Genomic DNA, 57,671 nt, shown 5'->3' with positions numbered 1-57,671 from the left:
GTTGCATATGGCCATACACCATAATTGGTGAACGATCATCTGGATATTCAGATGAGATCCAATGTGCTAATGCATCAGAATCTTCTTTTAACTGTTTGTACGTAATCTTTGCATCTCGCCAAACGAAAGCGGTTTGATCAGGCGTTTCTGTCGCCCACTTTTCGATTTGTTCTAATAACTTCATAACGTTCTTCCCACCCTAAAATTCATTGTAAATAAATGTACTTGTGTTTGTATCATGAAAGCCATACAACCAAAGTAATGCAAATAAAATTGCAAGGTAATAAAAGGTTTTTGTAAACCATTGTGTGAGTGGTCGAGACCATATCTCTTTTAATCTTTCCATGTCTTTCCCTCTCTTATAAAATGATAACTCTATGTAGGTAGCATGTCCTACATAATTGTGAAAAAAACAAAATTCCACATTTTAGGTAAAAATAAGATAAAAGGCTCTTTTCTGATAGTAGCACTAAATACTAAAAAAGAAAATCCCCAACTTACTAATTATATTACAATCATCATAAATTTGTAATTGATTTGTCATGTAAAACGTAGAAATCCTGAAAGACTGCCTTTAAAAACAAATATATTGAAATAGAGGACGAACGATTAGAAGGAGGTTATGAGGAATGAATGATAGAATGATAAAATGGCAAAAGCTTATCTCAGAGAAAAATATAATCAAGTGGCGTCGCCATCTTCATCAGTTTCCTGAACTTTCATTCCATGAAAAACAAACTTCTCAGTTTATCTATGATATATTGTGTTCCTTTTCCGCTTTTGAAGTAACAAGACCAACAAAATATAGTGTGATGGCAAAGAAAAAGGGTAAGAAACGCGGAAAAGTTGTCGCTATTCGAGCAGATATAGATGCGTTACCAATTCAAGAAGAGAATGAAAAATCGTATAGATCATTCGTTTCAGACGTTATGCATGCATGTGGTCACGATGCACATACAGCTATTTTATTAGGAGTAGCAGAGGCGATTGCAAAAGTGGAGGAGGAATGGGATGGTGAGATTCGGCTATTCTTTCAACATGCAGAAGAGGTTTATCCTGGTGGTGGTCGAGAGATGGTAAAGGCTGGGGTTATGGATGGAGTAGATTGTATTATAGGTCTGCATGTCATGTCTGGGTTAGAGAGTGGTAAGATTGGAATCGTATATGGACCAATGATGGCAGCGCCAGATGTATTTACAATTGAGGTGAAGGGAAGAGGCGGTCATGCGGCCAGACCTGAAGAAACAATTGATCCGATAGCAGTAGGAGCACAAATCATTACGAATTTACAACATATTGTTTCGAGAAATACAGGTGCTTTTGAACAAAGAGTTGTCTCTGTTACACAATTTCATGGTGGAACAGCGGATAATATTATTCCTAATACAGCATTTTTAATGGGAACGGTACGGTCTTTTCAGCAAAATGTTAGAAAAGAAGCAGAAGAAAAAATTAAACAAATTGTAAAGGGTGTTACAGAAGCACATGGCGCTACATATGAATATACATATCGCTATGGATATGATCCTGTTATTAACGATGTAGACATTACAAAAGTCGTCGAAGAAAGTGCTCGAGTGTTATTGGGAAGTGACAGCATTATACAACTAGCTCCTTCTATGGGAGGAGAAGATTTTTCTGCTTATTTAAGAAAAGCTCCGGGCTGTTTCTTTAAACTAGGGACTGGAAATGAAACAAAGAAGACCTGTTATCCACATCATCATCCGAACTTTGATGTAGATGAGTCGGCACTTATTTATGGTGCGATGCTATTTTTAGAAGCGATAATGAAACTATTAGAAGTCGAGTGTTGATATAAAGTGAAATTTTCATCAGTGGGGAGGTTTCTCACCAATCGGGTTGTTACTGCTTTCAAATAGCGGAATAAAAAAAGGCAACTGCAAAAATCGCAGTTGCTTTTATTTCTTTCCGTTAGAGAGGGCTGAGAAAGAACTATGCTCATTCATAGTATATGAACTTTTAGAGGACAAGCTTGTACCTTTTCATTATTTTTTTGAAAATAGTCATTGACTTTGATAATCGTTATCAATTAACCTAATAGTATAAATGATAATGATTATCAATTTTAGTGAATGCAGAAAAATATATGGAACGGAAACGAATCACATAGAAAAAGTAGTACATGAACGAAGGAGAGATTCAATTGAGTAAGTTCGTAATGATTTTTGCAAGTATGAGTGGCAATACAGAAGAAATGGCAGATCACATTGCTGGAGCAATTCGTGAAACAGGGAATGAAATTGAAGTCATCGATATTATGACTACACCAGAAGCTTCTATATTAGAAGAATACGATGGTATTCTTTTAGGGGCATATACTTGGGGAGATGGTGAGCTTCCAGATGATTTTTTAGATTTCTATGACGAAATGGATAAAATTCATTTAACGGGAAAAAAAGCGGCTGTATTTGGTTCTTGTGACTCTGCTTATCCGAAATATGGTGCAGCTGTCGATATTTTAATAGAAAAATTACAAGAACGCGGTGCTGAAGTTGTGTTAGAGGGATTAAAAGTAGAGTTAACGCCAGAAGATGAGGATATAGAAAAGTGTCTTCAATTTGGTGTCGATTTTATAAAACATTTTTCTTAATGGCGAGAGGGAGATGAAGAGCAGTTGCAAAGGAAAATCTCAATTAAGATGATGACAGATTATCACTTATATGAATTTATGCGTTGTCCCCATAAATTTTATTTTCGTCATATAAAAAGGAGAGAACCTTCTTCACTTGAATGGCAACAAATCGTCCAAATGATCGTAAATCAAATTGTTCATGAATATTACTTGGCGTCAAAGGAGAAACAAACAGAAATCTTGTTGCTAGAACTATTGGAGAAACATTGGCATAAAGTAAAAACTTCTATGTTTTCTTCTAAAATAGAATATTATATTGTGTTGGCAAAATTGACAGATCATTTGTTACAGTTTGTGAAAGCAGAGGAAAGTAAAACACCACCTTTATTTTTATATGAAAAAATTCAAATGTATATGGAAGAACTAGGTATCCATATTTCTTTAATCTTTGAAGTTGGTGAATGGTCTTCTCAATCTTTTGTCATAAAAAAGTATGTTGTGGATGGAAATGAAGAAATGCTTGCTCTTTGTCAGAAACTAACAACTGTATTTTGTTATAAGGCTTTTGGTATATTACCAGAGAAAATTGAGATTGTTAATTTAATAGAAGGAACTAGGTATGAATATGTCCCAAAAGACAAAGATATAATAGAAGGAATAGAGTATTTAAAGATAATGAGGGAAATGATAGTAGACCCGAGAAACTATATGAAGGCTTCATTCCATTCAAAATGTGCAAACTGTGTATTTCAAAGAGAATGTGTTCGAGGAAGCCAGTCAGTAGAGACAACAATTCATTAAAATAATATTCATTTGGATGCTATTTCTTTATTTTATATCTTGATAGGTATAAAGAATATGATATAATAAAAATTCATCATTATATATTAGGTAAGAGTAAGTTTGAAATATAGTTTTAAAAAAAGAAACTGATATGATGACGAATAAAAAATCTAGTCAGTTGTTATATTGACTAGATTTTTTATTCGTTATAAATCTTATTTTTATATACCTGAGAGACGGTATATAGTATGAAAGATGATCATTACTTATATCACTTTGACCGTAATTTCTTTAAAATACAATCCATCAGCGGAGCTAATTGTTACCTTTGTTGTACCTCGATTCATGATTTTCATATTCAGATTACCCGCTTCAGCATAATCAGGATAGATGATAGGGTCTAGAACATCACGGTTTGAAACAGTAACTTGTGCCCCTTTTAAAGAACAATCAAAATCGAAGTCTATAAATGGAGCATGTTGAGTATTTTTATATAATTTAGTAACTGTAATTTTTTGTGAGTCAGTAACGTTTTTATTACCAAATGGTTTTGCATACCATGTAATATTAGAGAAGTTTCTAGGAACTCTACTTAATAATTTTGTACGTCCAGGGCTATCAGGAAGTTTCTTTAAATCTGTACGTACTTTATCAATATCTGTTTGTGTAATGCCTTGTTTGACAGGAGTTCCGATACCATTTGTAAATAGCGACTCTAGTAATTCTTGTGCTTTTTGTAATTCAGAAAAGAGTTGTTGAGCCTTTTTAATTTCATTTAATAGATTTGTTTTATCTTCGGTATCAGGAAGTTGATCAACTTTCGCTTTGGAGGCATCAATATCAGCTTGTGTAATATTAGCTTTTAACGTATTGTGATCATTGGCCGTGAACAAATCGTTAATTGCTTTTTGAGCATTTTGTAATTTTAAAGTTTGAGTAGCATTGAATAAATTTTGTGCTTTTTCAATTTCTTTTATTAAAGTTTGCTTATCATTGTTGCTAGAAAGTTGGTCAACTTTTATTTTCACATTATGAATATCAACTTGAGTGATACTCTCTTTTAATGCTGTATGGAAACGATCAGTAAATAGAGCATCTACGTTTTTACGAGTCTCGTTTAATATATTTAATAGATGTTCAGCTCGTTCAATTTCTTTTTGTAATACTTCTTTTTCAGGTGAATTTGATACAAGTTCCACTTTTTGCTTAGCTGCGTTGATTTCTTTTTCAGTAAGAGAGTCATTTAATATAGTGTGTTTATCATCGCTGAATAGAGCATTAACCGCTTGTTGCGCATTTTTTAATTGTGTTGCTTCCCGATTATTGAGCAATTGTTGCGCTTTTTTAATCTCGTTTAATAGTTCTGTTTTATTGTTGTTATCAGGAAGTTGTGACACTTTTTCTTTTGCTGCATCAATCTCTTTCTGTGTTGTTTCGTTGTGAAGATTGGAATGAGATTCATCGCCAAAAAGTCCATGGACGATACTTGTTGCGTTATTGAGATGATTTAATAGATTTTGCGCTTTTTCCAATTCTTGCTGTAATTGTTGTTTATGCTTTGCTTCAGGTAAACTTAATATAAGTTTCGCTGCCGCATCAATGTCACGCTGAGTAATATTTGCATGTAATGTGGAATGACCTTCATCAGTAAATAAACGATTCACTCCTTTGGTTGCTTTATTGATGAGTTCGTGGCTTACTGTAATACCAATTCGTGCATCTTGCTTCACCACGGTATCTCCATAGTAGCCATAATAAGAGGCAACACTATAAATAAGCTTCTGATCTTCCTCATCTTCTGGTACAGTAAATTCTTTTTGAACTGTAACTTCTTCTCCAGGTATTAAAATTTTATCAGGACCAATATCCGCATATTCTTGGTACATGCCAAGATGCCAGTCTGCTCCCCAAACGTTAGTCAAATTACGATTGCCTGTGTTTTTTATATGATAAGTGTATATGATAGTCTCGCCGGGTGTTACAACCTCTTTATTTGTTGAAACCTTTAGCGAAATTTCTGGTTGTACTACATCAACTGTAATAAATGTTTTTGCTTGAGTTGTTATTTTTTCACCGTCAATCACACCATACACGGTAGCTAAACTACGAAGCGTTTGTCCCTCCGTAACATCTTTTGGTACAGTGAATTTTTTCGTCATAGTAATGGTTTCCCCTGGTCCGAAAGCGTTATCATTATCTAAATCGAAACGGCCTTGTAACATATTCACATTCCAATCTGCAATCCACACATCTTTAATGACTTTATTTGTGGCATTTGTAAGTTTATAGCGATATGTAATCGTTTCACCAGGCATCGGGGTTGGATTACTTGGCGTTACTTGTAAGATCATATGACCTATTTGTTCCTTACTAGTAATCTTAGAATTGTTAGTTTGTTCCGTTGCAGCTTCTGAAACGATAGGTGTTGTTAATACAGATAAACATAATAGCGATGTAATAACTCTCCTACCATTTCTTTTTTTGTATGGTTCCCTCATAAGAAATCCTCCTTTAGTATGTTTGGTGTCAAAATTAACACGCAAATTACCTTATAACATTTTGGAAAAAAAATCAAACTTATTTTTGAAAGATTTAGATTCTTTTATTTCTTTTTTAGTGTACGTCATAATGAATAAATGTTGATTTAAAGGGATTTAAAATGAGTATTTTAATAAAAATAAGGCTTTATAAATAAAATATTTATCAATATAAATTATTAACTTATTTCCAAATATGTAAAAAAAAGGGTTGAATTTTTTTAAGAAACAATATAACCTAATGGATGTGCATGAGGAAGAGTTAATCACATAATTTTACATTTACAATTTTACAATAATTAACTAATTTGTTCAATTTTTTTATATTTAACACTATCATGATAGTGTTAAATATAAAATTATTAGAGAATGGATAAGGGGGATTCATTGGAAAAATTTAACGATGAAATGATAACGTATACATATAAGTGTTATGTAATGAAGATATTTTGTTAAGGAGAGAGAAGGAATGAACAAATATCTAGTTGGAATAGGGATAGCTTGTTTATTACTTAGCACAGGATGTTCAAGTAGTAAGGAAGATATGGTTAAGCAGGAAATCAATAAACAAGAAGATAGAGAAGTGAAAGAAATAACTTTTCCTAAAGGAGTAAAAGAAACTGGGGAAGCTAGTATGCAATTAATTACGAATGGTGAACAACAAGGGGAAAATCAAATCCCAATTTTAAAAGTAGATCCTAAGCTCAATTTAGCTCAAATTCAATTGGAGTTAAAAGGGTTGAACGAAAATGAAACGGCTTATATATATGTGGATAAGAAATTTATTGCAAAAGAAGAAGTAACGAAAGTGTTTTCTACTTTTGTTAATTTAGAAGGAGAATTATTGAAGGTAGGGGAACATACTGTTTCTATTGTCCAATTTAAGGATAAAAAGTCTAGAAAAGAGATACGAAATTATAAAGAAGCAAAATTTAAAATTGAACAAGGTGCAGTAGAGAGTAGATAACGGTTTATGAGACAATAGAATTTCCAATATGTAATTCGCAACTTACGAGTTTTTTAAGTGATATAAATAATTTAATAATTAAGATATTAAATTATACGAGTTTTATAGAAAATATTTTTCTCAGTTTATAAAAGTTAGAGATGGGAGAAGGAATAAAAAATGAATATCAATAAAGCGAAGGGTCTTTGGATTCTATTCGTATTGTGTATGATTTGTGCAGTACTTACGAGTTTTAATGATATATCGTTTGTGACCTATATAGGCAGATTACTTTTATATGTGATGGTAGCTTTTTTGATTTTTTTGACACAATTTCAAGGTGTGCTGTCATTATATCAAGTAGTGGTTAGTTTATTAGGCTTTGTTAAGAAAAAGAATTCATATATATCGGATCACGATACTGCACATACTAGATTCGCCATATTGGTATGTGCACATAATGAAGAAAAAGTAATTGAACAAATTGTGAAAAATTTGAAGAAGATTGATTATCCGAAAGAAAAGTATGATATCCATGTAATTTGTGACAATTGCACAGATGATACAGCTCGAATTGTGAGAGAGAATAAAGTGAAGGCCTGGGAAAGGCATGATAATCAGAAACGAGGAAAGGGGTATGGGCTAGAATGGATGTTTCAAAATTTATTTCGATTAGAAAAAGAGCAGCAGGAAGTATATGATGCAGTTGTTATATTAGATGCAGATAACATAGTATCAAGAAACTTTTTACAAGTATTAAATGATAAGTTAATAAAAGAAAAATACGAAGTTGTTCAAGCCTATTTAGATTCAAAAAATCCAAAAGATAATTGGATTTCAAAATCGTATGCAGTTGCTTATTGGTCTACTAATCGTTTATATCAATTGAGTAGGGGAAAATTAGGGCTATCAGCACAACTTGGGGGAACAGGTATGTGCTTTACAATGAATATTTTAAAAGAGATTGGTTGGGGAACAGAAAGTTTAACAGAAGATCTCGAGTTTACAGCGAAGTATATATTGGCGAAAGGAAGAGCGGTAGGTTGGGCACATGATGCGAAAATTTATGATGAAAAACCAACGGATTTTAAGGTGTCTTTTCGTCAAAGGATTAGATGGATGCAAGGGCACATGGACTGCATGGTTAGATATTCTGGTCCACTTTTGAAGAATTTTACTCAAACATTTAATATGAATGCAATAGATATGTTCATTTATCTTATTCAGCCAACAAGAACAATGCTCTCAGTAAATTCTATCATTTTATTTTTTGTTACATACTATGGACTGCTTCCATCTTACATCATGCCATATGTATTACATCCATGGATTTGGTTTTTGATAGCGGTATCTTTTTATATACTACCTATTATAGCTTTGTTACAAGAGAAAAAGATGACGAATATAATATGGACACCTATTGTTTATATTTTTGGTTTTTCTTGGGTACCTATTATTTTTTTAGGATTTATAAAAAGAAAAGAAAAAGTATGGGTTCATACTCCGCATAATCGAGTAATGGATAAAGAACATATGATAAAAATGGAAGAGTCAGTGTAGAGAGTTAAAAAGTGGAGGAATAAAATTGAGTTTTTTAATGTTTTTTATAATAGTTTGTAAAGTGTTCATTGGATATACTGAGTTGTATGAACAATTTAATATTAATAGTTTTATAATGGACTGTTTATATATTATCTTTGTATTTTTTCTGATTAGATTTTTAGTAACGAAAAAAATAAGACCAACTTTATATAGTGTATTAAGTTTAATAGTCGGAGTGTTATTGATTACTTGTATATTATATAAGAGGTTTTATGGTGTGATACCGACGTATCATTCCTTAGCATTAGCAAATCAAACTGTAGAATTAAAAGAAAGTATATCTTCTCTTTGGAAATGGCGAGATTTATATTACATAGGAGATATGATTATCATACCTTTTTTGATTTATAGGGCAGGAACAATGAACAAAAATCGAAAGGATATGAAATTTTCAAAAAAAACGATGGGCATGATTGCTCTAAGTTTTGTAGTTGTAATATTTACATTCACCTATGTCCTAAATAAAGAAGATATATTAGATGAGAAAAAAAAATCAGAGAAAATGGGATTTTTTTCGTATAATGTATCATTTCCAATGAGTAAGGTCTTCCCACAAAACAATTTATACGATATAGCGAATGGTAAAATAACAAATTCTGTTATAAGAGATGTAAAAGAAATACAACCTTTGCAACACCTTGAATATGAGGGCGTTGCAAAGGGGAAAAACTTAATTATGGTTCAACTCGAATCGGTGCAAGAAAATGTAATCGGTTTAAAACTAAATGGGAAATCAATCACTCCGAATCTAGATCATTTACGTGATCAATCTTTGTCATTTCCAACCTTTTTTCAACAAACAGGAAGGGGAAATACGATAGACGCTGAGTGGACTGTTAATACATCAACGTTTCCAGGAATTCATGAGCTAAATTCAAATCGATTTGCAAATCGTGAAGTTCCAAGCCTTCCTAAATTACTAAAGAAGAATGATTACGTGACGAATACGTTTCATACAAATCATGCGAAATTTTATAATCGAAAACGAGTATATAAAGCATTAGGATTTGATCAATTTTATGACCAACAATATTTTGGGAATAAAGAGGTAATCGGTATAGCAGCCAGTGATAGAGTATTGTATACAAAAACAGTACCTGTTTTAAAAAAATTAGATAAACAGAATAAAAAATTCTATGCACATATTATTGCATTAAGTAGTCATCATCCGTTCAAGATACCAAGTGATCATAAACCGCTAGTATTGCCAAAAGAATTAGAAGGGACACAATTTGGTGATTATATTCAGGCTGTTCATTATGCAGATAAAGAAGTGGGCTTTTTAATAGAGGAATTAAAACGTGAAGGATTATGGGATAAATCTTTATTTGTCGTATATGGGGATCATCATATTATTGATACAAATGCTCTACCAAATCATGAAAAAAAATATTTGCCAAAATCTCAATTGAAAAATGGGCAAATTGATCCATATCGCATTCCATTCATGATACATTATCCTGGGCTAGAAGAAGGAAAGCAAATTGAGACAATAGGGAGTGAGGTAGATATTTTGCCTACCATTACAAATTTATTAGGCATCGATACAGGAGATCAAGTTATATTTGGACAAGATTTGCTGAATTATAGAAAAAATATGATTCCGCAGAGATTCTTTTTTCCAGATGGAACATTCATTGGTCAGGAGTACAGTTATATTCCAAAAGAGAAATTTGAAACTGGACAAGCAATGAGCCTAGAAGGAGAACTAGTTCCTTTAACTCCAGAGATAAAAAATCAATTCGAACAGACAAGAAAGTTACTATATTTATCAGATCAATATCTTGAGAATTTACCAAAAGCAAAAGGATAAGGTGGCTGAGTTATTATGAAAAAAATATTCATTATGATTTTATATAGTAGTTTTTTCTTTTTCACAGTTTATCGTTTCATAGATACACCGAATATACTACAGTTTTTGTTTCCTGGTATTGAATAGGGAAAATTATAGATCGTAAAAAAGGCAGGAGAGTTTTATTCCTGCTCTTTTTTCATTTTCTTAGAGGTAAATTTCTTACATGAAAAAGTAATATATATATAGTAAGGATTGACATGAAACGCTTTTCATCCTTTACGTTATAATCAAGTAAGCAACAAAAAATAAGGACATAAGTATATGGTGAGCAGGGGAAGGGAATAAGTAATAAAAAATGGAGGAACTGTAATTCATAAAAGTTTTGCTCGATAATAGGAGGGGTACCAGTGGAAAATGAAAAAAAAGTACTTCAATGGTTAAAAGAACAAAATGCGCCGTTTTGGATTCGACTGCAAATTTTACAGGCATTTCAAATGCATAAAGTTATGGTTGAAATAGATAAAAAGTTAATGGCGTATGAGGAAAAAGAATATAGGGAAAGAATCTAATTCAATCCCTGCAGCATTGTTCGTAAATTTTTCAACCCATTATGTATTGCGTGTTCATCCTTTCGTTCCAAATTGTAAAGGAGCTGATGAAGTAAAGGACTATGCTGATAAAAAGAAATAATGCGTTTCATGAAGGAGGAATCATGATGAGGGATAAGGGTACAGTATTTTTTATAAACATCTTCGGTAAATATACTCCCAAAGTCATGATATAAACCAGCAAAATCAAAGGCAGGATCTCCAATTTGTGTATCGCCAAAGTCAATAATTCCAGAAACTTTTTTATGCTTCTCATCGAATAAAATATGATGATGAGTAAAATCGGCATGAATCATTGTATGTTGTAAGTTGTATCGATGTAACAGTGTGAAAAATTGATGAAAAAATTTGTCAAAGGCCTCTTTCTCGAATCTTGTTAATAGATGAGAAAGATAACCATTTAATTTTATTTGCAGTTGTTTCCAGTAGGTGATTGTTTTTTCCATTTTAAATCCTAATTGTATAGCATGTTCCATTGAAATAGTATGTAAAGTCGCAAGAAATCGAGCAATCTGCATCATTACTTTTTCGCGCTCTTGTATTGTTAAGTTAGTAATCATTTGAGGTGTCAATGGTTTTCCATGAATAAACGTATAGTAACTACAAGCTGGAACAGCATCTGATTCATTTGAATACAACAGATGATAATTAGGAATTTCAATATCATGTAAAGACTTAGCTAGGAGAGAACAAAGTTCTTTTTCTAGCGGGATTCTTTTTGCAGCCGTGACTTTTCTAGGAAAGCGAAAAAGCAAAGCGTTATTTATAATAATCGCTATATTATCCCAGCCGCTTTCATTTTGTTGAAAAGAATCTATATGTAAATGTGGGAGTGCTTGTTGTATATATTGTTGAAAAGAATTCATATATCGTTCCCCGTTTCTGTTATAGTGAGAGTTCTTATTTTATAATATCAGAAATTTCTTTATTATCGAGATAGGAATGGTAATATGAATCCCATATTCATGTTTCAAAAAAACAGTGATACCAATGTAGACGGTATCACTGTTTTTTATCTTCTTTTACAGGTTTTCATTTTGTTGTCCGATTTCTTTTTGTGCAATGTGGAGATTTCCTCGCTCAATTTGTTTCTGTTTATGAATAGAATTTCCGACGTACCCTTTTTTTGTTGGAACGACTCTTTTAGAAGTATGAGCATTTTGCTGTTTCATAAAGGGATCCACCTTTCATTAAAAATAAACGAAAATGATGAGTATAAGCAATATAGCAGCGAAGATGGTAATACCAACTAAAAAAGATGTATTTTTATATTTAGGGGGCTTATGAACATCTTGGCGATATCCAGGTGAAATTTCAGGGGCGAATTCTTCGTCGAATGTTTTCTTTTTATTTTGTTCGTCCATATACTTTCACCTTCCTTTTTTATTTATGTTACACGTTGTGAAGAAGAACTATACATGAAAGAAAAAACTCTATAATTAGCAGTTTTTCTCAGAGTATGGGGAACATAATAAAAAGTAATATCGATACATCAAATAGCCCTTCATCTTCCTCTTTTTTGTCATTTCCTATTTCTCATTCAAAATCTATTATCACCATACTGACACGTATTTCTTTATTTGGAGCATTATGTTCTTTTCGCAGGTTTTATCCTTTTTTGTTACGGTTGCTTCTCATTTTTTTATTGAAAACTATCTAATTAGAAGTTCTATCATTTCGCCATAGTAATTGAAAATAGAAGGAATCCAGATTATTATATTGTTATTGTAATTTTATTTTGTTGAAGGAGGATACATAGTATGATGAAAAAGTCGAAAGGTTCTATTGAATCAGAGATAAGTAAGGCAATTACTCAGTGGGAAAAAGATTATCTTGGGCGTGGGTCTATATCTGTTAAGACAGATATATTACGGGATATGATTATTGTGAATTTACAAGGTATTTTAACACCAGCTGAATATGCTGTTTGTGAAACAAAAGATGGTATGTTAACGATAAAGAAAACACGTTCAGAACTAGTGGAATCGGGAATAGATCATCTTAAGGATATTATAATAGACTTAACTGGAGAAAAAGTGAAAAGCTTCCATACTGATATAAGCTCTCGTACGGGTGAACGGGTAATGATTTTTAAGTTATTTCATAATCTTGAGAAAAAAATTTAATGTAAAAAATAGGTTTTTTGTGAATTTTAATAAAAAGAACTTTCAGAAATCTTACAAAGGGATTGACAAATTTTAAAATATAGTTTATCTTATAGATGTTTTAAAGACGTACAGATGTTTATTTTTAGAGCTTTAGCATTTTTTTAATCATTTATATTGACTAAATGAAAAAGCTTCTGAACATAAAAATTGAGTGTAACATAAATTTATACATCGCATAATCTAGAAGATTAGAAATATATTACTTTTTCTTTAGATAGAAGGAATAAACAAATAAATTACGACCCTTTATAAAATGGGAGCACTTCAAAAAACTTCGCTGAAGTTAGTTGAAGTGAAACCGACAATGTCCATAATTCAATGATTTTATATCATCATTGAATTATGGAAGTTGTCGGTTTTTTTTATTGATAAAAAACATCTACTTGCTAAAAGAAGGGAATGAAAATTTGGAATTCTGAAAAAATCGCCTTGATGAAAAAGAAATTTTTATAAGTTATCGTCGTTTGGAGGGAGTATTTTAAATGTTAATTTCGCTAAGTTCATCAACACTATTAACATTATTATTTATTACGCTTAGTGCTTCTTGGCTAAGTGGATTATTGTTTTTAAATGTAAGGATACCCTTACATTTTGTTCGTATTCATATTGGTATCGCTGCTTTACCGTCATTCGTTTCCTTACTTGCACTTGTTCATACAAATGTAGATGAAGTTATTGGTCCTTGGCATCTAGATTCTTTAGCTTGGTTAATGGCTTTCTTTGTTCTTACAATTGGTTTCATCATTCAGCGTTTTTCTTTACGTTATTTAATGGGAGATCGCTCATATCGAAAATATTTTATACTTTTCACATTCACTACAAGTACCTCTTCCATTGCATGGTTAAGTGATGATCTTCGTTTAATGGTCATTTGTTGGGGAGCAACTCTTGTTGGATTGGTCCTACTCATAAGATTAAATAGCAGTTGGAAAGTGGTAAGGGAAGCAACGAAAATTTCTGGTCGTTTCTTTACAATAAGTTGGATTGCTCTATTATTAGCTGTAATTTGGCTTTCTCAAGCAACTGGACAGTGGCAGTTAACATCCATTTTAGCGGATGAAAGTTTCGCTCAACATGGAACATGGGAGAAAGTAGGGATTCATTTATTCATCATATTAGCTGTGATGATTCCGGCAGCCCAATGGCCTTTCCAACGATGGCTCATTGAATCTGCTGTTGCTCCAACTCCTGTTTCCGCTATTATGCATGCAGGTTTAGTAAATGCTGGCGGTATCATGCTGACTAGATTTTCACCTCTTTTTCATGATGATGTAGCACAAATCATTTTACTTATTTTCTCCAGTGTTTCTGTATTAATAGGAACTGGAATTAGTCTAGTCCAAGTTGACTACAAACGCCAGCTAGTGGGTTCAACGATTGCACAAATGGGATTTATGCTCATTCAATGCGCGTTAGGTGCTTATTTAGCTGCCATTATTCATTTGATTTTACATGGTTTGTTCAAAGCTACATTGTTTTTACAAGCTGGTTCTTCTGTACGCCATTTTGAGGTTGTGAAACACTCTCATGAAAGGGCATCGTATTTATGGATTATGGTTGGACGTATTTTAGGCTTACTTATTGCAATTGGTTTCTGGCTTATGACCCCTAAAGAGGGATATCAATTAGTGAGTGCACTAATTTTAGGATGGTCATTATACTTTTCATGGAAACAGCTTGTTGTTTTTGGTGAGGGGAAAATTGGTCGAATTGCTGGCTTATCTTTTTTGATTGGATTTTCGCTCATTTACTTTACCGTTCATACCTTTTTTTATGAGTGGTTGCACACAGATGTGTATCAAAATGTTCAACCTCCAGTTCCAGCTGTTACCTTTGTCATATGTCTCTTACTATTTAGTAGCGTGATTGTTGCTTCGGTTGCTCGCAATCGATCCTCTACTATATTTGCCATACTGTATCTTTGGTTAGTTCGAGTAAGCGAGGCAAATCAAAAGTCAGTAGAAAGTCACCCGAACTACCTGAAACACTATGTATCACAGGGAGGTAATCAGTGATGAGCATATCATCTGTAGTAACGAAAGAAAGTTTTAAAAAGAAAGACGCAAATATTGATATTCAGGAAAATGATATGAGTGATTTCGTTCAATCTGCTAGCCGAGTTATAGCGCCACTTTGGCCTATCTCTACGTTTGCAGCGCGTCATCCTTGGGTGGGGCTTGAAAAGCAATCCTTTGAACAAGTTGCAGATTGGCTAAAAGAAATTCGTGATGTGGATATATACCCTAGTGCTTCCATGATTCATTCGGCAAAGGGGAGAGGAGAGATCGATGAATCTTTTTTACATGCGGGATTGCATCGTTGGCTTGACTCACAATCTTTTCATATACCAAGAGAGAAAGCAGAACGTTTTTGCCAGGCAGCTTTAAAGTTAGATAAGTTACCCTCGCACCTCTTATTATCAAAAGAGTTAAATAAATTAGCAGCGAAAATAAATGATGTAAATACGGAAAGTACCGAAGATTTTTCAATACAACCAATAAGTTCGCTGATAGAGAATCAAAATAACGAAAGGTTAGCTAATATCCTTGATTATCATGTTATTAAATGGTGTAAATTATATCTGGATAACTTTCAGTCAAGTTGGGCAATGCCAAATCGTGAGAAAGGTTTCTATCATGCATGGCACCACCTTATTAAATATGATCCAGCACTCAGTAAAAATCAGCGTAAAGCTTTAAAAGATTGGCCACAAGATGCAAATGCGGCTTTAGTAAGAGCTTTGTCCGAACTAAAAATCCCTAAGTCAAAGATACAGACGTATCTTGAAGGCCATTTGCTTTCCTTACCTGGATGGGCAGGAATCATACTTTGGCGCTCTAAACAATCGATTCGGGAACATACACTCCTAACAGAATATTTAGCAGTGCGAATTTCAATGGAGTGGGCGATTGTAAAACCTTATTTATCTTTAGTAAATCGTCAGCTCAAGAGAAAAGTTCCGATTGTCCCACTTTTAGCTTCTTGGATCCATTGGGGGGATATTTCAATCGAGGAATGGTCTCAAATGTCTGCAACGGAGCAAAATGAATTATTATTAATGGCGCATCATTTTGATGAGAAACTTCGTAGAAAGCTTTGGTGGGAAGCTTGGGAACAAACACATGCGGAGCGATTAAGTCAGAAGATTCTCTCTAAACAACGTGTAAACAACAAGAAAAAATTTGTATTAGCTCAATTGGCATTCTGTATTGATGTACGTTCAGAACCTTTTCGTCGACAACTTGAAAAAGCAGGTCCGTTCGAGACGATTGGAATTGCCGGTTTCTTTGGATTACCGATTGCAACGAGTGAACTAGGTAGTCATCACAGCCATCCTTCTTTACCGGTTATGCAAAAACCAAAGCATCAAATAAAAGAGCTTGCAAGTGAAGATGAACTGAAGTCTTACCAACAACGTAAAAAGGTAGACAACTCAGTAAGCTATACATTTAAAATGATGAAACAGAATGTACTTACGAGCTTGCTTCTACCCGAGTTAAGTGGACCTCTGCTTGGTCTACAAATGATAGCACGGAGCTTTGTACCAAGAAGAGTAGGTGGCTTCATTCGTAACCTTCGTAAAACTTGGTTACGAAAACCTGATACAAGATTTTCGCTTAATTATGCTCATGACACAGAGTCGGAAATACCTATTGGTTTTTCTAAAGAAGAAAAAGTGAACTATGTACGCCAAACATTAAAAATGATGGGGCTAACAGAGAATTTCGCTCCTTTAGTCGTAATATGTGGGCATAGTAGTCAAAGTACTAACAACCCTTATGCTGCAGCTCTTGAGTGTGGTGCTTGTGGTGGCGCGTCAGGAGGATTCAATGCAAGAGTTTTCGCTACTTTATGCAACCTTCCAGAAGTAAGAGAAGGGCTTTCTGCTAAAGGAATTAAAATCCCTGAGGACACGGTTTTCGCAGCTGCTGAGCATAAAACAACTGTGGATGAATTAGAATGGATTTATATTCCTGAACTTTCGGAATCTGCACAAGAAGCATTTCATCATATCAAAGCGATTATGCCAAAAGTCAGTCACAATGCAAATAGGGAGCGTTTAGCTCAATTACCTAATTTCAAAACGAAAATGAAAAATCCGAGGGCAGAGGCACACAGGTTTGCAGAAGATTGGAGTGAGGTACGTCCAGAATGGGGATTAGCTCGTAATTCATCTTTTATTATCGGACAACGTGAATTAACTCAGGATTGTGACTTGGAAGGTAGAGCTTTCCTTCATAATTATGATTGGAAACAGGATGAAAGTGGCGATATTTTAGCCAACATCATTGCAGGGCCAGGAACTGTGGCTCAATGGATAAATCTACAATATTATGCTTCAACTGTAGCTCCTCATTATTATGGTAGTGGAAATAAAGCAACACAAACCGTAACAGCAGGTCTTGGTGTTATGCAGGGAAATGCGAGCGACTTGTTATCAGGAGTACCATGGCAATCTGTCATGCAATCAGATTATGAGGTATATCATTCTCCACTTCGTTTATTAATTGTCATCCAAGCACCTAGCAAATATATAGAACGTTTGTTAAAGAATGATTTGATATTTCGAGAAAAAGTTAAAAATGGGTGGGTTAGACTTGCTAGTGTTGACCCGGAAGGGAGATGGAAAAACTGGTAATTGCTAAATTAAAAGTTTCATAAATAGAATGATTATAATGAAGAAGGAGTGCAACACATGCAGTTAAAGAATAAAAAAGTTTTATTGTTAACGGACATTGAAGACGGAATAGAGCGTATGATACAACAAGTAACGAATGTTCAACCAGAAAACATGTTAACGATACAAAGCTGTGGTTCCGTAATTGTACATCCTTATGGAGATATAATGAGATCTATTATTATTGCTATTTATCAAGAAAATGTTGAAGAGATTTTTGTTGTAGGAATAAAAGATAAAGAGACTGCCCTAGTTCATCTACAAAGCCAACTTGATTCCATACAAGATAACATACAACTGGACTATCTTTTTAAACATTGCATGCCTGAATTTTCAGGTGGTACCTTTGCCGATTGGCTAAATGGAAAAGAAAATGTTCGTGAAAATATCGAAAAGAGTATGGATATTATTCGTCATCATCCACTCATACCGCCCCATATTAAAATTCATGGTTTCATGATCCATAAGATGGGAAAAAGAGACGCTGTTGTCAATGTTCTTACTAATAAAACAGTATAAAACGTTAATTTTTGGTGCTGAAGCAATTTTTATGAATACTTTCAATAACTTGGAGAAAAATCGCTATAATTAGCGATTTTTCTCTGTAATATATTTGCGTTGTACTTGGAAAAGGCGTACAAGCAGGAAGCTAGCACCAAATGCAAGTCCAAGAATAAGACCAATCCAATACCCTTTTGCAGCCCAATCTGTGTGCGTTGCAAAGAGATAACCAAGTGGAAGTCCGATCACCCAGTAGGCGATTAAAGTCATAATGAGTGCGACATTTACATCTTTATAACCGCGAAGCGCTCCTTGCACTGGTGTTGCAATTGCGTCAGAAAATTGGAATAAAATCGCGAATATAAGAAATTCTTTTGCCAAATGATGAACAGCTGAATCTGTTGTATAAATAGAAGCGATCGCATCATCAAAGAAATAAAGAAGGATGGAATATAAAAGGGCAAAGGAAAGTGCAAAACCTATTCCAATCCATCCGTATTGTTTGGCGTTTCTATATCGTTTTGCTCCAACTTCAAATCCAACGGCAATTGTCATAGCCATAGATAGACTTAATGGTGTCATATATAATAATGAAGCAAAATTCATAGCTGCTTGATGTGCAGCTATCGTTGTCGTACTAAAGTTACTCATTAAAAGTGTTACAGCAGCGAAAATACTTGTTTCAAAAAAGATCGCAAAGCCAATTGGAACTCCTAGTTTTAGGAATTCTTTCCAACTTAAAAAAGAAACGCGGTATAGCTGCTTAAAGATACCGAAAGATGCAAACGGCTCCTTCGTACAAATGATCATAATTGTAATTAATAAAATGCACCAATATGTTGCAGTGGAAGCGATAGCTGCTCCGACACCACCGAGTTTTGGGAAGCCGAAATGTCCAAAAATAAGCACGTAATTTAAAACAACATTAATTGGTAAAGAAAGCAATGTAATAATCATCGTTGTTCGTGTTTTTCCTAATGCATCAATAAACCCTCGTAATACAGTATAAACAAATAAAGGAATAATTCCGATTGCAATAATGCTTAGAAATTGAGTTGCAATACGTTCTACAGGTTCTTCTAATTGCATGCCGTTTAAAATAGGAGAAACAGCGAAAAACCCAATTATAATAACAAGGATACTAACAAAAATTGCTAAGTATACGGCTTGCATAATAATATGAGGAACATCTTCTTTTTTATTCGATCCTACGAGTTGAGCAACAATTGGGGTAGTAGCCATTAAAATGCCAGTTAATCCAGTACTAACGGGAATCCAAATGCTAGTCCCAATTGCCACACCTGCCAAATCAGTCGGACTTGCATGTCCTGACATTGTCGTATCAAAAAAGCTCATTGCAAATAATGACATTTGCGTGACGAAAATCGGAAGAAATAGTAATAAAAATTGCTTTATTTTTTGTGAGAATGAGAGCGCTTCGTTCATAAAATCCCCCTTGCCATATAAAATAAACTCTTACTATCATACAATTTAATCTAAGAATAGAAAAGAAATATATGCATTGTAGTGGAGAAAAAATAAAAATAGATGCACTTTGAAAACGTATAGGGTATTATGATAAGGTGTGGAAAATTACAGATTTGAGAGTAAGGAGGCACGAGTCGTGGCTGATTGGTTAATTGGTTTAATCATGGGTGCTGTTGAAGGGTTGACAGAGTTTTTACCAGTATCATCAACGGGCCATATGATTTTAACAGGTCATTTACTTGGATTTGACGACGAGAGAGCAAAAGTTTTTGAAGTTGTTATCCAATTGGGATCGATTTTAGCAGTTGTTGTTATATTTTGGAAGCGGTTATGGTCGTTAGTGGGAATTGGAAAAGTGACAGAAGGACCATCATTAAATTTATTACATATTATTATTGGAATGATCCCTGCTGGGGTGCTTGGCGTATTGTTTCATAGTACCATTAAAGAAGTTTTATTTGGGCCAGGCCCGGTTGTCATTAGCTTAATTGCAGGTGGTATTTTAATGATTGTGGCTGAGAAGTTTTCGAAGCCAAGTACAGCAAGAACATTGGATGAGATTACATACAAACAAGCATTTGCTATAGGGATGTTCCAATGTTTAGCGCTTTGGCCAGGATTCTCACGATCTGGATCAACAATAAGTGGCGGATTGATTGCTCGTGTGTCACATACAGCAGCAGCTGAATATACATTTATTTTAGCAGTACCGATGATGATAGCTGCTAGCGGACTAGATTTAATAAAAAGCTGGGATGTATTAAGTGTGGCGGATTTACCGCTATTCGCGAGTGGATTTATTACAGCATTCATTGTAGCGATGCTTGCAATTGTTTCGTTTTTAAAATTATTAGCACGTGTAAAATTAACACCGTTTGCTTATTATCGCTTTATTTTAGCAGCGGTATTCTATTTCTTTCTTATGTAAAAAAACTGCCGGAATGGCAGTTTTTTTATTTCACGATTTTTTCAATCATAGTTTCCATCACATGTTCCCAAAGGGACGTGTCATCAGCTAATGTTGCGCGGAAATTGGCATACATTTCTTTTTGTTTTTCTTCAAATGATGGATCTTCTTTTTCTGGCAATGTTTCTCGCATGGAAGTGATTAATTCTTGTATTTTTGGAGCACGTGGTCCCCATACGGCTTTTTCATTTCCTTCTTGATCAATGAAAATGAAAATTGGAATTGATCGCGCTGTACCGTTCGTTAAATATTGATCCATTAATTCTAAGTTTTCATCACGAATTAATAAGCGCATATCAATATTTGCCACTTCACAAATGCGTTTCATAACAGGTACACAAAGAAGGGCATCACCACACCAATCAGCCGTTAAAACGATAACGCGCCAGTTATCATTTTGACGTTCTTCTAAAACAGGGAGTAATTCGTTTGGAATTAAAAAGTTATTATAAATGTGTAATAACTTATCTTGATTTACTTTCATTTCATTGACATATGTATCAAAGGACATACCTTTATCAGCCCATTGTTGTAAATTCATGATTCACACCTCTTTTGTTTAAGATGCTTTTATTGTACCAATTTTCGTTTTGAAAAGCTTGTATTATTACTTCCTAAAATGGAATGGATAGAACTGAATTTTTATAAGAAAATAAGGTGACAAAAGGTAAGATTTAAGGTAGAATTATTAATAATGTTTTTATTTAACTATATGAAATAAAAGGGGATGTAAATGGTGTCTTACAATCGTGAACAATTAATGGAGGACCTGTCTACAAATGTCTTTGCTATGTTTCGTTCGTTGCGTAATGATATTGGCAAGATTTTTGGTGGTTACATACCATGGAATGAGTTTGTCGTGCTTCGCATATTAAATCGTGCTAACAAAGAGATGGTTTCACGGGTAGCGAATGAATTGAATGTTTCGAATAGTCATATTACAGCTGTAACAGAAAAATTAATTCATAAAGGTTTTGTAACACGTTCACGTTCTACATCAGATCGACGTGTTGTATATTTAGAAATTACGGAGCAAGGAAAAGAATTAGTTGCTAAAATGGAATCGGCGAAAAGACAATATTTAAAAGAAAGATTCTCCGCTTTATCTGAAGAAGAAATGGAATTTATGATATCTATTTCGAAAAAACTTATATAAGAACAAGTCCTTCTCAGTTTTGAGAAGGTTTTTTTTATTTAAAAGTGCGATAAATAATGAAAAGATTCGTAGTTACTATAGGTGGAAAATGAGTATGATCGGTTACGAAAAGCCATACTAAAAATGATGGAAGAAAGGAGAGAGAAAAATGACGAATCGTAACGGTAGTCACGGTAGTAAAAACCAAGGTTCACCAAAATTAGGACAGTTTCAACAGGAATTTGGTGCAGAGTTTGAAGTTGGGAATGATAATAAAGGAAAAGAATACCGTTCTAAAAAAGGAAGTAAATCAAAAAAGGAGTGAATTGATTCACTCCTTTTTAATTAGGATGCAGCAGAGTCATTTTTAATATATTTCTCTTCAGATTTCGAAACAATCATGGCACAGATTGCATCACCTGAAATATTAACAGCTGTTCTAGACATATCAAGAATACGATCCACCCCAATAATTAAAGCGATGCCTTCTACCGGAAGATTTACTTGATTTAAAACCATCGTTAACATAACAAGACCGACACCAGGAACGCCGGCTGTTCCGATACTAGCTAGTACAGCGGTTAATACGACCATAGCTAATTGAGCAATTGTAAGTTCAACACCATATACTTGTGCAATAAATACGGTAGCTACCCCTTGCATAATAGCGGTACCATCCATATTGATTGTTGCTCCGAGTGGTTGAACGAATGAACTAACAGATTTTGAAACGCCAAGCTTTTCTTGAGCTGTTTTCATAGCAAATGGAAGAGAAGCATTGGAACTAGAGGTACTAAATCCAATTGCCATTACAGGTGAAAAATGTTTGATGAAGCGAACGATACTTTCTTTTGTAAATATTTTTAATAACCCGCCATATATAAAAATGCCATGTATGACAAGTGCTAGCATAACAACAATCATATACTTGAACATTGCAGCGACGCCTGCCAGCCCCATCTGTCCAACAGAAGAAGCGAGCAATCCAAATGTTCCAATTGGAGCGAGTTTCATAATGAGGTTTACAAGATACATCATTAATTCGTTACCCTGTTCAAGTAATGAGTGGATTCCTTGAACTCGCTTTCCAAGAATGGCAAGTCCAAGTCCAATTAATACCGCAAAAGCAATAATTTGAAGCATATTTCCATCACTCATTGCTTTCGCTGGGTTATCTGGGACGATATTGAGGAGTGTATCAACAATAGATGTTTCCGCTTTGTCTCCTTTATAGGAAAGCCCTTCTGTTTTAAATGTACCGCCTTGTCCTGGTTGAATAAAGAGTGCGAGTGTAACAGCAAGTGAAATAGCAATGGCTGTTGTTGTTAAAAAGAAAGAAATGGATTTGATTCCGATTCTACCAAGTTGTTTAGGATCGCCAAGACCTGCGGCACCAAGAGCAATCGAAATAAATACAACTGGAACGACAAGCATTTTAATAAGCCGAATGAAAAGTTGTCCAATTGGATGAAAGATATATTGATTTAAAGGTGTAAAAATGGATGGGGCATATAAATTTAGGGCGAGCCCGACGATAAGACCGATAAATAGAGCGATTAAGATTGCTTTTGTTTGTTTCAATGAAATCCCTCCTTATTTTTGAAAATATGTTTTCATTTAATTGTACCGAAAAATGATATTATTTGACAATATTTTCTGAAAATTTTCTAGTTGAAAAATGAATATTTTGTTCATTTTTCAGTGATGAAAGTGAAAATGTATTATTAGAGAGATCCGTAACAGCCTTTACTTTATGAGAAAGCAAAAAAAAGACCACCCTGTCAAAATAAGGTGGTCATGGAAGGGGACAATTTATGTCAATTTTAATTAGGGATGGAAAGCTGTTTGAGACATTGGGGAATGTCTCGTTATTAGGGAGGAACAGCTTTGATAGTTATAATATAAAAGAGAGATGTGACTTCAATGTGAACTTGAAGTGAAAGGTGTGGGGATTTAAAAAAAATAAACAGAATCCATCGGTTAGTGCTTATGAAAATAAGAGTTGAAATCTATAAAAAAAAGGATTATGCTCAACTATATTATAAGAGTATAAGAATTTGTTTTCATAATGAAATTCTACCTTATAGCATGAAAGATAGAAGCATTTTATTGAGGAGTTCGTGATATGAAAGCAGAAAAAAAGCAAGGAGTTTATAATCGTTCTATCAGATTAAGTCCACCACAAATTTTAGCAACAGGCTTTTTTTGTTTAATTGTCGTCGGAGGAATGTTATTAAAGTTACCATTTGCGACAAAGGAATCGATTAGTTGGGTCGATGCTTTTTTTACAGCAACTTCTGCAGCGACTGTAACTGGTTTAGGAGTTGTAGATACCGCAAGTACTTTTACGATGTTTGGTCAAATTGTCATCATGTTTTTAATTCAAACGGGTGGTCTTGGATTAATGACAATTGCGATTTTAATTGTATGGGTACTCGGTAAAAAAATTGGTTTACGTCATCGTTTACTCATTGGAGAAGCTTTTAATCAGACAAATATTGGTGGCCTTGTAAAATTAGTAAAACGAGTTTTTATTTTTTCTATTTGTATAGAAGGAATTGGAATTATTTTTTTATCTATTCGATTTATCCCGGAATTTGGGTTTAGTAAAGGAATGTATTACAGTATTTTTCATGTGATTGCAGCTTACAATAATGCAGGATTTACACTATGGCCAGATAATTTAACGAGATATGTAGGAGATCCGATTGTTAATATTGGTATTTGCTCTTTAATTGTTATAGGTGGTTTAGGATTTACTGTATTAATTGATATGTGGTATAGTCGTAGTTTTCAGAAATTATCACTTCATTCGAAAATTATGATTCTAGGAACGATTGCTCTAAATGTAATTGCTACGGTTGTTATTTTTATATTGGAGTATAATAATGTGAAAACATTAGGCACATTATCTGTAAATGAAAAATTATGGGCGTCCTTCTTCCAAGGAATTACACCGCGTACCGCAGGGTTTAATACAGTTGATTACGGCGGAATGGAAGAGTCATCCATATTATTTACAATGATTTTAATGTTTATTGGTGCGGGTAGCGTTTCGACAGGTGGAGGGATTAAGTTAACGACATTTGTTATTTTAATTACATCCGTTATTTCCTTTTTTAGAAAAAAGGAAGACTTTGTGTTATTTCATCGTACGATTAAAATGGCAACAGTAACGAGAGCTTTAGCGATTGTAGTTGCTAGTCAAATTCTCATTTTTGTGGCAGTATTTTTATTAATGCTTACAGAAAAATTTAGTTTTATTCAATTATTATTTGAAACGATTTCAGCATTTGGAACGGTCGGCTTAACAATGGGGATTACTGCGAAGTTATCTGCAGTTGGAAAATGCATCATTATGTTCGTTATGTTTTGCGGATTAATCGGACCGTTAACATTAGTATTTTCTTTAGCACGACCTGCGAAACAAAAAATTCGCTATCCATCAGAAGATGTTTTCACAGGATAAGGTATCTCGCTTGGCGAGATACCTTTTTTAGTTAAAAGAGTGAAAACAATAAACCGATAATTGCAGCGCGGAATAATAAAGAAACCAGTACAGCAATACCGCCGACAATAGCAGCGATACTACCGGTAACAGTAGCACCACGATTATAAGCATAAATACCGAGTAAAACGGAGACAAGCCCAAATAGTGTTGGGAATGTGAACAGTGATAAGACTGCAAGAGCAAGAGCAATGAAACCTGCCGTTGATCCTGCTGTTTTTGATTTTACATCATCTCTATCGTCTCGGTCATAAGTGACACGATTAGGGGCAACCTCTGCCGCATATTCTTCTTTATAATCATTTTCAGTTCTATGATGATCATCAAATTTATCAGCCAAGGTAATCGCTCCTTTCCTAGCAAGGTTCTTTAGTAGTATGTATAGCTTTTTCTTTTTTATCCTGCTATTTATCACTTTTTAAAATTTGTAGGTAGAGTTGTTATGCTGCGTGAAATTTCATTTTGATGAGAAACAAAAGAGGTATGTATAGCAATTTGATTTGATTGTAAAACTTGGTATGAGTTCCTTTATTTTGGAGAGTATAAAAAAGAATGATAAGGAAAGGTTGGTTGAAATGATGGAACATCCAATTGAAAATTTAATGAAAACAGCAATGACAAATTTGAAAGAAATGGTAGATGTAAATACGATTGTAGGGAGTCCTGTTTCGACAGCAGATGGACATGTCGTGTTAACTGTTTCGAAAGTTGGTTTTGGTTTTGGAGCAGGGGGAAGTGATTTTAAAGGAGAAGTATCTCGCCGTGAAAAGCAACATACGCATGCAGGGCAGGGGTCACAAAAAGAAATGAAACAAGAGTATCCGTTTGGAGGAGGAAGTGGAGCTGGAGTCTCCATCAATCCTGTCGCTTTTTTAGTAGTAGGGTCGAATGGTGTGCAAGTATTGCATTTACAGAGTGGGACACATTTAATTGAGAAGGCGCTGAATACAGTTCCGAGCACTGTGGATAAGTTTGTAAATGGACGCTAGACAGTACTTTGCATTTTTTAGGAATTATGATATATTAGGAAGAGTGTGTTTGTAATGACAAATATAATTGAAATGTAAATATATATGATATATGAAATAAGGGAGAGGTAGTTATGATTAATATCAAGAATTTTGCTGTTGGCTTATGTATGCTAGTAAGCGGATTTGTTGTTTACGTTGTAAAAGAAAAAGCGCCATTTTAAAACAGGCAGATGATACTGTCTGTTTTTTGTTTCCTTAAAATTATTGACGAATTTGTTATTATATGTTAAAATTTTAATTCGTGTCTCGGTTACAGCTAGTATAGCTTAACTATTACTTATACGTACAAGATGAAAAGTTTGTGAAAGATCGGGTAATTGTACCAACAACTTTTGTGAACAGACCCTAAACTTTGTATGTATAGGTGATACGCATGCTAGTGTATCAAGGAGCGGTCAGAGGAACCGTATTGATGAGAGAGAGGTAGGGCTTTCATCCAGTATATGTTACTTTCCCGTTAGGTGAATATAAAAAAGAGAAGTCTCCTGCATGTAAGGAGACTTCTCTTTTTAATTCGGATACATATAGTAGATATGATATCTTCTATACTCTACTTTCAACTTGTTGACAAATTTCATCTGTCGTTAAACCGCTTGCCTTAATGACAGATCCTTTTGTCGATACATCACTGATTCCCATTACATTCGAATCTTGTCCAGTAATGACACAACAATCGCATTCTTTTGCATCACTTTCGGATTGTAGAGAAATGACTTCATGTCCTTTTTGTTGCAACGCTTGTTGAACATCTGTTAACGAACTTTCAACACCGATTTTTGCCATAACGATCACCTCCTACCATCTACTAATATGCTCAAATTCTCGCCAAATATTTATATATTTGAGAAAAAGATGGTAGGAAGTTATAAAGTGAAAGTTTTATCGATAGAGTTTTTTTATCCTTCGTTGATGAACAGCTTTCATCAATCGGGCTGCCCTACAATAGCGGGATGCATATAAGGAAATATATCGCTGGATTAGTCGTTATATACACCAGTTAACATTTGACTTACAAATTGATCATTTAAATGCTCTTGAATAGAATTGTTATTGGATTGAAAATCAATGGAAGCAGTAAAATGATTATGTTTCGTTTCATTCGGCTCTACTTCCACATAATCATTGAATTTACAAAATCCTTTTGTATCCATTAAATCAAATAATTGTAGCATCTTTACTACCTCTTCTCTTGTTCCTTTAATTTGTACGTAAGCCATCTTGATTTCCTCCTTCGTTTAATAAATTATTTTTTAAACATAGGATTATGATAACTACATAAAAAATATGATGGTTATTTTCACATCGAGATCTTTTGCTTGATTTCCCCCTTTTTCCTCAAAAATTGTACATAAGTGCCAAATATATAAAATCGATGTCCGTTTATTGAATACAATAGATTCGCATCATTTGCAAAAAATCCTTCTTGTAAAAAAAATATTTTTAGCATAAAAAATGACGAAAAAATTTTTTTGGATTTTTGTAAACGTTAACAATGTTGATAAATCAATATGCTTTAAGGTGTACATGCGTTTAAATATTATAAATTTTCTAAAAATTATCTTGATTTATTGAAAAAGGAGAGTAAACTAGGAAGCAATAAAAAAATCAATAGAACATAGGAGGCGCATTTAAGTGGATGAACAATTGCTTCTGGGAAAACGGATTCGCATAAAAAGCGTTTGCTACAAGAGTTTCGTCAATAGTTGTAGCAGATGGAGAGAAAATTTACGAAGAGAATAAAGCGGTTTAATCATTCTCATGAGACGATAAAGCGTTGATGGGGAGGAGTAGTTGATGATGAAGCCTTACAGAGAGTCGGTGGTTGCTGGAAACCGATGGTTCATGTCGACGAACATCGCCCTTGAGTGCTAAGCTGAAGCATTTGTCTAGGCTTAGACGGTAGCTCCGTTACTAGCTAGACTCATTTTTAAAGAGTCACTAAGGCAAGAAAATTTCTTGCGAAGAAGGGTGGTACCACGAAATCTTTCGTCCCTTCAGCACATAGCTGAAGTGTGGACGTAGGATTTTTTTATTTGATAAAAAAGGAGGGGAATACAATCGATGTCTTCAAAAACAGAAGAAAAAATGGTAACTGGTGCAGAGCTATTGTTAGAAGCGTTAGAGAAGGAAGCGGTTGAAGTTATTTTTGGGTATCCAGGGGGTGCTGTTTTACCACTATATGATGCATTGTATGATTGTCAGATTCCTCATATTTTAACTAGACATGAACAAGGTGCGATACATGCAGCAGAAGGATATGCCCGAATTACCGGGAATCCGGGTGTTGTCATTGCAACAAGTGGCCCAGGGGCAACAAATGTAATCACTGGGCTCGCCGATGCAATGATTGATTCATTGCCGCTCGTTGTTTTTACAGGGCAAGTTGCTACGACTTTAATTGGAAGTGACGCCTTCCAAGAAGCGGATATTATGGGACTTACCATGCCGGTAACAAAGCATAATTATCAAGTCAGAAAAGCTTCGGATTTACCAAGGATTATTAAGGAAGCATTCCATATTGCAAAAACAGGGCGACCGGGACCAGTTGTGATTGATCTCCCTAAAAATATGATGGTAGAGGAAGGGGAGCGATGTAGCGATGTGCAAATGGATTTACCCGGATATCAGCCAAATTATGAACCGAACTTATTACAAATTACCAAATTATCACAAGCGATTGCTGCGGCTAAAAAACCGCTTATTTTAGCTGGTGCTGGTGTGTTACACGCAAAGGCTTCAAAAGAATTGACAAAATTTGCTCGCATGTACCGTCTACCAGTCGTTCATACGCTTCTTGGATTAGGAGGATTCCCGCCAAATGATGAATTGTTTTTAGGAATGGGAGGGATGCATGGGTCTTATACAGCGAACATAGCAATGTATGAATGTGATTTGCTTATCAATATTGGTGCAAGATTTGACGATCGGCTTACAGGAAATTTAGCATATTTTGCGAAAGAGGCAATTGTTGCACATATTGATATCGATCCTGCAGAGATTGGTAAAAATGTCCCAGCGGCTATTCCGATTGTTGCAAGCGCGAAGCGAGCTTTAGAAGCACTGTTAGAACGTAACGAGCGAAAAGCGAATCATGAAGAGTGGCTTGCGCTTTTAAAAGAGAGAAAAGAACAATATCCATTTTTTTATAAACAAGATGCAGACAAAATGAAGCCGCAAGCAGCAATTGATATGTTGTATGAAATTACAGAGGGGACAGCGATTATTACGACGGATGTTGGTCAGCATCAAATGTGGGCTGCTCAATATTATCCACTTAAAGATCCGAATAAATGGGTCACATCAGGAGGACTTGGAACGATGGGATTTGGGCTTCCAGCAGCAATCGGTGCACAGATTGCTAAGCCGAATGAATTAGTGGTTGCGATTGTCGGTGATGCTGGTTTTCAAATGACATTGCAAGAATTAAGTGTTTTAAAAGAGCATTCTTTACCAGTTAAAGTGTTGATTTTAAATAATGAGGCATTAGGAATGGTAAGACAATGGCAAGATGAATTTTATCAGCAAAGGTATTCCCATTCGCTCCTTTCTTGTCAGCCGGATTTTGTAACATTAGCACAAGCGTATGGCATAAAAGGTATAAGAATTCAAGAGCCACTGCGAGCGAAAGAAGAATTACAAGCGGCAATGGCATTAGATGAACCTGTCGTAATCGATTGCCGAGTGTTGCAGTCTGAAAAAGTAATGCCGATGGTTGCTCCAGGAAAAGGAGTCCATCAAATGGAGGGGGTGAAAAGGAAATGAAACGAATCGTGACTGCAACTGTACGAAATCAAAGTGGTGTATTAAACCGGATTACAGGAGTGATGACACGAAGGCATTTTAATATTGAGAGCATTTCCGTAGGACATACGGAATCATCAGATGTTTCACGGATGACATTTGTTGTCCATGTGGAAAATAGGCAACAAGTTGAACAGCTCATTAAACAGCTTCATAAACAAATTGATGTACTGAAAGTAACTGATATAACGGAAGAAGCAATCATTGCAAGAGAACTTGCTCTCATTAAAGTAGCGACAACAAGTGTATTAAGGTCTGAACTATATAGTTTAATTGAACCGTTCCGAGCTACTGTAATAGATGTTGGGAAGGATTCCATAGTCGTGCAAGTAACAGGGACACAGGAAAAGGTAGAAGCTTTAATTGAACTGCTTCGTCCGTATGGATTGAAGGAAATTGCAAGAACAGGTGTGACAGCTTTTACAAGAAGCATGAAAAAACAAGAGAAACAAGTAATGTTAATTCATTAATTATTTCCATATAGGGGGAGAAGAAAATGGCAAAAGTTTATTATGAAAAAGATGTAATGGTAAATGTATTAAAGGGAAAGAAAGTAGCAATTGTAGGATATGGATCGCAAGGGCACGCTCACGCACAAAACTTACGTGATAATAACTTTGATGTAGTAGTTGGACTTCGGAAAGGAAAGTCATGGAAAAAGGCGAAAGAGGATGGTTTTTCCGTTTACTCTGTAGCTGAAGCGGCAGCGATAGCCGATGTAGTGATGGTTCTTCTACCGGATGAATTACAGCCCGAAGTATATCAGGCGGAAATTAAATCAAACTTACAATCTGGAAATGCACTTGTATTTGCTCATGGTTTTAATGTTCATTTTAATCAAGTAACACCGCCGGAAGATGTAGATGTATTCTTAGTAGCACCGAAAGGACCGGGGCATTTAGTACGCCGCACCTTTACTGAGGGAGGAGCTGTACCAGCATTGTTTGCTGTATATCAAGATGCAACTGGAACAGCGACAGAAAAAGCATTATCCTATGCTGATGGAATTGGAGCTACAAGAGCTGGTGTGCTAGAAACGACCTTTAAAGAAGAAACAGAAACGGATCTATTTGGAGAACAAGCTGTTCTTTGTGGAGGGGTGACTGCACTTGTAAAAGCAGGATTTGAAACATTAGTAGATGCTGGTTATCAGCCGGAACTTGCCTATTTTGAATGTTTACATGAATTAAAGCTCATTGTTGATCTTATGTATGAAGGTGGACTTGAAAATATGAGATATTCTGTTTCTGATACAGCGCAGTGGGGAGACTTTGTATCTGGTCCGCGTGTTGTAACAGAACATACGAAAAAAGCAATGGGAGACGTGTTAAAGGAAATTCAAGATGGTACATTCGCAAAAGGATGGATTGCAGAGCATCAAGCAGGAAGACCACATTTTCATGCGATAAACGCAAAGGAAAATGAGCATCAAATTGAAGTAGTTGGACGGCAGTTACGTGAGATGATGCCGTTTGTACAACCGAAAGTAAAGACGGAGGTTAAATAATATGAAACAGATTTTGTTCATGGATACGACGCTTCGTGATGGTGAACAATCACCTGGAGTCAATTTAAATGAACAAGAAAAATTACAAATTGCTCGGCAACTAGAAAAGTTAGGAATTGATGTGATGGAAACGGGATTTGCCGCGGCGTCTGAAGGAGACTTTCAATCTGTTAAACGTATTGCAGAAAGTATTCAAAATGCTTCGGTGATGAGTTTAGCAAGGGCAAAAGAAAGCGATATTCGCAAAGCGTATGAAGCGATAAAACGAGCTGTTTCTCCTAGACTGCATGTATTTTTAGCAACGAGTGATATTCATATGAAATATAAGCTCCGCATGTCAAAAGAAGACGTATTAGACAGTATTCACCGTTCTGTTATGTTAGGAAAATCTTTGTTTCCTACTGTGCAGTTTTCAGCGGAAGATGCAACGAGAACAGCGAAACCTTTTTTGGCTGAAGCTGTTGAAGTTGCTATTCGCGCAGGAGCAGATGTCATTAATATTCCAGATACAGTTGGGTATACACATCCAGCAGAATATTATTCTCTCTTTCAATATTTACAAGAATCAGTGCCTTCCTATGAAAAAGCAATTTTCTCTTGTCATTGTCATGATGACCTTGGCATGGCGGTAGCCAACTCGTTAGCGGCAATTGAGGGTGGGGCGTTGCAGGTGGAAGGTACGATGAATGGGATTGGGGAGAGAGCGGGAAATGCAGCTTTAGAAGAAGTAGCTGTCGCTTTGCATATTCGAAAAGATCACTATAAAACGCAGTCTTCTATAATATTGAAAGAAATGAAAGCGACGAGTACATTAGTAAGCCGTTTAACTGGGATGGTTATACCAAAAAATAAAGCAATAGTGGGAGCAAATGCGTTTGCACATGAGTCAGGTATTCATCAAGATGGTGTTTTAAAAGAAGTGACAACATATGAAATTATTGCACCAGAGTTAATTGGTGAATCACAGAATCTATTTGTTCTTGGAAAACATTCTGGACGCCATGCCTTTACGGAAAAAATGAAAGAACTCGGGTATGAGTTTACGCAAAAAGAACGAGATGTTGCTTTTGAAGCCTTCAAAACATTAGCGGATCGTAAAAAGGAGATTACGGATGAAGATTTACGGGCACTTATGCTTGGAGAAGCTGCACTTTTAACACAGCAGTACAATATTAAGCAGTTGCAAGTACATTTTGTGTCCAATCATATTCAATGTGCAACGGTTGTTTTACAAGATGAGAAAGGCAATAAATATGAGGATGCTGCAACTGGGGCAGGTAGTATCGAAGCTATTTATCATGCAATTCAAAGAATTTTAGAGATGGAATGTAAATTAGTTGATTATCGTATTCAATCGATTACGCAAGGTCAGGATGCACTGGCTCACGTTCATGTGGAATTAAAAGAAGGACCCCATCAAGTTTCAGGGTTTGGTGTTGCGCAAGACGTATTAGAAGCATCAGCTAGAGCATACGTTCATGCTGCTGGAAAATTAAAAGCACTGTTAACGCTCGTTAAGTAACAACCAAATAAGTAAGGAACCCCCTCGTTTATTTGTTCGGAAAAATCAGACAAAAGGAGTGCTTATCATTTGGAAAAACGTATTGTTTGTTTAGCTGGAGACGGTGTTGGACCAGAGATTATGGAAAGTGCGCAAGACATATTGCATATGGTTGAACGATTATATGGCCATCAGTTTTATTTACAAGAAGAGGAATTTGGGGGAGCTGCAATCGATTTATTTGGGCAACCATTACCCCAAAGAACATTGGCTGCATGTTTAGCAAGCGATGCGGTCTTGCTTGGATCAGTTGGTGGACAAAGATGGGACAATGCGAAAGAAAGGCCGGAAAAGGGATTACTTGCTCTTCGAAAAGGGCTTGGGGTATTTGCGAATGTTCGTCCAGTAACAGTAGAGGCGGAGATTGCACATTTGTCTCCATTAAAGACGGCGACTGAGATTGATTTTGTTGTTGTTCGTGAATTAACAGGCGGGATTTATTTTTCATTTCCAAAAGAAAGGACCGAGGAAGTAGCAACTGATACGTTGACATATCATCGCCGTGAGATTGAACGCATTGTATCCTATGCTTTTCAGCTCGCAAGTAAACGGCGCCAAAAAGTTACTTCTATTGATAAAGCGAATGTACTCGAATCTAGTAAATTGTGGAGAACAATTACCGAAGAAGTTTCTTTTCGGTATCCAGAGGTAGAGCTGGAACATATGTTGGTTGATGCAGCAGCAATGGAACTTATTCGGAATCCAGCAAGGTTTGATGTTATTGTCACTGAGAATTTATTCGGTGATATTTTAAGCGATGAAGCGTCTGTTCTAGCAGGCTCACTCGGAATGCTTCCATCAGCAAGTCATGCGGAGAATGGTCCATCGCTTTATGAACCAATTCATGGCTCAGCGCCAGATATTGCAGGGAAAAATAAAGCGAATCCAATTGCGATGATGCGTTCCGTTAAGATGATGCTTGAGCAGTCATTTGGGCTCATAAAGGAAGGAATGGCAATTGAAGAGGCGATTACAGCAGTACTTCGATCAAAGAAATATACAGCTGATCTTGGCGGAGAAGAAACGACAACTTCATTTACACAAGCTGTCCTTCAAGAAATGGAAGAACAAGCGCTAGTTGGGAGAGGTCGATAATGGGAAAGAGACTACTAGATAAACTATGGGAAAAGCATGTTGTAGCAACAAATGAAAATGGACTGGATCTATTATATATTGATCTTCATCTTGTGCATGAAGTCACTTCACCGCAAGCCTTTGAAGGCTTGCGGCTTGCAAATCGTACAGTGCGGAGACCGGATTTAACATTTGCGACGATGGATCATAATATTCCAACAAAAGATGTTTGGAATATTACAGATCATATTGCTAAGCAGCAACTAGATACATTGCGTGCAAATTGTAAACAATTTCATATATCGTTAGCCGATATTGGAGATGAAACACAAGGAATTGTTCATGTTATTGGGCCAGAACTTGGTCTTACAGTGCCAGGAAAAACAATTGTATGCGGTGATAGCCATACAGCAACGCATGGAGCGTTTAGTGCACTAGCTTTTGGGATCGGTACAAGTGAAGTCGAACATGTATTAGCAACGCAAACGCTATGGCAACAGAAACCGAAGGCGATGGGAATTGAACTAAAAGGTACATTGCCAAAAGGGGTATATGCAAAAGATATCATTTTACATATTCTTGCCACATATGGAGTAGCAGTTGGCACTGGATATGTGATGGAGTTTTATGGAGAAACAATTCGGAGTATGGAAATGGAAGAACGGATGACACTCTGTAATATGGCGATTGAAGGCGGAGCAAAAGCAGGGTTAATCGCTCCAGATGAAAAAACATTTGCTTACGTAAAGGGGCGGAAATACGCACCGAAAGACTTTGAGCGTGCCGTAGAAAAGTGGAGTGAACTGTATACAGATTCAGATGCGGTGTATGATATGTATATTTCAATTGATGTATCAAAGTTAGCGCCTTATGTAACGTGGGGGACAAATCCGAGTATGGGAATTCGCATCGATGAACAGTTACCAGCAATAAGCAATCAAAATGAAGAACGAGCGTTTGCTTATATGGGACTGAAACCGAGGAAAAGTGCATATGACATCCCGATTCAACATGTCTTTATTGGCTCTTGTACAAATTCAAGGCTGTCGGATTTAGAGATTGCGGCCGCGATTGTAAAAGGGAAGAAAGTAAAAGACGGCGTAAGAGCACTTGTTGTACCAGGATCACAAAAGGTAAGAAAATTAGCGATGGAAAAGGGATTACATCATATATTTGAAGAAGCTGGATTTGAATGGCGGGAGCCAGGCTGTTCCATGTGTCTCGGGATGAATCCAGATCAAGTACCTGCGGGAGAACATTGTGCTTCTACTTCAAACCGTAATTTTGAAGGAAGACAAGGAAAAGGTGCAAGAACACACCTTGTAAGTCCTGCAATGGCTGCGGCGGCAGCATTATATGGTCATTTCGTTGATGTGAGAAAGGAGAGTTATGATGGAGCCGTTTCATACTCATAAAGGTACTGTCGCTGTACTTATGAACGATAATATTGATACCGATCAAATTATTCCGAAACAATATTTAAAGAGGATTGAACGAACTGGGTTTGGAAAATTTTTATTTGATGAATGGCGGTATGAAGAGGATAGAAAAGAAAATCCACATTTTCCGCTCAATGCCCCTGAACGAAAAGGAGCAAGTATTCTCATTACAGGAGAAAATTTTGGTTGTGGATCATCGAGAGAACATGCACCATGGGCCCTTGCTGATTATGGCTTTCGCGTTATTATTGCTGGAGGATTTGCAGATATTTTTTACATGAATTGTATGAAAAATGGGATGTTACCGATTGTAATGGACAAAGAGACGCGAGAAAAATTGGTAGCGATTGAGCCGAGGACTATAGTAGAAGTAGATTTGGAAAATGAGGTAATCATGACACCGCAGCATCGATATCATTTTTCTATTGAAAAAATGTGGAAAGAAAAATTGTTAAAAGGTTTAGATGAGATTGGGATTACGATGCAATATGAAGAATATATTCAAGAATATGAGCAAAAGGTAGTACATTAAACGATGTCAAAAAATATAAAATCATAATTGTGTTTACTTTCTGAATTGTTTGTTATATACTATGTGAAAATAAGCGGAGGAAAGGAGTAAGGATTATGTTTACAATGAAGTGTATAAATATGCTTGCAAAACTACATCATCATACATAAAACCCTTGCTCCTAGCGTGAAAAACGTGTAGGTACAAGGGTTATTCCTGTTGTACCTACACTCTATAAAAAGAGCCTTGTAGGTATTTTTTCTACAAAGGCTCTTTTTATTTTGTTTGTGATTGTTATGGTGAGCATATATATAAGGAAAAGGGGGAATTTGCATGACGAAGTGGAGACGTACAAATCCAAATGGAACGAGAGATTATTTATTTGAAGAATGCACATTAATTGAAGAAACCGAACAAAAGTTAAGACGAATGTTTTTAGAAAGAGGATATGACGAAGTTCGAACACCTACAATTGAATTTTATGATGTATTTTCTGTTCAAAATCGTCCGATTGATGAGGAAAAAATGTATAAGTTTTTTGATGAGCAGGGGCGTATTATTGTGTTGCGACCAGATATGACCATTCCATTAGCAAGGGTAATTGGAATGCAGGGCGGAGATTCTCCAATGAAAGTCACATATAGTGGAAATATATTTCGAGCGCATGAATCACTCTCTGGTAAATATAATGAAATGATTCAAACCGGAATTGAAATTATTGGGATTGATAATGTGCGAGCTGAAATTGAATGTGTTGCTAGTGCTATTCAGGCGCTGAAAGCGGTGGGGGTACATTCTTTTACAATTGAACTTGGGCAGGTTCAGCTCTATAAATGTATCGTGAAAAAGCTGTCATTTCACGAAGAAGATGAAAGAATACTGCGCACATATATCGAAAGCAAAAATTATGCAGCACTTTCGCGTTTTGTAAAAGAGAAAAACTTAGATCGTAGCGATGAAACCGTGCAGTTACTTGAGAGATTACCAAGGTTATTTGGCAAGCTTGAAGTACTTGAGGAAGCAGAAAAACTTGCTTCTAATAAGGAAATGAAAGCTGCAATTGCACGTGTAAAAGAAATTTATGAAATGATTACAAAATTAGGATATGGATCCTATATATCAATCGATTTAGGAATGATTCAACATTTACACTATTATACAGGTGTTATTTTTAAAGGATATATATGTGAAGTGGGAGAAGAAATTGTTAGTGGCGGAAGGTATGATGATTTAATGGAACATTTTGGTGAATCAATGTCAGCGGTTGGCCTCGCTGTGCAAGTGAATCAAATTGTGAAAGTTTTGCAGGAACAACAAGAATCTGTAAAACGAAAACAATTAGATATAATGATCCATTATACTTTAGGGCAATTAGCAGAAGCAGAAAAACTATGGTATTTACTAAAAAAGGATGGTTGGAAGGTGGAATTTTCTTTATTTGAAAGTTTACAAGATACTTTTCACTTTGCTAGAAAGAAGAACATTCAAACGGTTATTGAAGTGACAGAAACATCACTAGTGGAATATGTTTGGAAAGAAAAATGGCTTAGGAAGAAGGAGGGAGAAACTACATGCGTAACATTCAAATTGCGTTAACAAAAGGAAGACTTGAAAAGCATGTCATACCACTATTTGAACAAATCGGCATGGATTGTTCAGAGATGATGGATAAGGGAAGGAAGCTTACTTTCAAAAGTAACAATTCAAATGTTTCATTTATTTTAGTGAAAGCGGTTGATGTTGCAACCTATGTAGAACATGGAGTTGCAGATATAGGAATTGTAGGAAAAGATATTTTAATGGAGTATGAGAAAGATGTATATGAAATGATAGATTTACAGGTCGGATGTTGTAAATTGTGTATGGCATCCATTCCTGCATATCATCCGAAAAGGTATAGAAAAAAGAGAATTGCGACGAAATACCCATCTATTACTTCAAGTTATTTTCGTGATAAAGGGGAAGATGTAGAAATCATTAAAATTGAAGGTTCTGTAGAAATTGCTCCGCTTCTTGGTTTAGCAGATGCAATTGTAGATATTGTGGAAACGGGGAAAACGTTGCAAGAAAATGGCTTAATTGTATTGGAAGAGATGTATCCAATATCAGCGCGAATGATTGTAAATAAGGCTGCTTTAAAAATGAAAAAAGATGAAATATTCAATATTATAAATAGAATGGAGTGTATCATTTCTGAAAAAATAAAGGAGGGATAATATGATTTGTGAGAACTTTATAGAAGGGTTGTCGAAAATAAAGTTGTTAAGAGAGCACACCTATATAATGGAAGAAACGATTCAAATACGTGTGAAGGAAATCGTTCAAACAGTAAGAGAGAAAAGAGATACAGCGCTATTTTCATATACAAAATTATTTGATGATATCCAATTAACACAGTTTCGTGTATCAAAAGAAGAAATAGAGAATGCACAGAAATCTGTTTCATCTGAATTTATAGAGGCCTTACAAGAAGCAAAGAAAAATATCATATCATACCATGAAAAACAAAAAAGGCAATCGATATGTGATTATGAAACGAAGGGAATTATTCGCGGTCAACTCATCAGGCCATTGGAAATAGTCGGTGTATATGTACCAGGTGGAACGGCTTCATATCCTTCCTCGGTACTTATGAATACATTGCCGGCTAAAATTGCAGGTGTTCAAAAGATTGTTATGGTAACACCACCAGGGAGAAAGGGAGTGGACCCCTACATTTTAGTTGCCGCAAAAATTGCAGGTGTAGATGAAATCTATACGGTGGGCGGTGCGCAAGCAATTGCTGCTTTAGCATATGGAACGGAATCGATTCCAAAAGTTGATAAAATAGTCGGACCAGGAAATATATATGTTGCTTTAGCAAAGAAAGAGGTATACGGAGTAGTCAATATTGATATGATTGCCGGTCCTTCAGAAATTGTAGTAATTGCTGATGAAACAGGAAAAGCCTCGTTTATTGCAGCGGATTTATTATCTCAAGCAGAGCATGATACGAGAGCAACTGCAATTTGTATTACAACAAGCGCGATATTAGCGTCAGAAATAGAAAGAGAAGTAAAAGTACAACTGCAGATGTTGCCAAGAAGTGAAATTGCTCGTGAAGCGATAGAGAGAAATGGAGCGATCTTTGTAGTTTCTTCGCTGACAGAAGCTTTTCAACTGTCAAATGAAATCGCCCCAGAACATTTGGAGTTACATATAAAAGAACCGATGAATGCTTTATCATATGTTCGGCATGCGGGTTCTATTTTCCTTGGTCCCTATGCTCCAGAGCCGCTTGGAGATTATTTTGCAGGACCGAATCATGTGTTGCCAACGAGTGGAACAGCACGCTTTTTTTCACCGTTAGCAGTGGATGACTTTATGAAAAAATCTAGTTTTATTTCTTATACGAAAGCGGCATTAAAAGGTGTACAGCATCATATTGTCAGTCTTGCTAATAAAGAAGGATTGCATGCACATGCAAGAGCCATTCAAATTCGGTTTGAGGAGGAGAAATGATGCGCCGGGCAAGTCAAGAGAGACGAACGACAGAAACGAAAATTAAACTACATTTACAGTTGGATGAAAGTACAAATATTTCCATTCGAACTGGTGTTGGTTTTTTTGATCATATGTTAACGCTGTTTGCAAAACATGGAAGATTTGGACTACAAATTGAAGCAGTAGGCGATGTGTTTGTTGATGCACATCACACTGTGGAAGATGTGGGTATTGTACTTGGAAACTGCTTGAGAGAAGCTTTGCAAAACAAAGAGGGAATGAACCGTTATGGTGCAGCATATGTACCGATGGATGAGGCATTAGGGTTTGTTGCAATTGATATAAGCGGTAGGTCTTATCTTGTATTTCAAGGGGAACTAGTCAATCCAAAGTTAGGAGATTTTGATACAGAACTCACAGAGGAATTTTTTCGAGCAGTTGCTCACGCAGCTCATCTAACATTACATGCACGCATTTTATATGGAAACAATACACATCACAAAATAGAAGCTTTATTTAAAGCGTTTGGACGTGCGCTTCGAGAAGCTGTAGATAAAAATGAAAAGATTGTCGGAGTAAATTCCACGAAAGGAATGTTGTGATTGATTGCAATTATAGACTATGGCATGGGAAATATTCGGAGTATAGAACAAGCATTAACATCTATTGGAGCGGAACATCTTGTGACGGATCGTCAACGAGAAATTGTAAAAAGCGATGGCGTTATTTTACCGGGTGTGGGTGCATTTCCGAAAGCAATGGAAGCTTTAAAGGCGAAAAAACTAGTGCCTGTATTACAAGAATGCGGAAAGTCAGGGAAGCCACTTCTTGGTATCTGTTTAGGAATGCAGTTGCTGTTTGAAAAGAGTGAAGAAATGAGACATTCAAATGGTCTAGGTTTGTTGCCAGGAGTAGTTCGTAAACTACAAGTTTCGTATAAAATCCCGCATATGGGATGGAATCGGTTGACAAAAACGAAAGAAATACCAATTTGGAATAGCGTAGCAGATGGTTCGTTTGTGTATTATGTTCATTCTTATTATGCTGAATGTCCAAATGATATGATTTGTGGTACGAGTGAATATGGAATTTCTGTTCCAGGGCTTGTTGCAAAAGGAAATATATTTGGAGCGCAATTTCATCCTGAAAAGAGTGGAGAAATCGGAATACAAATGCTTGAAAATTTCAAAGGAGTGGTGAAACAATGGAAATCCTCCCGGCTATCGATTTAAAAGAAGGGCGATGTGTTCGGCTTTATCAAGGAGAGTTCAACAAAGAAACAGTTGTGAATGAAAACCCGGTCGCACAAGCGATGATATTTGAAAAAATGGGAGCGAACAGGCTACATATTGTTGATTTAGATGGTGCAGTCTTGGGAAAATCAGCAAACTTATCTGTCATTGAAGATATATGTAAAGCCGTTCGGATTTCGGTGCAAGTTGGCGGAGGGATTCGATCGCTTTCAGCTGTTGAAATGCTGTTATCAATAGGGGTAGAAAATGTAATTTTAGGAACAGCTGCTTTACATAATCGTTCATTTTTAGGAGATGCAATTCGTCTATATGGCGAGAAAATTATTGTTGGAATTGATGCGAAAAATGGCTATGTGGCGACAAGAGGGTGGCTTGATATATCAGAAATTTCTTACATTGAACTTGCGAAACAAATGGAAGCAGTAGGCGTACAAACAATTATTTTTACTGATATTGCGAAAGATGGAACGCTTATGGGGCCCAATTTTGCGCAACTACAGTTATTACAAGAAGAAGTATCGCTTCGTATTATCGCTTCAGGTGGCATCTCTTCGTTGCAAGATGTAGAACAATTAAAGGCACTGAATATGTACGGGGTGATTATCGGAAAAGCGCTGTACGAAAAAACAATTGATTTACAAAAAGTATTGCAGGTGGCAAAGTCATGTTAGCAAAGCGAATTATTCCCTGTTTAGATGTGAAAGCGGGCCGCGTTGTGAAGGGAGTCAATTTTATCGGATTACAAGATATAGGAGACCCTGTTGAAATAGCTGCTTTATATAATCAAGCGGGTGCAGATGAAATTGTTTTTTTAGATATTACAGCCACATATGAAGAGAGAAAAACAATTGTGGATGTTGTCGAAAAAACAGCTTCAAAAGTGTTTATTCCATTAACGGTTGGAGGCGGTATTTCTACTGTCAAAGATATGTATACATTGTTAAGAGCAGGTGCAGATAAAGTGTCATTGAACTCAGCGGCTGTAAAAAATTCACTACTCATTCAAGAAGGGGCGGAACACTTTGGTTCTCAATGTATTGTCGTCGCAATTGATGCAAGAAGAGTAGAAGAAGACAAATGGCATGTATATGTGAACGGTGGAAGAACGGATACAGGAATTGATGCGATTCATTGGGCGAAACAAGTGGCCGAACTCGGAGCAGGAGAGATTTTATTAACAAGCATGGATGCCGATGGAACGAAAGATGGGTATGATCTTCGTTTGACAGAAATAATTTCTAAAAACGTTTCTATCCCTGTTATTGCTTCAGGGGGATGCGGAAGCGCTGATCATATTGTTGAAGTATTTGCACATACATCTGTAAATGCAGCGCTAGCAGCATCCATTTTTCATTATGGGGAATGCACAGTACAGGCAGTAAAACAAAAATTACAACATGCAGGTATTGAGGTGAGAATGTGAGACCTAATTTTTCTAAAGGGCTATTACCCGCTATTGTCGTAGATGAGGAGACAAAAGAAGTTTTAATGCTAGCTTATATGAATGAAGAGGCATATGAAAAGACGTTAGAAACAAAAAAAACGTGGTTTTATTCCCGTTCACGACGAGCGCTTTGGAATAAAGGAGCAACATCGAGCCATGTGCAACATGTGAAGTCACTTTATTTAGATTGTGATCAAGATGCTATTGTGATAACAGTGAATCAAGTAGGAGTTGCCTGTCATACAGGCGAAAAAACATGTTTTCATCATAAAATTATATAGGGGGATTTGAACGTGGAGGAAGTACTAAAATCATTATTTGAAACGATTGAAAATCGAAAACAAAGTCCGCTGCAAGGTTCATATACAAATTATTTATTAACAAAAGGGGAAGACAAAATTTTAAAGAAAATTGGGGAGGAATGTACGGAAGTTGTCATTGCTGCGAAAAACGATAATAAAGAAGAGATTATTAAAGAGATGGTGGATGTATTGTATCACTGCTTCGTTTTGTTAGTAGCAAAAAATATTTCATTAGAAGAAATCGAAAAAGAAGTGAGAGAAAGAGAAGGGAAGGTATCAAAAACAGAAGAGCGAAAAGAGATTGATACATTGTAGGGAGGAGGATAAATGAAAGTTGATTATTACCTTCACTTAGTATTCCATTAGAAGGCTGGAGATTTGATAATCTAGATATGAAAGAATATTTTCATCATGATGAACTGCGTGCATGATATGATACGTTTTTTACAACTGTTGAAAAAGCAATTCGCTCGGAGTTATTTTATATAATTGCTCATCTCAATCATATAAAAGTGTTTCATTATCGTTTAGATGAAAATGAGTAACTACTTTATTGTAAAAAAATTACATAAGTGTTGCTTGAAACAGATACAGCGGCTGAGAGAAATGCGGGATTGTATGATCGTTATCCAGTGCGAGAGATGTGTCCAAATCCTCTTTATTTACAAATTTTCATGCAGCAACAAGTGCCGATTACCATTTCAGCAGATGCACACTATCTAAATGATTTAGGACGGTGCGTGGATGGCGACATTTCAGAAGCGAGTAAAAGTGATGAAATGAATCGAAGAGCAGTAGAACAGCTTAAATAAAAAAATGATTTTGTGATGAAAACTCTTCTTTTTGCTCACACTATAAAAGAATGAAAAGGAGGGTTTTTTATGTCAAAACAACAACCAAATCAAAAGACAAAAGGAATGAATCAAAGCTATACTTCTCAAACAAATGAAGAAGTTGATTCTGTTATTCAAGAGCAAATTAGCGATACGGTAGCTGAAGGAACAATTGATGCGAAACTTCAGAAACAATCAAATGAAGCGCAGTAAATAAAGAGGAGAACGATTCGTCTCCTCTTTATTTTTTGAAAAAGTGTCGATTTCCTAAACGATAATCAAATTTCTTGGCTTTTTTCATATATATTTTTTACAATAAATGAGGAAGTGTTCATTTTTGAAATAGAAGAGGTGCTTATTTTGGCAAAAATATTAGTAGCAGGTAAAATTCCAGAAATCGGATTACAATTATTAAAAGAACATGATGTAGAAATGTATGATGGAGAAGAATTAATCTCTGCCCAGGAATTAACAAAGCGTGTCCAAGATAAAGATGCTTTATTAAGTTTGCTGTCTACGAAAGTGACAAAAGAGGTCATTGATGCAGCACCGCATTTGAAAATTGTAGCAAACTACGGCGCTGGATACGACAATATCGCTTATGAATATGCAGCGGAAAAGGGAATTCTTGTTACGAACACGCCGAAAGTGTCTACAGAAGCGACAGCAGAATTAACATTTGCGCTTCTATTAGCAGCGGCAAGAAGAATTCCAGAAGGTGATACGTTATGCCGTACAACAGGGTTTAATGGCTGGGCTCCACTATTCTTTCTTGGAAGAGAAGTATATGGGAAAACAATTGGAATCATCGGTCTTGGAGAAATTGGAAAAGCGGTTGCGAAACGCGCAAAAGCATTTGGCATGAATGTGCTTTATACGGGACCAAATCGAAAACAAGAAGCTGAGCGAGAATTAGATGCTACATATGTATCGCTAGAACAATTATTACAAACAGCAGACTTTATTACAATTAACTGTTCATATAACAAAAGTTTGCACCATATGATAGATGAAGAACAATTTAAAATGATGAAAAAAACGGCGTATCTTATTAATGCAGCTCGTGGTCCAATTATAAATGAGTTAGCGCTTGCCCATGCATTAGAAACAAATGAGATTGAAGGCGCAGCTCTTGATGTATTTGAATTTGAACCGAAAATTACAGAACAATTAAAGGGATTAAAAAACGTTGTTCTTACCCCTCATGTTGGAAATGCAACATTTGAAACAAGAGACGCTATGGCGGAAATGGCAGTGCGAAATATTTTAGCTGTATTAAAAGGAGAAGAAGCACTAACACCTGTAAATTCAAAAATAGTAGTAACAAAATAAGAGAAGTCTTCCTCATTGAGGAAGACTTCTCTTATTTTGTTTTGTTAGCTCTTTTTTTATGAGACGGTCTCTGTCGAATAAATTGAGATAACATATACAAAATATAAAGAGGAATGGCAATAAATAGAAAAACAGAAATATTACCAAAACTTGTCTTATACATTGTATAAATGATACCAATTAAAAATAATGTAATAATGATACTATAGCGTGGAATTGGCACATCTTTAAGACTAGGGATACGAATGCGGCTTACCATTAAAAATGCGAACGTTACAAATACTGTAATGAGAACGATTTTAGGAATGGTATGTGAGAACAATGTTAAGAAAGCAACAAGTCCTCCTGCAGCAGTAATTGGAACACCAGTGAAATACTTCATAGAAGTAGATGAAGGTGTCACGTTAAATCGAGCTAAACGATATGCCCCGAAAAGAGGAAATAGCCCAGCTATGTATAGTCCGATAATCCCATAATTTGAAAAAGATGTATAGTACATTAAAACGGCAGGTGCAGCCCCAAATGTCACAACATCTGCTAATGAATCAAGTTCTTTTCCGAGTTGTGAATCGACACGTAATAAACGAGCAACTCGACCATCAAGACTATCTAGCATCATCCCGATGAGTACTAAAATAGCAGCTGATTTATAATAACCTAAAGATGCATAGCCGATTGACAAAAATCCACTATATAAATTTCCGAGCGTAAATAAGTTTGGAATTGCTGCCCTATACAAAATATGATCCCTTGCTTTCTGTTATAAATTCTTAATTAGTGTATGAAAGTTTACTTATTTTATCATACCATAAATTTCTTTATCATACGAAAAAAATTCTCAAATTGCGAAAGGTTTTACAACAAAATATGTGAAACATTATATTGTAAAATAATGTTATTAAAAAGGGAGAATTCTATATATATGACTGTTTCACCAGTTCCAGCAATGAAACAAAAAAGCCCATGCCGTTTTTATTTCAGCATGGGAAAAAATAAGCACTTTCCTAAGTTATTCAAATTGCGTCGTCATGGTTCCTGTTTCATATTGATTATGAGAATCAAAGCGTAGTAAATCACCATAAATAATCTTATCTGAGTAATTTAATTCTGTTTTTGCTTTTTCAAGATACGGCTGACAGAATGAGAGATCAGTTGGTTCGCCAGTACTTTTTTTGTAGCATATATTTTTTGTATAAATGTAGTCATTTGTCACAAAACTACCGTCCCGCATAATCATAAGCGGATTTGTGTTGTTCAGAAATAAATCAGTACCAAATTCGATTGATTTCTTTGTTTTTATGCCAAGTAAATGTAGTAAAGTTGGTTTTAAATCAATCTGGCCTGAAACTTTAGAAATTACTTTTCCTTCTTGTCCTGGTATATGAATAATGAGTGGGACACGTTGCAATTGCATAGAATCAAAAGGGGTAATAGTATCTTTTCCAAGAAACTGAGCCATTGCCGCATTATGATTTTCTGAAATGCCATAATGATCTCCGTAAATGACAATAATAGAATTATCATATAGTCCTTCTTCTTTTAAACGATTAATAAATAGTTTAATAGCTTCATCTGTATAACGAACAGTTGGAAAATAACGATTGAGAACGCCGCTTTCCGAATTATATTCACTAATATATTGGTCTTCTGGATTTAAAAGAAACGGAAAATGATTTGTAAGAGTAATAAATTTTGTATAAAAAGGCTGCGGTAAAGATTTTAATTTTGAAATAGATTGTTCAAAGAATTCCTTATCTTTTAATCCCCAACCGACAGACATTTGTTCCGTTCCTACATAATCATTTAAATGAAAATAACGATCGTATCCAAGCGCTGGATACATAATGTCACGATTCCAAAATGTTTTATCATTTGAATGGAAGACAGCAGAATAATAACCATATTTTTTAAGTTGTTCTGGAGTTGCTGTATACTCATTTGTTGCATGAGTAAAGAAGACAGAACCGCGATCTAATGGATAAAGTGAATTCTCAACGATAAATTCTGCATCCGATGTTTTACCTTGTCCAGTTTGATGATAAAAGTTGTCGAAATAGTAACTATCTTTAATGAAACGATTTAAAAATGGAGTAATTTCTTTGCCGTTCATTTTTTTGTTAATAACAAAATTTTGTGTAGACTCCATTGAAATTAAAATGACATTTTTTCCTTTTGCAATACCGAACAACTCTTTATCAAATCCTGCATCTTTTGTGTCTACATAGTTTTTAATTTCAGAAAAGCCATTTCCGCTCGCAAATACACGCTCGGCAGAACTTTTTGATTGAAGTGTAATATCAAATACATGATATGTGTATAACCCTAAATTTTTAACGACTGTTTGTCGATCAAAAGATCTTGAGAACAACTGTGGTTTATAAATGATCGATACAATGAGCTGTAATGCTAATAAAGCTGTAATACCACCGAAAAAGGTTCTCTTTTCTATTTTTGATAACGGTGTTGTATCGCAGAACTTCGGAAACTTACGTGAAAGAAACATTAAGATGATTGCATCTGCAAATAAAAGTAATGTTTTATACGTAAAGAGTTCTTTAATACTTGTTCCTAAATCAGCCATATTATTCGTTTGGAATAAAACAGGAAATGTAACAAAATCATTATAAAATCCGTAAAACATTGCATTCCCAAATAAAATGAAGGAAAAAATAAAGCTAATTCCGATAATAAGTCGATTTCGATACTTCGATGCAAGCAGTGCGAACCCAAAGAATAATAGTAAAGAAGCTAGTGGGTTGAATAAGAGCATGATTTCTTCAAAGAAATTATCAATTTTAATATCGAAGGCTAGCTTGTACACAATATATGTTTTCATCCATAATAAAACGACTGCGACAAGCGCAAATCGTAATTTTGGAAACAAGTGTTGTAGCATAGTATACTCCTTTCTTATATTTATGACAGTTCTCGTGATTGTACTTTGTTAAGTAGAAGCTTCACTTTATATATACGAACAGCCTTATATGATTATGATTATTGTACTATGTGTACCATTATACGAGAAGAGAAACGAATTGTGGATGCTTTTTATGAGAATCGATTAGAAAAAGAGAAGTGGGAGACAATAAAATGAAATGATACTCATGCAAAGAACGGAATAAAATATTGCATGAGAATAGGAGGGTATAATGAAAAAAATAATGTATTTCGTACTATGTAGTATCTGCATTGTATGTTCTGTTCCTGGATCAGCTGCTGCTCAATACAATGTTCCTTTGCTGGAAGATGCTCTTTACTCGGTATTGTTCCCGCAAATAAACGCTGCAATGGAAAAGCATTATGGAAAATTAAAGCCGTATGATTGTCCGAAAATCGTTAGTTTAAAAAAACTTTATAGCGGTACATATGTATTTCAAGCGGTCATTGAAGTAACGAAATATGAACCAGGCACAGGGGGAGAAAAAGTTCCTCCTTTTGAGAAAGTCAACGTCACTTTTAATAATGAAGAGGGGGAGTGGAACGTAACAAAGGTGGAGGTAAAGCGTTTGCCAAATCATACAAAAATAAATTGTAAGAAATAGTTTGACAAATAAATTATTTCTTTGGTATTGTTAATAGCAACATAAGATGTTTGACAAATGAATAGACTTACCTCATCTACTCTCAAAGGTAGAGGCCGCGATAGGAAAGAGTAAACTATAGGAGATTGAGTGGAATCGCTGATTATAGTCTGAAAGGGACTGTCGCCGAAATATAAGAATAACCACATTATTCGTATATTGGGACTATATTGAATAAATGTAGTACTGTCATAAGATTTATTTTATTTTTATGGAGAGCTATTTGGAGATGTTGATGCGGTTTCTTATTTGAGAAGATAACAACTTGTTTATTTTTTCAATATGTATAATTTCTAATAAGAAACGCGTGTGAACATTGTTCCGCGCGTTTTTTATTTATCCCGTATTAACAAGTAGTAAACCTCCTGCCTGAAGATTCAAGAAAGAACAAGGAAGATAGGTGGGAGATGAACTGCCTGTAACAGCCTGATTGGTGAGAGCTCATAATCAGTAGGGAATGAAGCTCCCCATTGATGAAAGGTTCACTTTATCTAAAAGCGTGCTGCAATGAATAGAGGATTGGGGTTATGAGTTTTAGAGAAAATAAGGGAGGAATTTACATGTATTTACACGGCACGAGCCAGATTAATGAACAAGGACACTTAGAAATTGGAGGATGCGATACAACGCAGTTGGCGAAACGATATGGGACACCGCTTTATGTATATGATGAAACTGCAATTAGGGAAAATTGTCGTGCGTTTCACTATGCTTTTCAAAAAAGTGGGTTCTCTTATCAAGTAGCATATGCAAGTAAGGCGTTCTTGTGCATGGAGATGTGCCGAGTAGCATTAGAGGAAAATATGTCTTTAGATGTTGTTTCGGGCGGAGAGTTATATACCGCTTTACAAGCAGGATTTCCAGCATCACGCATTCATTTTCATGGGAATAATAAAACAGAAGAAGAAATGAGAATGGCGCTAGAAGCAAATATTGGATGTTTTGTAGTAGATAACTTTTTTGAATTAGAAGTATTACATGATTTAGCAGAGCAGTATAAAAAAATTGTGAATATATTGATTCGTGTCACACCTGGTGTAGAGGCGCATACACATGAATATATCACAACAGGTCAAGATGATTCGAAATTTGGTTTTGGCGTTTCAAATGGGCAAGCAATGCAAGCGATTGAACGTGCATTAGAAAAATCAAATTATAATGTGTTAGGTATACATTCACATATTGGTTCGCAAATTTTTGAAACAGCAGGTTTTATTCGTGCGATTGAAGTATTACATCATTTTTTAGAAGAAGTAAAAACAAAAACGAGCTATACAATTTCGGTGCTGAATGTAGGGGGCGGATTTGGTATTCGTTATACGGAATCGGATACACCACTTACTCATGCTGCGTATGTGCAAGCTGTAACAGATGCGGTAAGAGAGCGATTTACAGCGTGTGAGTATCCACTTCCTGAAATATGGATTGAACCTGGTCGCAGTATTGTTGGTGATGCAGGAACAACACTTTATACAGTGGGGGCAATAAAAAATATTCCTGGTATTCGTAAATATGTTTCAGTCGATGGGGGAATGACAGATAATTTAAGGCCTGCATTATATGGTGCACGCTATGAAGCAATGCTTGCAAACCGTGCAAACGCAGCAAACGAAGAAGTTGTCTCAATTGCAGGGAAATGTTGTGAGAGCGGAGATATGTTAATATGGGATGTTTACCTTCCTCAAGTAGTATCTTCAGATCTATTAGCGGTATCTTGTACAGGTGCATACGGGTATTCTATGGCAAATAATTATAATCGGATTCGTAGACCAGCCGTTGTATTTACAAAAGATGGAACATCTCAAGTGGTAGTGGAACGCGAATCGTATGAAAATATAATTGGGAACGATCGCATACGTATAAAAGAGCTTATTTAAAATAAAAAAGGAGTTGTTCAAAAGTGAACAATTCCTTTTTCAAACAAAGAAATATAAAATATATCGGAAAACTAGGATTGAAAAAAATCAGAATTATGATACAATACGAATTACAAAGCTTATCAAGAGAAGCGGAGGGAACTGGCCCTATGAAGCTCAGCAACCTGCTCATAGCAGTAGCAAGGTGCTAAGTCCAGCAAAATGGCATCCATTTTGAAAGATAAGGTAACATATATTACCGAACAGTCTTTTCGAAATGGAAAAGATTTTTTTTATGAATAAAAAGGGGGGCTGTTCGTGGGAGTGCGTGGACATTTTGATGAAGTAGCTGAAAAGATTCAAACGATGCTTGCTGATATGAAATATGGTTCTATTACAATTGTTGTGCAAGATGGGAAAGTTATTCAATTAGAAAAAAGTGAAAAGGTACGCTTGAAATAAAAGCGCTGACTAGAAAAACTAGAGGCGGTTTTAATCTATTTTATTGGATTAAAACCGTCTTTTTGCTTTTTATAGGGGGAAAAACATGTTGACATATGAAACGTGGGAAGAAGACAGTATGTCTTTTTCTGAGAGAGATGAAACGAAAGGGGCGTTAGCTGTATTAGAGTGGGCGTATAAACAATATAAAGATGAAATTATATATGCGTGCAGTTTTGGGGTAGAAGGGATGGTTCTTTTACATCTTATTAATGAAGTAAATCCATTTGCTCAAGTTGTCTTTTTAGATACCAATGTTCATTTTCACGAAACGTATGCGTTAATTGAGCGAGTGCGTCAACGATTTCCAAAGTTAAATATGATTGAGAAACAACCTGGACTGACGCTCGAAGAACAAGCGGAGAAATATGGGAAAGATTTATGGAAACATAATCCTAATCTTTGTTGTAAGCTTCGAAAAATTTTACCTCTTGAAGAATCTTTAACAAATAAAAAAGCGTGGATCTCAGGATTAAGAAGGGAACAATCTGAAACGAGGAAGCATACAAAGTTTATCAATCAAGATCATCGCTTTCAATCGATTAAAATTTGTCCGCTTATTCATTGGACATGGAAAGAAGTATGGCGCTATGTATATAAACATAATTTGCCATACAATTCATTACATGACGTTGGTTATCCAAGTATAGGTTGTGAGAAATGTACATTACCTGTAGGGAAATATGGCGATTCAAGGGATGGCCGGTGGGCTGGATCCGTGAAAACGGAATGTGGACTTCATGACCAATGAAGTTTTTAGTGATCTGAAATAGAGAAAAGAAGGAGTATAGAAAAATGATTGCAACAAATTTTTTAGTAAATCGTATTGATGAAACATATGATACAGCAAATATTGTACAAGAAATTGAGCTAGATAGCATCGCTTTAAGTGACTTGGAACTACTTGCAACAGGAGGGTATAGTCCGCTTATCGGTTTTCTAGGAGAAGAAGAATATCAATCTGTTGTGGAAACAATGCGATTAACAGATGGAAGTATATGGAGTATTCCGATTACACTTCCAGTAACAGAAGAAGAAGCAAAACAATTACAGGTAGGAGAAGAAGCTTTGCTCGTAAAAGATGGCGTCACATATGGGGTCATTCAAGTAGAAGATATTTTTACACCAAATAAGGAAAAAGAGGCATTATTTGTGTATAAAACGACTGAGGATGCTCATCCAGGGGTAAAAAAATTATATGAACGTGCAAATGTGTATGTAGGTGGCGCAATCACACTTGTGAAGCGGATTGAGCATAAGAAGTTTGCTTCTTATTATCTAGATCCAAGTGAAACGCGTGAAATCTTTGAAAAGCGAGGTTGGAAAACAATCGTCGGTTTTCAAACAAGAAATCCAGTTCACCGAGCGCATGAATATATTCAAAAATCAGCACTTGAAATTGTAGATGGTTTGTTTTTGAATCCGCTTGTTGGAGAAACAAAATCAGATGATATTCCAGCAGATGTAAGAATGGAAAGTTATGAAGTACTTTTGAAACATTATTACCCAAACAATCGTGTTTTCTTAGGAGTGTTTCCTGCTGCAATGCGTTACGCAGGGCCGCGAGAGGCAATATTTCATGCATTAGTTAGGAGAAATTTTGGTTGTACGCATTTCATTGTAGGACGCGATCATGCTGGAGTAGGAAACTATTATGGTACGTACGAAGCGCAGGAGATTTTTAAACTTTTCAAAGTAGAAGAGCTAGGAATTACACCACTCTTTTTTGAACATAGCTTTTACTGCAAGAAATGCGAGGCGATGGCTTCAACAAAAACATGTCCGCATGGAAAAGAAGATCATGTCGTTTTATCAGGGACGAAAGTCAGAGAAATGCTAAGGGATGGTGACGTTCCGCCGAGTACATTTAGCCGGAAGGAAGTCATTGAAGTATTAATTCGCGGTTTACAAAAAGCGCGGTAACAAAATAAGGAGGAATGTAGACTACCATAGAAAAAAATAGTCAAATGTATGGAAGGTGTAGGGCGTGAATGTTCCCAGTGCTTGCGAAAGTGACACATCATAGGGTAGAACCTTGCGGGTCGTCTACACTGTCTGAAATGCGATAACCAAGCAAAAGCTAAAAAACGAAAGAAAGGAGAGTCTACTGAGCAGAGGAATATACAATACTAACTGAAATAGATTGTATATATGTACGGTGGGCTACATCGGAATTTACGCCTGTGGAGAGCTTGCACAAACCAAAGTAGCGAGAAAGTGGCAAAATGGGGTTCAAAGAAGCAGGAACACTCTGGATGTGTACATTTGTATACATTTTCAGTAGCAGAGAATAGCATGAACATAAATATTACGTGGCATACAGCTTCTGTTTCGAAAGAGGAGAGAAGAAAGAAGAATGAGCACCATAGTTTTGTCATTTGGTTTACGGGGTTATCAGCTTCAGGAAAGTCAACAGTAGCAAATGCAGTTGCTAGAAAATTATTTGATAGAAACATAGGGAATTATGTATTGGATGGGGATAATATTCGGCACGGTTTGAATAAGGATTTAAGTTTTTCCGAAAGGGATCGTGCAGAAAATATTCGTCGCATTGGTGAGGTTTCAAAATTATTTGTTGATCAAGGAACGATTGTACTTACAGCTTTTATTTCACCTTTTCGAGAAGATCGCCAGCAAGTGCGAGATATTTTTGAGAAAGATGAATTTATCGAAGTGTTTGTGAAATGTCCAATCGAAGAGTGTGAGAAACGAGATCCGAAAGGGTTATATGAGAAAGCGAGACAAGGGGAGATTAAGCAGTTTACAGGTATTGATTCTCCATACGAAGAACCGGAAAAAGCGGAATTAACTGTGGAAACAAACCGTTATTCTATTGAAGAGTGTGCGGAACAAATCATTCGTTATTTACAAGAACGTAGTTTCATATAGGGGGATAGATTATGAGTTATGAAAAAGTATGGGAAAGCAATGAGAAATTAAATGCGACAGAGAAAAAGAAATTAAAGAAAGATGGTTTGGAGATTTTTAAAGACATTTCATATTATGCTGAAAACGGCTTTGCATCCATTCCGAAAGAAGAATGGGATTCCTTTAAATGGGCGGGGTTATACTTGCAACGTCCAAAAGAGGCAGGGTACTTTATGATGCGTGTTAATATCCCCTCTGGTATTTTAACGAATGAACAAGTGGAAGTATTGGCTTCTATTGCAGAAGACTATGGCCGCAATGTTCTCGATATTACGACAAGACAGGCAATTCAATTTCATTGGTTACAAATTGAACAAATACCGGATATTTTCAAGCGTTTAGAAAGCGTAGAATTATCAACAGCAGGAGCGTGCGGAGATATTACAAGAAATATTATCGGAAATCCGCTTGCTGGTATTGATCGTGATGAGCTCTTTGATACGGCGCCAATTGTAAAAGACATATACGAGTTCTTTCAACATAATGAGGATTTTTCGAATTTACCACGGAAATTTAAAATGTCTATTAGTGCTAATGTATATAATGCAGCAAATGCTGAAATTAATTGTGCAGCGTTTGTGCCAGCAAAGAAAGAAATAGACGGAAATATAGTAGAAGGGTTTCATGTGCGAGTTGGCGGTGGTTTATCAGCGCGTCCTTATTTAGCGCAAGAACTTGATCTCTTTGTCCGCCCGCAGCAAGTGAAGGACGTAGCGATTGCTATTGCGACCATCTTTCGGGATTTTGGATATCGTGAAAAACGACATTTGGCTCGTTTGAAATTTTTAGTAGCAGATTGGGGACCGGAAAAATTTAAAGAAACATTACTAGAATATACAGGCCCTTTACATGGAAAGGGAAAGAGTGCTCTAAAAGGATGGAATGCTGGTTATTTTTATGGTGTGCATAAACAAAAGCAGGAAAATCTATCATATGTAGGCTTTAATGTACCTGTCGGGCGATTACATTCGGAGGAGTTCTTTGAAATTGCGAGAATTGCTAAGCAGTATGGAAATGGAGAAATTCGCACGTGTAATTCACAAAACTTCATTATTCCAAATGTGCCAGAAGAAAATGTAGAAAGTCTATTAAAAGAACCATTGTTTGAATCCATATCAGCAAGTCCAAAATCTTTCATCGGTTACGCTGTATCATGTACGGGAATTGAATATTGTAATTTAGCATTAGTGGAAACGAAAGAAAGATTACGGCAAATTGCAGATTATTTAGATACGCAACTTGCATTAGATGTCCCTGTTCGAATTCATATGGTAGGCTGTCCAAATTCATGCGGGCAACGGCAAATTGCAGATATTGGATTGCAAGGAGTAAAGCTTAAAACGAAAGAAAAAGGAATTGTTGAAGCCTTTGAAATATATGTAGGTGGAACGTTGCTTGATGGCGGTGCCTATAATCAAAAATTAAAAGGGAAAATTGATGGAGAAGATCTTTCAAATGTACTGCTGTCCTTTTTAACTTATTTTAAAGAGCATAAATTGCCGGCTGAAACATTCTATGAGTTTGTAGGTCGTGTAGGAATTGAAAATTTACAAGTGGCATTCAATACCATTATAGAAGAAGGAATTGCATCATAGGGGGCTAACGTATGGATTTATATCGTTTTGAAGCTGTTTTAGCAAATGGTGTTGTGCCTGTAGTTGTCGTTGCACAAAGTGAAGAACAGGCATTTCAACTTGTTGAAGTCGAATTAGAAAAATATTTCTTACCTTTGCCAGAAGTGAAAGAAATTTCTCTATATGAAAAAAAGAAGATTCGAAAAGGTGCAGCGTTTGTGATTTATGAACAAGAGACTTTGTAATGCGAAATAAACAATAATGGAAACTTCCGTTCATAAAGGAATGGAAGTTTCACTTTAACTAGGAGAAATGAGGAGAGAGGATGGGAAAAGTATATATTGTGGGTGCGGGGCCAGGAGATCCAGAATTAATTTCAGTTAAGGGAGTAAAGTGCATTGAACAAGCGGATGTCATTTTATATGACCGGCTTGTGAATAAAGAATTACTTTCTTATGCAAAACCAGATGCAGATCTAATTTACTGTGGGAAATTACCAAACTATCATACGATGAAGCAAGAAACAATCCATGCGTTTTTAGTGAAATATGCGAAAAAAGGAAAGGTCGTAACAAGGTTAAAAGGAGGGGATCCGTTTGTATTTGGGCGAGGGGGTGAAGAAGCAGAAGCGTTAGCAAAACATAGTATTCCTTTTGAAATTGTTCCTGGCATTACAGCAGGAATAGCAGCTTCTGCGTATGCAGGGATTCCTGTTACACATAGAGAAGTAAGCGCTAGTTTTGCAGTTGTAACCGGTCATCGAAAAGAAGGGGCAGCGGAAGAAATAAAGTGGGAAAATTTAGCGGAAGGTGTCGATACGCTAGCGGTATATATGGGAGTTAGTAATCTTCCGTATATATGTGAGCAACTTTTGAAATATGGGAAAGAAGAAGAGACACCAGCTGCTATTATTGAGTGGGGGACTACTTCGTCACAGCGTACAGTTGTAGGAACATTAGGGACAATCGTTTCTATTGCAGAAAGTGAAAATATTCAAAATCCGAGTATGATTGTCATTGGAGAAGTCGTTCGTTTTAGGGAGAAAATTCACTGGTTTGAACAGCAAACAGAAGTAGCATATCCAGTAAGTGGAGTGTTGTAAAATGAAAGCGGTACTGTATGTATGTCATGGAAGTAGATTAAAAGCTGCGAAAGAAGAGGCGATACAGTTCGTTACGTCTTGTATGAGTCACATTCATGTGTTTATTCAAGAAGTTTGTTTTTTAGAGTTAGCGAGTCCATCCATTGAAGAGGGAATTGCTGCTTGTATAAAAAGAGGAGCCACAAAAATTATTGTCATACCAGTTTTTCTATTAGCAGCAGGACATGTAAAAAAAGATATTCCATATGAATTACAAAAAATAAAAAATAAATATGAGAACCTTGAAATTGTATATGGTGATGCATTTGGAGTATCTGATTTGCTTATCACAGCTGCTTATAAAGAAAGTGGTTTGGAAGAAAATAAGGAAGAAGCAACACTTTTACTAGTAGCACGGGGAAGTAGTCATCCAGAAATAGTAGAGAATATGAGAGAGATTGCGTTTTTATTTCAGCAGCAGAAAAATGTGAAAACGGTGGAAGTGTGTTATTTAGCTGCGGCAGAGCCGAGATTTGAAGATAAATTACAAGAAATAATAGAAAGAAAGGAAAAGCATATCATCGTTTTACCTTATTTATTATTTACAGGACTGTTAATGAAGCATATTGAAAAAGAAGCAAGTAAATATCAAAATGCGGATATACATATAAGTCCGTATTTAGGAAAGAATCCTACAGTTCAAAATATGTTAATTCAAAAGACAGAACAGCTATTAAGGAGCGATAAATATGTATCCACTTACAGTTCGAATTGAAAATAAGCGCGTTGTTGTTATTGGGGGCGGGAAGGTTGCTGGATTTAAAATTATACCGCTATTACACCAAGGAGCAAATATTATTGTTGTAAGTCCTAAATTAGATGCAAGCTTAGTGAAACTTGTCGAATCTCAAAAAATCCGCTGGTATCAAAAAGAGTATGAAAAAAGTGATTTAGAAGGGGCGTTTTTAGTGGTGGCAGCCACTAGCGATCCGTCCTTAAATGAAAGAATTGAAAAGGATGTTGGGACAAATCAATTGGTAAATGTGATTACAAATCCAGAAAAGGGAAACGTTCATTTTCCAGCTACTATTCATCGGGGAAAGCTCAATATAGCTGTTTCTACAGGAGGAGCAAGTCCGAAGCTTGCGAAGAAAATTCGCGATGAAATTGCACATAAATACGATGAGATATATGAAACATATCTCGATTTTTTATATGAAGTAAGAAGAAAAGTGAAAGAATTACAATTGGAAAAACGGGAGCAAAATAT

At 35.7% G+C, this 57,671-nt stretch carries 60 protein-coding genes, 1 pseudogene, 2 riboswitches and 1 other annotated feature (2 of these 64 cut by a window edge); of the genes and pseudogenes, 47 read left to right on the top strand and 14 right to left on the bottom strand.

The window, feature by feature from the left end:
* On the bottom strand, positions 1-184 hold the start of the coding sequence (gene dltA, locus MR063_RS06695) for a D-alanine--poly(phosphoribitol) ligase subunit DltA (RefSeq protein ID WP_242195465.1). 1,331 nt of this gene lie to the left of the window's left edge; only the first 184 of its 1,515 coding nucleotides appear in the window; the start codon lies at positions 182-184; its stop codon lies beyond the left edge, outside the window.
* A gap of 15 nt (positions 185-199) precedes the next feature.
* A complete protein-coding gene (locus tag MR063_RS06690) occupies positions 200-346 on the bottom strand; it encodes a teichoic acid D-Ala incorporation-associated protein DltX (RefSeq protein WP_140388401.1) in 147 nt (48 codons plus the stop codon).
* A gap of 283 nt (positions 347-629) precedes the next feature.
* Between MR063_RS06690 and MR063_RS06685 the strand changes: the two genes are divergently transcribed.
* The 3 genes from MR063_RS06685 to MR063_RS06675 all read left to right on the top strand — a co-directional run bounded on the left by MR063_RS06685 (position 630) and on the right by MR063_RS06675 (position 3,394).
* Positions 630-1,814: a M20 metallopeptidase family protein gene (locus MR063_RS06685; RefSeq protein ID WP_242195459.1), complete on the top strand. Its 1,185-nt coding sequence runs from the start codon at positions 630-632 to the stop codon at positions 1,812-1,814.
* A 350-nt stretch (positions 1,815-2,164) separates the two neighbouring features.
* Positions 2,165-2,611, top strand: a complete 447-nt coding sequence (locus MR063_RS06680) for a flavodoxin (RefSeq protein ID WP_242195456.1) — start codon at positions 2,165-2,167, stop codon at positions 2,609-2,611.
* A 24-nt stretch (positions 2,612-2,635) separates the two neighbouring features.
* Entirely contained in the window at positions 2,636-3,394 is a 759-nt protein-coding gene (locus MR063_RS06675) for a hypothetical protein (RefSeq protein ID WP_242195454.1), read from the top strand.
* Between the two features lie 248 nt (positions 3,395-3,642).
* Here the strand turns inward: MR063_RS06675 and MR063_RS06670 are convergent, their stop codons facing one another.
* Entirely contained in the window at positions 3,643-5,874 is a 2,232-nt protein-coding gene (locus MR063_RS06670; protein WP_242195451.1) for a toxin Cry1Ac domain D-VI-related protein, read from the bottom strand.
* Between the two features lie 508 nt (positions 5,875-6,382).
* Here MR063_RS06670 and MR063_RS06665 point away from each other — a divergent pair.
* The 4 genes from MR063_RS06665 to MR063_RS06650 all read left to right on the top strand — a co-directional run bounded on the left by MR063_RS06665 (position 6,383) and on the right by MR063_RS06650 (position 10,825).
* Complete coding sequence (locus MR063_RS06665; RefSeq protein WP_242195448.1) at positions 6,383-6,880, top strand: hypothetical protein; 498 nt, start codon at positions 6,383-6,385, stop codon at positions 6,878-6,880.
* Positions 6,881-7,087: 207 nt separating this feature from the next.
* Positions 7,088-8,419, top strand: a complete 1,332-nt coding sequence (locus tag MR063_RS06660) for a glycosyltransferase family 2 protein (protein ID WP_242195445.1) — start codon at positions 7,088-7,090, stop codon at positions 8,417-8,419.
* Between the two features lie 259 nt (positions 8,420-8,678).
* On the top strand, positions 8,679-10,274 hold the full coding sequence (locus MR063_RS06655; protein ID WP_242195442.1) for an LTA synthase family protein: 1,596 nt from the start codon (positions 8,679-8,681) through the stop codon (positions 10,272-10,274).
* Between the two features lie 389 nt (positions 10,275-10,663).
* The gene (locus tag MR063_RS06650; protein WP_242195439.1) at positions 10,664-10,825 is read left to right on the top strand and encodes a hypothetical protein; all 162 of its coding nucleotides are present in this window, start codon (positions 10,664-10,666) and stop codon (positions 10,823-10,825) included.
* Here the strand turns inward: MR063_RS06650 and MR063_RS06645 are convergent.
* From MR063_RS06645 to MR063_RS06635, 3 genes are all read right to left on the bottom strand, one after another.
* Complete coding sequence (locus MR063_RS06645; protein ID WP_242195436.1) at positions 10,822-11,730, bottom strand: aminoglycoside phosphotransferase family protein; 909 nt, start codon at positions 11,728-11,730, stop codon at positions 10,822-10,824. The genes MR063_RS06650 and MR063_RS06645 overlap by 4 nt on opposite strands.
* Positions 11,731-11,886: 156 nt before the next feature.
* A complete protein-coding gene (locus MR063_RS06640) occupies positions 11,887-12,036 on the bottom strand; it encodes a hypothetical protein (RefSeq protein WP_242142536.1) in 150 nt (49 codons plus the stop codon).
* An 18-nt stretch (positions 12,037-12,054) separates the two neighbouring features.
* A complete protein-coding gene (locus MR063_RS06635) occupies positions 12,055-12,228 on the bottom strand; it encodes a 2-isopropylmalate synthase (protein ID WP_242142537.1) in 174 nt (57 codons plus the stop codon).
* A gap of 399 nt (positions 12,229-12,627) precedes the next feature.
* Here MR063_RS06635 and MR063_RS06630 point away from each other — a divergent pair, with 399 nt between their 5' ends.
* The 4 genes from MR063_RS06630 to MR063_RS06615 all read left to right on the top strand — a co-directional run bounded on the left by MR063_RS06630 (position 12,628) and on the right by MR063_RS06615 (position 18,229).
* Positions 12,628-12,990, top strand: a complete 363-nt coding sequence (locus MR063_RS06630; protein WP_242142823.1) for a Na-translocating system protein MpsC family protein — start codon at positions 12,628-12,630, stop codon at positions 12,988-12,990.
* A 524-nt stretch (positions 12,991-13,514) separates the two neighbouring features.
* Positions 13,515-15,047, top strand: a complete 1,533-nt coding sequence (locus tag MR063_RS06625; protein WP_242195434.1) for an NADH dehydrogenase subunit 5 — start codon at positions 13,515-13,517, stop codon at positions 15,045-15,047.
* The gene (locus tag MR063_RS06620; RefSeq protein ID WP_242195432.1) at positions 15,047-17,671 is read left to right on the top strand and encodes a DUF2309 domain-containing protein; all 2,625 of its coding nucleotides are present in this window, start codon (positions 15,047-15,049) and stop codon (positions 17,669-17,671) included. Before MR063_RS06625 ends, MR063_RS06620 begins: the two co-directional genes overlap by 1 nt.
* Before the next feature lie 57 nt (positions 17,672-17,728).
* Positions 17,729-18,229: a carbonic anhydrase gene (locus tag MR063_RS06615; protein WP_242195429.1), complete on the top strand. Its 501-nt coding sequence runs from the start codon at positions 17,729-17,731 to the stop codon at positions 18,227-18,229.
* A 69-nt stretch (positions 18,230-18,298) separates the two neighbouring features.
* On the opposite strand, the gene MR063_RS06610 is transcribed toward MR063_RS06615, so the two are convergent.
* Positions 18,299-19,657 carry an MATE family efflux transporter gene (locus tag MR063_RS06610; protein WP_242195427.1) on the bottom strand — a complete coding sequence of 453 codons (1,359 nt, stop codon included), beginning with the start codon at positions 19,655-19,657 and terminating at the stop codon, positions 18,299-18,301.
* 178 nt (positions 19,658-19,835) lie between these two features.
* On the opposite strand from MR063_RS06610, the gene bacA reads away from it, so the two are divergent.
* Positions 19,836-20,627: an undecaprenyl-diphosphate phosphatase gene (gene bacA, locus MR063_RS06605; RefSeq protein ID WP_242142542.1), complete on the top strand. Its 792-nt coding sequence runs from the start codon at positions 19,836-19,838 to the stop codon at positions 20,625-20,627.
* 25 nt (positions 20,628-20,652) lie between these two features.
* On the opposite strand, the gene MR063_RS06600 is transcribed toward bacA, so the two are convergent.
* Positions 20,653-21,207 (bottom strand): thioredoxin family protein, encoded by a 555-nt coding sequence (locus tag MR063_RS06600; protein ID WP_242142543.1) that lies wholly within the window; start codon positions 21,205-21,207, stop codon positions 20,653-20,655.
* 195 nt (positions 21,208-21,402) lie between these two features.
* Here MR063_RS06600 and MR063_RS06595 point away from each other — a divergent pair, with 195 nt between their 5' ends.
* A complete protein-coding gene (locus MR063_RS06595) occupies positions 21,403-21,822 on the top strand; it encodes a MarR family winged helix-turn-helix transcriptional regulator (protein ID WP_140388402.1) in 420 nt (139 codons plus the stop codon).
* Between the two features lie 148 nt (positions 21,823-21,970).
* Positions 21,971-22,126: a hypothetical protein gene (locus tag MR063_RS06590; protein ID WP_011984192.1), complete on the top strand. Its 156-nt coding sequence runs from the start codon at positions 21,971-21,973 to the stop codon at positions 22,124-22,126.
* Positions 22,127-22,146: 20 nt separating this feature from the next.
* On the opposite strand, the gene MR063_RS06585 is transcribed toward MR063_RS06590, so the two are convergent.
* A complete protein-coding gene (locus tag MR063_RS06585) occupies positions 22,147-23,382 on the bottom strand; it encodes a dicarboxylate/amino acid:cation symporter (RefSeq protein WP_242195424.1) in 1,236 nt (411 codons plus the stop codon).
* 544 nt (positions 23,383-23,926) lie between these two features.
* On the opposite strand from MR063_RS06585, the gene MR063_RS06580 reads away from it, so the two are divergent.
* Positions 23,927-25,270 carry a TrkH family potassium uptake protein gene (locus MR063_RS06580; RefSeq protein ID WP_242195421.1) on the top strand — a complete coding sequence of 448 codons (1,344 nt, stop codon included), beginning with the start codon at positions 23,927-23,929 and terminating at the stop codon, positions 25,268-25,270.
* 31 nt (positions 25,271-25,301) lie between these two features.
* Here the strand turns inward: MR063_RS06580 and MR063_RS06575 are convergent, their stop codons facing one another.
* Positions 25,302-25,649 (bottom strand): MraY family glycosyltransferase, encoded by a 348-nt coding sequence (locus tag MR063_RS06575; RefSeq protein ID WP_242142824.1) that lies wholly within the window; start codon positions 25,647-25,649, stop codon positions 25,302-25,304.
* A gap of 178 nt (positions 25,650-25,827) precedes the next feature.
* Here MR063_RS06575 and ytfJ point away from each other — a divergent pair, with 178 nt between their 5' ends.
* Together ytfJ and MR063_RS06565 are read left to right on the top strand one after the other, a co-directional pair.
* The gene (ytfJ, locus tag MR063_RS06570) at positions 25,828-26,298 is read left to right on the top strand and encodes a GerW family sporulation protein (protein ID WP_242195634.1); all 471 of its coding nucleotides are present in this window, start codon (positions 25,828-25,830) and stop codon (positions 26,296-26,298) included.
* 113 nt (positions 26,299-26,411) lie between these two features.
* On the top strand, positions 26,412-26,501 hold the full coding sequence (locus MR063_RS06565) for a hypothetical protein (RefSeq protein WP_016113989.1): 90 nt from the start codon (positions 26,412-26,414) through the stop codon (positions 26,499-26,501).
* Positions 26,502-26,883: 382 nt separating this feature from the next.
* Here the strand turns inward: MR063_RS06565 and MR063_RS06560 are convergent, their stop codons facing one another.
* Both MR063_RS06560 and MR063_RS06555 read right to left on the bottom strand, forming a co-directional pair.
* Positions 26,884-27,123: a YkuS family protein gene (locus MR063_RS06560; protein WP_011984197.1), complete on the bottom strand. Its 240-nt coding sequence runs from the start codon at positions 27,121-27,123 to the stop codon at positions 26,884-26,886.
* Between the two features lie 194 nt (positions 27,124-27,317).
* Complete coding sequence (locus MR063_RS06555) at positions 27,318-27,557, bottom strand: DUF3911 family protein (RefSeq protein ID WP_242142548.1); 240 nt, start codon at positions 27,555-27,557, stop codon at positions 27,318-27,320.
* 548 nt (positions 27,558-28,105) lie between these two features.
* Positions 28,106-28,337, top strand: a binding site (T-box leader).
* A 64-nt stretch (positions 28,338-28,401) separates the two neighbouring features.
* Here MR063_RS06555 and ilvB point away from each other — a divergent pair.
* From ilvB to MR063_RS06460, 19 genes and pseudogenes are all read left to right on the top strand, one after another.
* Positions 28,402-30,102 carry an acetolactate synthase large subunit gene (gene ilvB / locus MR063_RS06550; RefSeq protein ID WP_242195418.1) on the top strand — a complete coding sequence of 567 codons (1,701 nt, stop codon included), beginning with the start codon at positions 28,402-28,404 and terminating at the stop codon, positions 30,100-30,102.
* The gene (ilvN, locus tag MR063_RS06545; RefSeq protein WP_242142550.1) at positions 30,099-30,611 is read left to right on the top strand and encodes an acetolactate synthase small subunit; all 513 of its coding nucleotides are present in this window, start codon (positions 30,099-30,101) and stop codon (positions 30,609-30,611) included. Before ilvB ends, ilvN begins: the two co-directional genes overlap by 4 nt.
* Before the next feature lie 26 nt (positions 30,612-30,637).
* Positions 30,638-31,648: a ketol-acid reductoisomerase gene (gene ilvC / locus MR063_RS06540; RefSeq protein WP_242195416.1), complete on the top strand. Its 1,011-nt coding sequence runs from the start codon at positions 30,638-30,640 to the stop codon at positions 31,646-31,648.
* Position 31,649: 1 nt separating this feature from the next.
* Complete coding sequence (locus tag MR063_RS06535; protein WP_242195413.1) at positions 31,650-33,170, top strand: 2-isopropylmalate synthase; 1,521 nt, start codon at positions 31,650-31,652, stop codon at positions 33,168-33,170.
* Positions 33,171-33,239: 69 nt separating this feature from the next.
* Positions 33,240-34,304: a 3-isopropylmalate dehydrogenase gene (gene leuB / locus MR063_RS06530; RefSeq protein ID WP_242195410.1), complete on the top strand. Its 1,065-nt coding sequence runs from the start codon at positions 33,240-33,242 to the stop codon at positions 34,302-34,304.
* On the top strand, positions 34,304-35,698 hold the full coding sequence (gene leuC / locus MR063_RS06525) for a 3-isopropylmalate dehydratase large subunit (protein WP_242195408.1): 1,395 nt from the start codon (positions 34,304-34,306) through the stop codon (positions 35,696-35,698). Before leuB ends, leuC begins: the two co-directional genes overlap by 1 nt.
* A complete protein-coding gene (leuD, locus tag MR063_RS06520; protein ID WP_242195404.1) occupies positions 35,676-36,254 on the top strand; it encodes a 3-isopropylmalate dehydratase small subunit in 579 nt (192 codons plus the stop codon). Before leuC ends, leuD begins: the two co-directional genes overlap by 23 nt.
* A 312-nt stretch (positions 36,255-36,566) precedes the next feature.
* Positions 36,567-37,829, top strand: a complete 1,263-nt coding sequence (hisZ, locus tag MR063_RS06515; protein WP_242195400.1) for an ATP phosphoribosyltransferase regulatory subunit — start codon at positions 36,567-36,569, stop codon at positions 37,827-37,829.
* Positions 37,805-38,449, top strand: coding sequence for an ATP phosphoribosyltransferase (gene hisG / locus MR063_RS06510; protein WP_242195397.1), 645 nt, complete (start codon positions 37,805-37,807; stop codon positions 38,447-38,449). The genes hisZ and hisG overlap by 25 nt, the downstream gene beginning before the upstream one ends.
* A 1-nt stretch (position 38,450) precedes the next feature.
* Complete coding sequence (gene hisD / locus MR063_RS06505) at positions 38,451-39,734, top strand: histidinol dehydrogenase (RefSeq protein WP_242195394.1); 1,284 nt, start codon at positions 38,451-38,453, stop codon at positions 39,732-39,734.
* A complete protein-coding gene (gene hisB, locus MR063_RS06500; protein WP_242142559.1) occupies positions 39,734-40,318 on the top strand; it encodes an imidazoleglycerol-phosphate dehydratase HisB in 585 nt (194 codons plus the stop codon). Before hisD ends, hisB begins: the two co-directional genes overlap by 1 nt.
* The gene (gene hisH / locus MR063_RS06495) at positions 40,319-40,948 is read left to right on the top strand and encodes an imidazole glycerol phosphate synthase subunit HisH (RefSeq protein ID WP_242195391.1); all 630 of its coding nucleotides are present in this window, start codon (positions 40,319-40,321) and stop codon (positions 40,946-40,948) included. It abuts the gene before it with no gap.
* On the top strand, positions 40,921-41,640 hold the full coding sequence (hisA, locus tag MR063_RS06490) for a 1-(5-phosphoribosyl)-5-[(5-phosphoribosylamino)methylideneamino]imidazole-4-carboxamide isomerase (RefSeq protein ID WP_242195388.1): 720 nt from the start codon (positions 40,921-40,923) through the stop codon (positions 41,638-41,640). Before hisH ends, hisA begins: the two co-directional genes overlap by 28 nt.
* Positions 41,634-42,392, top strand: coding sequence for an imidazole glycerol phosphate synthase subunit HisF (gene hisF, locus MR063_RS06485; protein WP_242195385.1), 759 nt, complete (start codon positions 41,634-41,636; stop codon positions 42,390-42,392). The genes hisA and hisF overlap by 7 nt, the downstream gene beginning before the upstream one ends.
* The gene (gene hisI, locus MR063_RS06480; RefSeq protein ID WP_242195383.1) at positions 42,389-42,694 is read left to right on the top strand and encodes a phosphoribosyl-AMP cyclohydrolase; all 306 of its coding nucleotides are present in this window, start codon (positions 42,389-42,391) and stop codon (positions 42,692-42,694) included. The genes hisF and hisI overlap by 4 nt, the downstream gene beginning before the upstream one ends.
* Positions 42,695-42,706: 12 nt before the next feature.
* Positions 42,707-43,030: a phosphoribosyl-ATP diphosphatase gene (gene hisE / locus MR063_RS06475; RefSeq protein WP_242195380.1), complete on the top strand. Its 324-nt coding sequence runs from the start codon at positions 42,707-42,709 to the stop codon at positions 43,028-43,030.
* A gap of 47 nt (positions 43,031-43,077) precedes the next feature.
* Positions 43,078-43,491: pseudogene (locus MR063_RS06470) on the top strand (PHP domain-containing protein); the annotation flags it as partial.
* Positions 43,492-43,596: 105 nt separating this feature from the next.
* Complete coding sequence (locus MR063_RS06465) at positions 43,597-43,761, top strand: DUF4025 domain-containing protein (protein WP_242195378.1); 165 nt, start codon at positions 43,597-43,599, stop codon at positions 43,759-43,761.
* Positions 43,762-43,908: 147 nt separating this feature from the next.
* Complete coding sequence (locus tag MR063_RS06460; protein ID WP_242195374.1) at positions 43,909-44,880, top strand: NAD(P)-dependent oxidoreductase; 972 nt, start codon at positions 43,909-43,911, stop codon at positions 44,878-44,880.
* A 31-nt stretch (positions 44,881-44,911) separates the two neighbouring features.
* Here the strand turns inward: MR063_RS06460 and pssA are convergent, their stop codons facing one another.
* Positions 44,912-45,619: a CDP-diacylglycerol--serine O-phosphatidyltransferase gene (gene pssA / locus MR063_RS06455; protein ID WP_242142574.1), complete on the bottom strand. Its 708-nt coding sequence runs from the start codon at positions 45,617-45,619 to the stop codon at positions 44,912-44,914.
* 270 nt (positions 45,620-45,889) lie between these two features.
* Positions 45,890-47,776 carry an LTA synthase family protein gene (locus MR063_RS06450; RefSeq protein ID WP_242195373.1) on the bottom strand — a complete coding sequence of 629 codons (1,887 nt, stop codon included), beginning with the start codon at positions 47,774-47,776 and terminating at the stop codon, positions 45,890-45,892.
* Positions 47,777-48,029: 253 nt separating this feature from the next.
* On the opposite strand from MR063_RS06450, the gene MR063_RS06445 reads away from it, so the two are divergent.
* From MR063_RS06445 to MR063_RS06395, 11 genes are all read left to right on the top strand, one after another.
* On the top strand, positions 48,030-48,422 hold the full coding sequence (locus MR063_RS06445) for a DUF3888 domain-containing protein (RefSeq protein WP_242195371.1): 393 nt from the start codon (positions 48,030-48,032) through the stop codon (positions 48,420-48,422).
* 81 nt (positions 48,423-48,503) lie between these two features.
* Positions 48,504-48,691, top strand: a riboswitch (Lysine riboswitch).
* Between the two features lie 330 nt (positions 48,692-49,021).
* Complete coding sequence (gene lysA, locus MR063_RS06440) at positions 49,022-50,338, top strand: diaminopimelate decarboxylase (RefSeq protein ID WP_242195369.1); 1,317 nt, start codon at positions 49,022-49,024, stop codon at positions 50,336-50,338.
* 116 nt (positions 50,339-50,454) lie between these two features.
* A riboswitch (SAM riboswitch) is annotated at positions 50,455-50,565 on the top strand.
* Positions 50,566-50,635: 70 nt separating this feature from the next.
* On the top strand, positions 50,636-50,779 hold the full coding sequence (locus MR063_RS06435; RefSeq protein WP_003196202.1) for a YezD family protein: 144 nt from the start codon (positions 50,636-50,638) through the stop codon (positions 50,777-50,779).
* An 85-nt stretch (positions 50,780-50,864) separates the two neighbouring features.
* Positions 50,865-51,569: a phosphoadenylyl-sulfate reductase gene (locus tag MR063_RS06430; RefSeq protein WP_242195368.1), complete on the top strand. Its 705-nt coding sequence runs from the start codon at positions 50,865-50,867 to the stop codon at positions 51,567-51,569.
* Positions 51,570-51,613: 44 nt separating this feature from the next.
* A complete protein-coding gene (sat, locus tag MR063_RS06425) occupies positions 51,614-52,741 on the top strand; it encodes a sulfate adenylyltransferase (protein WP_242195365.1) in 1,128 nt (375 codons plus the stop codon).
* A gap of 372 nt (positions 52,742-53,113) precedes the next feature.
* Positions 53,114-53,707 (top strand): adenylyl-sulfate kinase, encoded by a 594-nt coding sequence (gene cysC / locus MR063_RS06420; protein WP_242195631.1) that lies wholly within the window; start codon positions 53,114-53,116, stop codon positions 53,705-53,707.
* An 11-nt stretch (positions 53,708-53,718) separates the two neighbouring features.
* Positions 53,719-55,341 carry a nitrite/sulfite reductase gene (locus MR063_RS06415; RefSeq protein WP_242195364.1) on the top strand — a complete coding sequence of 541 codons (1,623 nt, stop codon included), beginning with the start codon at positions 53,719-53,721 and terminating at the stop codon, positions 55,339-55,341.
* 11 nt (positions 55,342-55,352) lie between these two features.
* Positions 55,353-55,565 carry a DUF3906 family protein gene (locus MR063_RS06410; protein ID WP_242142581.1) on the top strand — a complete coding sequence of 71 codons (213 nt, stop codon included), beginning with the start codon at positions 55,353-55,355 and terminating at the stop codon, positions 55,563-55,565.
* Positions 55,566-55,645: 80 nt separating this feature from the next.
* Positions 55,646-56,422 (top strand): uroporphyrinogen-III C-methyltransferase, encoded by a 777-nt coding sequence (gene cobA / locus MR063_RS06405; RefSeq protein WP_242195361.1) that lies wholly within the window; start codon positions 55,646-55,648, stop codon positions 56,420-56,422.
* Position 56,423: 1 nt separating this feature from the next.
* Positions 56,424-57,176, top strand: coding sequence for a sirohydrochlorin chelatase (locus MR063_RS06400; RefSeq protein ID WP_242195358.1), 753 nt, complete (start codon positions 56,424-56,426; stop codon positions 57,174-57,176).
* On the top strand, positions 57,151-57,671 hold the 5' portion of the coding sequence (locus tag MR063_RS06395; RefSeq protein ID WP_242195355.1) for an NAD(P)-binding protein. Its footprint extends 97 nt past the window's final position; only the first 521 of its 618 coding nucleotides appear in the window; its start codon is at positions 57,151-57,153; its stop codon lies beyond the right edge, outside the window. The genes MR063_RS06400 and MR063_RS06395 overlap by 26 nt, the downstream gene beginning before the upstream one ends.

It is taken from the genome of Bacillus cereus group sp. BfR-BA-01492, assembly GCF_022662815.1.
Taxonomy (GTDB): domain Bacteria; phylum Bacillota; class Bacilli; order Bacillales; family Bacillaceae_G; genus Bacillus_A; species Bacillus_A cereus_BD.
The sequence above is the reverse complement of the archived record's forward strand: the minus strand, read 5'-3'. Positions and strand labels throughout refer to the sequence as shown.

Excerpts from the sequence above, each read along its gene's own strand:
- hisD (WP_242195394.1), top strand. The coding sequence starts at position 38,451 with ATGATTTGTGAGAACTTTATAGAAGGGTTGTCGAAAATAAAGTTGTTA.
- MR063_RS06400 (WP_242195358.1), top strand. The coding sequence starts at position 56,424 with ATGAAAGCGGTACTGTATGTATGTCATGGAAGTAGATTAAAAGCTGCG.
- sat (WP_242195365.1), top strand. The coding sequence starts at position 51,614 with ATGATTGCAACAAATTTTTTAGTAAATCGTATTGATGAAACATATGAT.
- MR063_RS06670 (WP_242195451.1), bottom strand. The coding sequence starts at position 5,874 with ATGAGGGAACCATACAAAAAAAGAAATGGTAGGAGAGTTATTACATCG.
- MR063_RS06690 (WP_140388401.1), bottom strand. The coding sequence starts at position 346 with ATGGAAAGATTAAAAGAGATATGGTCTCGACCACTCACACAATGGTTT.
- MR063_RS06625 (WP_242195434.1), top strand. The coding sequence starts at position 13,515 with ATGTTAATTTCGCTAAGTTCATCAACACTATTAACATTATTATTTATT.
- ilvC (WP_242195416.1), top strand. The coding sequence starts at position 30,638 with ATGGCAAAAGTTTATTATGAAAAAGATGTAATGGTAAATGTATTAAAG.
- cysC (WP_242195631.1), top strand. The coding sequence starts at position 53,114 with ATGAACATAAATATTACGTGGCATACAGCTTCTGTTTCGAAAGAGGAG.
- MR063_RS06535 (WP_242195413.1), top strand. The coding sequence starts at position 31,650 with ATGAAACAGATTTTGTTCATGGATACGACGCTTCGTGATGGTGAACAA.
- ilvN (WP_242142550.1), top strand. The coding sequence starts at position 30,099 with ATGAAACGAATCGTGACTGCAACTGTACGAAATCAAAGTGGTGTATTA.
- MR063_RS06635 (WP_242142537.1), bottom strand. The coding sequence starts at position 12,228 with ATGGACGAACAAAATAAAAAGAAAACATTCGACGAAGAATTCGCCCCT.
- MR063_RS06445 (WP_242195371.1), top strand. The coding sequence starts at position 48,030 with ATGAAAAAAATAATGTATTTCGTACTATGTAGTATCTGCATTGTATGT.
- ilvB (WP_242195418.1), top strand. The coding sequence starts at position 28,402 with ATGTCTTCAAAAACAGAAGAAAAAATGGTAACTGGTGCAGAGCTATTG.
- MR063_RS06410 (WP_242142581.1), top strand. The coding sequence starts at position 55,353 with ATGGATTTATATCGTTTTGAAGCTGTTTTAGCAAATGGTGTTGTGCCT.
- MR063_RS06465 (WP_242195378.1), top strand. The coding sequence starts at position 43,597 with ATGTCAAAACAACAACCAAATCAAAAGACAAAAGGAATGAATCAAAGC.
- MR063_RS06685 (WP_242195459.1), top strand. The coding sequence starts at position 630 with ATGAATGATAGAATGATAAAATGGCAAAAGCTTATCTCAGAGAAAAAT.
- MR063_RS06560 (WP_011984197.1), bottom strand. The coding sequence starts at position 27,123 with ATGGCAAAAATCGGTGTTGAAAGTTCGTTAACAGATGTTCAACAAGCG.
- hisA (WP_242195388.1), top strand. The coding sequence starts at position 40,921 with ATGGAAATCCTCCCGGCTATCGATTTAAAAGAAGGGCGATGTGTTCGG.
- MR063_RS06555 (WP_242142548.1), bottom strand. The coding sequence starts at position 27,557 with ATGGCTTACGTACAAATTAAAGGAACAAGAGAAGAGGTAGTAAAGATG.
- MR063_RS06620 (WP_242195432.1), top strand. The coding sequence starts at position 15,047 with ATGAGCATATCATCTGTAGTAACGAAAGAAAGTTTTAAAAAGAAAGAC.
- MR063_RS06580 (WP_242195421.1), top strand. The coding sequence starts at position 23,927 with ATGAAAGCAGAAAAAAAGCAAGGAGTTTATAATCGTTCTATCAGATTA.
- MR063_RS06565 (WP_016113989.1), top strand. The coding sequence starts at position 26,412 with ATGATTAATATCAAGAATTTTGCTGTTGGCTTATGTATGCTAGTAAGC.
- leuD (WP_242195404.1), top strand. The coding sequence starts at position 35,676 with ATGGAGCCGTTTCATACTCATAAAGGTACTGTCGCTGTACTTATGAAC.
- MR063_RS06600 (WP_242142543.1), bottom strand. The coding sequence starts at position 21,207 with ATGAATTTACAACAATGGGCTGATAAAGGTATGTCCTTTGATACATAT.
- MR063_RS06665 (WP_242195448.1), top strand. The coding sequence starts at position 6,383 with ATGAACAAATATCTAGTTGGAATAGGGATAGCTTGTTTATTACTTAGC.
- lysA (WP_242195369.1), top strand. The coding sequence starts at position 49,022 with ATGTATTTACACGGCACGAGCCAGATTAATGAACAAGGACACTTAGAA.
- MR063_RS06630 (WP_242142823.1), top strand. The coding sequence starts at position 12,628 with ATGAAAAAGTCGAAAGGTTCTATTGAATCAGAGATAAGTAAGGCAATT.
- hisF (WP_242195385.1), top strand. The coding sequence starts at position 41,634 with ATGTTAGCAAAGCGAATTATTCCCTGTTTAGATGTGAAAGCGGGCCGC.
- MR063_RS06615 (WP_242195429.1), top strand. The coding sequence starts at position 17,729 with ATGCAGTTAAAGAATAAAAAAGTTTTATTGTTAACGGACATTGAAGAC.
- MR063_RS06640 (WP_242142536.1), bottom strand. The coding sequence starts at position 12,036 with ATGAAACAGCAAAATGCTCATACTTCTAAAAGAGTCGTTCCAACAAAA.
- MR063_RS06590 (WP_011984192.1), top strand. The coding sequence starts at position 21,971 with ATGACGAATCGTAACGGTAGTCACGGTAGTAAAAACCAAGGTTCACCA.
- MR063_RS06415 (WP_242195364.1), top strand. The coding sequence starts at position 53,719 with ATGAGTTATGAAAAAGTATGGGAAAGCAATGAGAAATTAAATGCGACA.
- leuC (WP_242195408.1), top strand. The coding sequence starts at position 34,304 with ATGGGAAAGAGACTACTAGATAAACTATGGGAAAAGCATGTTGTAGCA.
- MR063_RS06610 (WP_242195427.1), bottom strand. The coding sequence starts at position 19,657 with ATGAACGAAGCGCTCTCATTCTCACAAAAAATAAAGCAATTTTTATTA.
- ytfJ (WP_242195634.1), top strand. The coding sequence starts at position 25,828 with ATGAGTTCCTTTATTTTGGAGAGTATAAAAAAGAATGATAAGGAAAGG.
- MR063_RS06430 (WP_242195368.1), top strand. The coding sequence starts at position 50,865 with ATGTTGACATATGAAACGTGGGAAGAAGACAGTATGTCTTTTTCTGAG.
- hisZ (WP_242195400.1), top strand. The coding sequence starts at position 36,567 with ATGACGAAGTGGAGACGTACAAATCCAAATGGAACGAGAGATTATTTA.
- hisB (WP_242142559.1), top strand. The coding sequence starts at position 39,734 with ATGCGCCGGGCAAGTCAAGAGAGACGAACGACAGAAACGAAAATTAAA.
- MR063_RS06450 (WP_242195373.1), bottom strand. The coding sequence starts at position 47,776 with ATGCTACAACACTTGTTTCCAAAATTACGATTTGCGCTTGTCGCAGTC.
- cobA (WP_242195361.1), top strand. The coding sequence starts at position 55,646 with ATGGGAAAAGTATATATTGTGGGTGCGGGGCCAGGAGATCCAGAATTA.
- hisG (WP_242195397.1), top strand. The coding sequence starts at position 37,805 with ATGCGTAACATTCAAATTGCGTTAACAAAAGGAAGACTTGAAAAGCAT.
- MR063_RS06645 (WP_242195436.1), bottom strand. The coding sequence starts at position 11,730 with ATGAATTCTTTTCAACAATATATACAACAAGCACTCCCACATTTACAT.
- MR063_RS06660 (WP_242195445.1), top strand. The coding sequence starts at position 7,088 with ATGATTTGTGCAGTACTTACGAGTTTTAATGATATATCGTTTGTGACC.